The organism is Azotobacter tropicalis (assembly GCF_059739045.1).
The window spans coordinates 4,316,992-4,372,886 of record NZ_AP046059.1; the positions used below are offsets into that span (position 1 = coordinate 4,316,992).

The window sequence follows — 55,895 nt, forward strand, 5'->3', positions numbered from 1 at the left end:
GAGCTCGGCTCGGTGGACGACGACGAGGCGCCGCCACCGCACTATTGAGCGATGTGGGGGCCGCGCCGGCGGAGGCGTGGCTCCTCGCTCAGCGCCGGACGCGCGGGCGGGCGACCACGTTTTCGGCCTGCAGCCCTCGCTCGCGGCGGATTACGCTGAACTCCACCTGCTGGCCCTCGACCAGCACCCGATGTCCCTCGCCGCGAATGGCGCGAAAGTGCACGAACACATCCTCTCCCGTAGCGCGGGCGATGAAGCCGAAGCCCTTGGTGGTGTTGAACCACTTCACCGTACCGACCTCACGGTCGCTCCACTGCGGCTCGTCGAGTTCCTCGACCTCCTGGGGCTGTTCCCGCTCCGCCATGGCCCGCCGGCCCCGATTGAAGGCCAGCTGCAGGAGCACGCCGGCGGCGGCGCAGGACAGGCTGAACAGCACGGCCGGCTGTCCGCCGATGTATTCCAGCGGCATCAGCAGGATCAGCGCCTGGAGCAGCGCGCTCGCTACCAGCAGGGCCGAGACCAGCCGCTGTGCCGGGCGTGCCCCGGGCCCGACGCCGGAGGCCTGGAGCAGGTTGAGCAGGCCGAACAGGTTCAGGTAGACGGCATTGGCCTGTTGCAGGAAGGGCAGGGCGTCGCTGCCCAGGGCGGAAACGAGCGACAACGGCAGGGCCATGCTCCCTGTCGCGAGATGAAGAATTCTCAGCATGTTCGATGACTCACGCTAACGATGAAAAACCGGGACCGGTAAAGACATAGACAATCGGGCGCTGGATGTTGCCCGCTCCGGCCAAGGAGATTGCGAAAAGCGCGTGAAGCGCGGCCGCTGATTATCGGCCCGCCGGCGATGGTGTTTCATGCGCTGGGACATGGGGGGCGTGCAGTTTTCGGCAATCTTTCGGGCTGCCGCGCGCGGGGCAGTTCGCCCGGCTCTGGGTTAGAATGCAGGCAGAATCCTGCAGGAGCCGTCCATGTCGTCCTTCAAAGAAATGATCGAGAACATCACCCCGGAGATCTACCAGAGCCTCAAGCTGGCGGTGGAAATCGGCAAATGGCCGGATGGCCGCAAGCTGACCCAGGAGCAGAAGGAGCTGACTCTGCAGGCGATGATCGCCTGGGAGATCCAGAACCTGCCGGAAGAGGAGCGCACCGGCTACATGGGCGAGCAGAAGTGCAAGTCGAGCGGCGAGCCGATTCCCAATCTGCTGTTCAAGGCCTCGGACACCCTGCACTGATGGCCGAGCTCGCACGCGGTGCGCTGGACAAGATGGCGGCGCGCCTCGATGCCCCGGCGCAGTACGCCCTGCGTCTGGGCGAGGCACAGGTTCCGGTCAATCCGCTGCTCGGCAGGCCGCTGCGTCTGGAGTACCTGGGGGCCATCCATTGCAGCCATTGCGGGCGCAAGACCGCCAAGAGCTTCGGTCAGGGCTACTGCTTCCCCTGTTTCAAGAAGCTGCCGCAGTGCGACAGCTGCATCGTCAGTCCCGAGAAGTGCCACCATGCCCTCGGCACCTGCCGCGATCCGGCCTGGGGCGAGCGCTTCTGCATGACCGAGCACGTCGTCTACCTGGCCAACTCCTCGGGCGTCAAGGTGGGCATCACCCGCGCCAGCCAGGTGCCGACCCGCTGGCTCGACCAGGGGGCCAGCCAGGCGCTGCCGATCCTGCGCGTCGCCACCCGCCAGCAGTCGGGACTGGTGGAGGACCTGCTGCGCAGCCAGGTCGCCGACCGCACCAATTTGGCGCGCGCTGCTCAAGGGCGACGCCGCGCCGGTCGATCTGCCGGCCGTGCGCGAGCAACTGTTCGAGAGCTGCCGCGACGGCCTCGAAGCCCTGCAGGCGCGTTTCGGCCTGCAGGCGATCCAGCTTCTGAGCGATGCCGAGCCGGTAGAAATCCGCTATCCAGTAAAAAGCTACCCCGACAAGATCGTCAGCCTCGACCTGGACAAGACGCCGGTCGTGGAGGGAACTCTGCTGGGCATCAAGGGCCAATATCTGATCTTCGACGTCGGGGTGATCAACATCCGCAAGTACACGGCGTATCAGTTGGCGGTTTCGGCCTGAGCCGGGCCAGCTTTTTATCCCCTCACCCCATCCCGTTCCCCCGTGGGGGCGGGTATCGATGGAGCCGAACGATGCGTACCGAACAGCCGAAAACCATCTACCTCAAGGACTATCAGGCGCCCGAGTACCTGATCGACGAGACCCATCTGAACTTCGAGCTGCACGAGGATCGCACCCTGGTGCATGCACGCCTGGCGATGCGCCGCAATCCGGCCCGCGGCGCCGGCCTGCCGTCGCTGGTGCTGGACGGTCAGCAACTGGAGCTGCTCTCGGTGGTCCTCGACGACCGCGAGCTGGGCGCCCACGAGTATCAGGTGGACGACAGCCACCTGACCCTGCAGCCATCGCGCGGCGAATTCGTCGTCGAAACCCGCGTTTGCATCCATCCGGAAAGCAACACGGCGCTCGAAGGCCTCTACAAGTCCGGCAAGATGTTCTGCACCCAGTGCGAGGCCGAGGGTTTTCGCAAGATCACCTACTACCTCGACCGCCCGGACGTGATGAGCACCTTCACCACCACGCTGAGTGCCGAGCAGCAGCGCTACCCGGTGCTGCTCTCCAACGGCAATCCGGTGGCCAGCGGCAGCTCGGACAACGGCCGGCACTGGGCGACCTGGGAGGATCCGTTCCGGAAACCGGCCTACCTGTTCGCCCTGGTCGCCGGCGACCTCTGGTGCGTGGAGGACAGCTTCACCACCATGAGCGGCCGCGAAGTGACCCTGCGCATCTACGTTGAGCCGGAGAACATCGACAAGTGCCAGCACGCCATGGACAGCCTCAAGCGCTCCATGCGCTGGGACGAGGAAGCCTACGGCCGCGAGTACGACCTGGACATCTTCATGATCGTCGCGGTCAACGACTTCAACATGGGCGCCATGGAGAACAAGGGGCTCAACATCTTCAACTCCAGCGCCGTGCTGGCCAAGGCCGAGACCGCTACCGACGCCGCCCACCAGCGGGTCGAGGCGATCGTCGCCCACGAGTACTTCCACAACTGGTCGGGCAACCGGGTGACCTGCCGCGACTGGTTCCAGCTGTCGCTCAAGGAAGGCTTCACCGTGTTCCGCGACGCCGGCTTTTCCGCCGACATGAATTCCGCCACGGTCAAGCGCATCGAGGACGTCGCCTACCTGCGCACCCATCAGTTCGCCGAGGACGCCGGCCCCATGGCCCACTCGGTGCGCCCGGACTCCTACATGGAGATTTCCAACTTCTATACCCTGACCGTCTACGAGAAGGGTTCCGAAGTGGTCGGCATGCTCCGTACCCTGCTCGGTGCCGAGGGCTTCCGCAAGGGCAGCGACTTGTACTTCCAGCGTCATGACGGCCAGGCGGTGACCTGCGACGATTTCGTCAAGGCCATGGAGGACGCCAACGGCGTCGAGCTGACCCAGTTCAAGCGCTGGTACGGCCAGGCCGGTACGCCGCGCCTGGAGGTCGCCGAACGGTACGACGCCGCCGCCGGGACCTGCACCCTGACCTTCCGCCAGAGCTGCCCGCCGACCCCCGGCCAGGCGCACAAGGAGCCTTTCGTGATTCCCGTGGCGCTGGCGCTGCTCGACGGCCAGGGTCGCGAGCTGCCGCTGCGTCTGGCCGGCGAGGCCGAGGCGGCCGGCACCAGCCGGGTGCTGGCGGTGACCGCCACCGAGCAGTCGTTCACCTTCGAAGGCATTTCCGAGCAGCCGCTGCCGTCGCTGCTGCGCGGCTTCTCCGCGCCGGTCAAGCTGGTCTATCCCTACAGCCGCGATCAGCTGATGTTCCTCATGCAGCACGACTCCGACGGCTTCAACCGCTGGGAGGCCGGTCAGCAGCTCGCCGTGCAGGTGCTGCAGGAGCTGGTCGGCCAGCAGCAGCGCGGCGAGCCCATGCTGCTCGACCGGCGCCTGCTCGTGGCGCTGAAGAGCGTGCTGGAGAACGAAGCGCTGGATCCGGCGATGGTCGCCGAGATGCTCTCCCTGCCGGGCGAGGCCTATCTGATCGAGATCAGCGCGGTGGCCGACGTCGAGGCCATCCATGCGGCCCGCGAGTTCGCCCGCCGCGAGATCGCCAGCGCCCTGTACGAGCCGCTCTGGCAGCGCTACCGGAGCAATCGCGAGGTGTCGCGGCAGAGCCCCTACGTCGCCTCGGCCGAACACTTCGCCCGCCGTGCCCTGCAGAACATCGCTCTGTCCTACCTGATGCTCAGCGAGAAGGCCGAAGTGCTGGCCGCCTGCCAGGACCAGTACCAGGCGACCGACAACATGACCGAGCGTCTCGCCGCCCTGGCGGTGTTGGTCAACTCGCCGTTCGAGGCGGAGAAGGCCGAAGCGCTGGCGCTGTTCGCCGACTACTTCCAGGACGATCCGCTGGTCATGGACCAGTGGTTCGGCGTGCAGGCCGGCTGCCCGCTGCCCGGCGGCCTGGAGCGCGTGCAGGCGCTGATGGAGCACCCGGCGTTCACCCTGAAGAACCCGAACAAGGTGCGCGCGCTGATCGGCGCCTTCGCCAACCAGAACCACGTCAACTTCCACCGCGCCGACGGGCTGGGTTACCGCTTCCTCGCCGACCAGGTGATCATGCTCAACGCCCTCAACCCGCAGATCGCTGCCCGCCAGCTGGCGCCGTTGACCCGTTGGCGCAAGTACGACGAAGCACGTCAGGCGCTGATGAGGGCCGAACTGGAACGCATCCTCGCCTCCGGCGAGCTGTCCAGCGACGTCTACGAGGTGGTCAGCAAGAGCCTGGCCTGAACCACCGGGCGGGCCGTTGCAGGACGGCCCGCTTGTTGTACTAACGTCCGCCAATTCGACTTTTGTCTGGAAGCCAAATTGTCGCAAATGGATGAGACTCGGGGCCGTCGTCAACCTGACTCCGAGAAGCTCCCATGTATTCCGATCGTATTCGCCTGCCCTCCCTGCTTGAAAAAATCATGAGCGCCGACGAAGCCGCAGCGCTGATCCAGGACGGCATGACTGTCGGCATGAGCGGTTTCACCCGTGCCGGTGAAGCCAAAGCCGTGCCCCTGGCCCTGGCCAAGCTGGCCGGCAGCTCGCCGCGCAAGATCTCCCTGGTCACTGGCGCCAGCCTGGGCAACGATCTGGACAAGAAGCTGACCGAAGCCGGAGCCCTGGCTCGCCGCATGCCGTTCCAGGTGGACAACACCCTGCGCAAGGCGATCAACGAAGGCAAGGTCATGTTCGTCGACCAGCACCTGTCCGAGACCGTCGAGCAGATGCGCTCCAAGCAGATCAAGGCCCCGGACATCGCCGTGATCGAAGCCGTCGCCATCACCGAGGAAGGTCACATCGTGCCGACCACCTCCGTGGGCAACTCCGCCAGCTTCGTCGCCGAGGCCAAGCAAGTGATCGTCGAGATCAACCTGGCCCACAACCTCAACCTCGAAGGTCTGCACGACATCTATGTTCCGGTCGCCCGTCCGGGCCGTGGTCCGGTCCCGCTGGTCAACGTCGACGACCGCATCGGCACCAAGGCCATCCCGGTCGACCCGGCCAAGATTGCTGCCGTGGTGATTTGCGACACCCCGGATTCCCCGTCCACCGTCACCCCGCCGGATGACGAGACCCAAGCCATCGCCGACCACCTGATCGCCTTCCTGGAGCGCGAAGTGGCCGCCGGTCGCCTGACCAAGAGCCTGCTGCCGCTGCAGGCCGGTATCGGCTCCATCGCCAACGCCGTGATGTGCGGTCTGCTGAAGTCCGACTTCAGCGGCCTGACCATGTACTCCGAGGTGCTGCAGGACTCCACCTTCGAGCTGATCGATGCCGGCAAGATGGACTTCGCTTCGGGCTGTTCCATGACCCTCTCCGAAGAGTGGGGCAAGCGCGTGTTCGGCAACATGGAGAAGTACAAGGACAAGCTGGTGCTGCGTCCGCAGGAAATCTCCAACCTGCCGGAAATCGCCCGCCGCCTCGGCATCATCGGCGTCAACACCGCGCTGGAGTTCGACATCTACGGCAACGTCAACTCCACCCATGTTGGCGGTACCAAGATGATGAACGGCATCGGCGGTTCCGGCGACTTCGCCCGTAACGCCCATACCTCGATCTTCGTCACCAAGTCCATCGCCAAGGGCGGTGCGATTTCCAGCGTGGTGCCGATGGTCGGTCACGTCGACCATTGCGAGCACGACGTCGACGTCGTGGTGACCGAGCAGGGCCTGGCCGACCTGCGTGGCCTGGCGCCGCGCGAGCGCGCCCGTGCGATCATCGACAACTGCGTGCACCCGGATTACCGCGCCGCGCTGAACGATTACTTCGAGCGCGCCTGTGCCAAGGGCGGTCAGACCCCGCACATCCTGCGCGAAGCGCTGGAGTGGCACATCAACCTGGAAGAGCGCGGCAGCATGCTGGCCAAAGGCTGACGCCCGAGGTTCGCTCGACCCTGAAGACCGCGGCCCCTGGGCCGCGGTTTTCGTTTTGCTGGGAAAAGTACCGGGAAAGCGCCCTGGATCGCTGGTGGCCGCTCAGAGGGTGGAGCGAATCCCGGCCGGGCAAATATCCGGCTTGCGGAACTCCCACTGCAGACAGCCATCCGCTTCGAGGGCCGGCTCCGCCACATCGCCCTCCAGCGGCGAAAGCCGGACGATGAAGTCCACGTACACGTCCTCTTCGGACTCATCGGTCATCCATGCCGGCGGCGTCTCGTCCAGGCGCGTCCGCCGCCAGTATTCGAGCGGTTTCTCCGGCCGTATGCCGGGATGGGTGCCGAATAGCCGCGGGGCGGTGATCGTTCCCCAGCCGCTCGAGAGATCGCCCGGGGGATAGCCATAGACCTCGACCCGGTAAGCGCCGGACGGCACGGCGATGTAGGCGCCCAGCCAGTGCGAGCCGTTGGCTTCGGCCGCCGGCATGGCCGCGAACTCGTCCCGGAAGTCGGGCGTGAGCACGCCGGAAACCAGGACCTCGCCGCAGGGAACCTCGAGCTTCCAGACGACGCGCGAGGTCCACCCGGCGGCCTCCTGCTCGCTCAGGTCGCCGAGGATGAAGCGCACCACGTATCCATCGTCCTGATACAGGGCCATGGGCAGCATGGCACCCCGCAGGACGAGTTCACGGGTAGTGACCTCCCGGGACTCACCCATCCAGACCTGTCCCAACTCGGCTGCCGGCAGGCCGCCCAGGCTTCTGGGCGCAACCCAGAGCAGGCAGCCGGCCTCTTCAATGCAGAAATCGAGACGTTTGTGTGTCATGTCCATCTTCACCCGTTGCCACTCATCGATGTGGAGCCGGTAGCCTATCGGGCAACGACTGGTTGTCGTCGCGACCCTTGTCACGCTGCCGGCGTGTGGCCCGATCAGCGCGGATACAGCGGCGGCAGCTGGCCCGCTTCGCGGGCCGGGCCCGACGGCTGGGCCGGCGGCAGGTCGCGGATCGCCTGCCAGAGATCCTCGCCCTGCCAGTGCTGACCGCTTTCGCTGTAGAGCGCGCCGTTCAGTCCATCGAGGGCGGCGGACAGGGGCACGTAGCGTGCTGCCATCGTGGCGAGGGTTTCCGGCTGCTGGCGGGCCCAGGCGTCGAGGGCCTGGCGCGTCGCCTGGGTGTCGTTGGCCTGGCAGGCGCGGCGCAGGTCGTCGAGCAGGGTACGTGGATTCGGACCGCTGACGGCGCTGCGCAGGATCGCCGGCTGGCGGCGGGCGCGCCACCAGAGGCCGAAGCCGAGCAGGGTGGTGCACAGCAGCAGGGCGCTGGCCAGTTGCCAGGGCCAGAGCGGTTGACCCGGCAAGGCGCGAGGCGTCCCGGGGGCTGCGGCGGCTCCGCGGCCAGGGCCGGATTCGCCGCCACCAGCAGGCTGCGCGCCGGCAGACGGGTGCGCTCCAGGCGATCATGGACGGTGTTCCACCACACCACCTCCTGTGCCGGCAGCTCGATCCGTCCGTCGCGAGTCGGCACCAGCGCCTCGCGCTCCTCGCGGCTGCCGATCAGGCCACGCTCGCCGGGCTGATCGGCCAGTTGCGGCTGGTCCGGGTAGCGGCGCAGGCCATCGACCGGCGGGCCGGCCAGGGCCGGCAACTGGGTACCGCTCAGCCCGTCGACCTTGAGCGTCAACTGGCGGGTCAGCGAGTCGCCGGCCCGCGCCTGTTCCGGCGCGGGGCTCCAGTTCTCGCTCAGGATCAGGGCGCGCGCCGGCAGCCAGGGGGCGTCGGCCGGGTATTCGGCAGGCTTGGCCTTGACCTTCAGGGGAATCGTCGGCGACTCGACGCGAATCTGCCGGCCGCTGTGCGGGCCGAAGGGCAGCAGGCCGTCGCGGCCAGGCGTACGGCTGACCTCGGTGGCGGTGAAGGCCTGCGCGGGGATCTGCAGCTCGCCGCTGCGCAGGGGAAAGATGGCGTAGCGCGCCTCGATCACCCCGTGGCGCACGCCGTTGACGCTGGTCTCGTAGGTACGCGGCGCGCCGAGCGGTTCGACGCGGGCGTCGGCCATCTGCAACGGGCTCAGGCTGCTGTCGTCGTAGAGCGACACCGAGTGGTAGATGCGCAGGGTAAGGACGACCTGGGCCTGCACATAGGCGCTTTCCCGATCCAGGGTGGCATCGATGAACACCGACGCCAGCTTGGCCTGGTCGTCGTCGACCTCGCTCTTCTGCACGTGCAGGACGATCGGCTGGGTCTGCCGGTCGCCCAGACGCAGGGGCGGAATCGTCAGCTGGCCGCGGCGTCTGGGCTGCAGCGTGACGATCCACTGGGTGGTGCTGCCGGACTCGCCGGCTGCGCTGTTCGGGCGGTTGACCTGGCGGGTGCCGAGCACCTCGAAGTGCTCTTCGAGAGGCGTCAGGTCCGGCTTGCCGAGCGGCGCGGGATCGCTGCTCTCCAGGGTCAGCTCGAGGGTTTCGCCGGCGCCGAGGTGGGTGCGGTCGACCCGGGCGGTGAGCTCCTCGCCCCGGGCCGTCCAGGCCAGCAGGCAGAGCAGGAGGGTGCAGAGCAGACGAGTCATGGACGGGTTTCCCGGTGCTGTTGCTGTTCGTACCAGAATTTGCGCCGCAGCAGCTCGCCGGGATTGTCCGGGATCTGCCGCAGCCACTGTTCCAAGGCCTGACGGCGCTCGTCGCCGAGCGGTTCGGCGGGCGTTTCGGCGAGGCCGGGACTGGGCGAGGCATCGCCGGCAGCCTGTTCGGCGCTGCCGCTCTGCGGCGCTCCCGGCTGTGCCGTCGCGTTGTTGGAAGGAGCGCCTTCGGCCGTCTGGGGCTGGCTCGAGTCGGCCTGGCCGTCGTTCTGCTCGGTGCTCTGCCCGGACCGGCTGTCCTGACCGGCCTGGGCCGGCTGCTGCGCGGCCGCCTCGTTCTCGGCACCGGCCTGCTGTTGCGCCTGCTGCTGGCGCAACAGCGCCTCGACCAGGGCCTTGTTGTGCAGCGCCGGCTCCAGGCCCGGTTGCAGTTCCAGGGCGCGCTCGTAGGCATCCAGCGCGGCCTCCAGCTCGCCGGACCGCGCCAGGGCGTTGCCGCGATTGTAGTGGGCGGCGGCGCCCCGGCCCTGGGCGAAGCGCTCGGCGGCGGCAGCGTAGTCGCCGGCCTGGTAGAGGGCCAGACCCTGCCACTGGCTGTCCTCGAAGCGCCGCGCCGCTTCGCCCGGCTGCCCGGCCTGGAGCAGGATGCGGCCCTGCTGGTCGGGGCGCAGCCACAGGTCGGTAAGCTCGAAGGCCTGGCCGGGCTGGGGCACGGCGAGCAGCAGGGGCAGGGCGAGCAACCAGCCGCGCCGGCCGGCGCAGGCGGCCAGCAGAAGCAGCGGCAGCAGCAGCCAGTGGCCCTGGTCGGCCCAGGCGTCGAGGCGCGCCGCCTCATCGCTCTCGCGCAGTACGTGCGGAGTGCCCAGCAGGCCGAGTCGGCGCAGGTCGCGGTCGTCCAGGCTGGCGCTCTGGTAGCGCCCGCCGAGGCCTTCGGCGAAGCGCGCGAGTCCGCTGCTGTCCAGCCGGGCGAGGAGGATGGCGCCCTGCTCGTCCTTGAGGAAGGTGCCGTCCTCCTGGGCGATGGGCGCCCCGTCGGTACTGCCGATGCCGAGAATGTCGAGGCGTTCGCCGTCGCCGCCGAGCGCCCGGGCGATGCCCTGGCGCTCCCGCTCGTCCAGTTCGCTGCCGATCAGCAGCAGCTGGCCGCGACCCTGGGCGCCCTGTTCGAGCAGGCTCAGGCCGCGGGCCACGGCCAGGTCGGCACGACGGCCGGCGACCGGCATGATCGGCGGGGCGAGGGCATCCAGCAGGTTGCGGGTGGTTTCCAGGTCATCGGACAGCGGCACCAGCGTGTGCGCGCTGCCGGCGTAGACGACTACGGCGGTCTGTGCCTCCTGGCGCGCCGCGAGCAGATCGAGCAGCTTGCGCCGGGCCAGTGCCAGGCGGTTCGGTGCGACGTCGCCGGCGAGCATGCTCGGGGTCAGTTCGAGCAGCACCACCAGCGGATCGGCACGCCGCAGGGTGGGCTGCTCGACGCGCTGCCAGCTCGGGCCGAGCAGGGCCAGCAGGGCGAGCAGCCAGGCCAGGCCGAGGGCGATCCACGGCAGGCGGCTGCCGTGTCCGGCGCGTGCGCCGAGCAGCGCCGGGTGGAAGGCCGGCGGCAACAGCAGCTCCCAGCGGCCGGCGCGCCGCTCGCGGTGCCAGAGCCGCCAGAGCAGCCAGACCAGCAGGGGCAGCAGGAGCAGCCAGGCGGGGCGCAGCCAGTGCGGCCAGAGAGCGTTCATCGGCGTGGTCCTCCCGGGCGCGCGCGGGGTGGCCAGAGGGTGTGGACTACCGGCAGCAGGCCGAGCAGCAGCGCCGCGGCCAGCGGCCAAGGGTACAGCGGGCGGGCCGGACGTACCGGAGTCGGCGGCTGGGCGACCGGCTCCAGGCGGTCGAGGGTGTTCTCGATGGCGTGCAGCTCCTCGCTGCTGCGGGCACGGAAGTATTCCCCGCCGGTCCGTTCGGCGATGGCGCGCAGGGCCGGCTCGTCGAGGTCCAGCCCGGGATTCAGGCCGAGCCGGCCGAGCAGGCCGTCCTGCTGGGGATCGGCGCCGATGCCGATGGTATGGATGCGCACCCCTTCCTCGGCGGCCAGGCGGGCGGCGACCTGCGGGTCGAGCTCGCCGGCGGTGTTGGCGCCGTCGGTGATCAGGATCAGCACGCGGCTCTGCGCCGGGCGCAGGCGCAGGCGTTTGAGGCCCAGGCCGATGGCGTCGCCGATGGCGGTGTTCTTGCCGGCAATGCCGATCATGGCTTCCTCCAGCCAGGTGCGCACGGTCTGCCGGTCGAAGGTCAGCGGCGCCTGCAGGTAGGCCTGGCTGCCGAACAGGATCAGCCCGACCCGGTCGCCCCGGCGGTCGGCGATGAACTGGCCGAACAGGCGCTTGACCAGTTCCAGGCGGCTGATGGTCTCGTCCTGCCATTGCATGTCGGCGTATTCCATGGAACCGGAGACGTCCACCGCCAGCAGCAGGTCGCGACCGCTGGTAGGCAGCGGCTGGGGCTCGCCGACCCATTCGGGGCGGGCACCGGCGCCGAGCAGCAGCAGCCAGAGCAGGACGAACGGCGCCTGCTGCCGCCAGCCGGGCAGGCGCAGGCGGGCGCGGCGACCGCTGAGGGTCTCCAGTTCGTCGAGGAAGGTCACCTTGAGCGCCGCCTCGCCGCTGTCGGCCGGCGGCAGCAGCAGGCGCAGCAGCCAGGGCAGCGGGGCGAGCAGGAAGACCCAGGGCCAGGCGAACTCAAACATGCCGGCGGATCCAGATTTCCACGGCCTGGTAGAGCCCGTCGATGGCCTTGTCGTCGAGCCGGCACTCGGCGCGGTAGCCGCCCTCGACGAGGATCATCCAGCGGGTCAGGCCGGCGGCCGGACAGCGGCTGTCGAGATAGGCCAGCCAGGCGCGGCCGCTCAGGGTGTGGCTGCGGTTGTCCGGGTAGTGGGCGCGGCACAGGCGCTTGAGCAGCGCGTTGAGCTGCTGCAGCCAGGGGCCGGCGGGCATGTCGTAGGGTCTGCGCAGCTGTGCCAGCTCCTCGAGGGCGGCGACGCGCAGCGGGTCGAGGACCTGTTGCGGCGGCACCGGCTCGGCGCGCCGCCGCGGGCGCCGCCAGTGCAGCCAGCAGAAGGCCGCGAGGGCGGTGCTGGCGACCAGCGCCAGCAGCCACCAGCCGGGCGCCGGCGGCCACCAGGGGATGGGCGGCGGGGGAATCAGCGGGTGCAGGGCGTCGAGCGGGGTCATGACGGGCTCACCGGCCGCGGCTGCAGGCGCTCGCGCAGCTGCTCGACCAGTTCGAGCTGGGTACTGAGCGGCAGCAGCAGGCTGCCCAGGCGTTCGGCGAGGCGTTCCCAGCGTGCCTGGCGCGCCTGGCCGAGGCTGCGGTAGGCCTGGCGCAGCGCGCTGTCGTGGGTGTCCAGCTCCAGTTGCGCGCCATCCTGGGCGAAGCGCAGCAGGCCGGCGGCGGGCAGGGCATGGTCGAGGGGGTCGGAGAGCGGCATCAGCAGCAGCTCGCTGTGCCGGCCGAGCAGCAGCAGCTGGCGCTCGGCGGTGTCCGACAGGGCCCGCTCGTCGCACAGCACCACCACCAGGCTGCCCGGGCGCAGTACCTCGCGGGCGCGGCGCAGCGCCAGGCCGAAGCTTTCCGGCTCGTCCGGCAGCTCGCCGTGCAGCGCATGGTTGGCGCTCACCAGGCGGTTGAGCAGCTGCAGCAGGCTCTGCTTGCTGCGCCGCGGCTTGATCTCGTGGGGCGCGCTGCTGCCGAACACCAGGCCGCCGACCCGGTCGTTGTGCTCCAGGGCCGCCCAGCCGATCAGCGCCGCGGCCTGGGCGGCGAGCACCGCCTTGAACTGCCGCGAGGAGCCGAAGAACAGCTGGCGGCTCTGCTCGACGAGGATGAAGATCGGCCGCTCGCGCTCCTCGTGGAACAGCTTGGTGTGCGGCTCCTGGGTGCGGGCGGTGACCCGCCAGTCGATGTTGCGCACGTCGTCGCCGGCCTGGTAGACGCGCACCTGGTCGAAGTCCACGCCGCGCCCGCGCAGCCGCGAATGGTGCGCGCCGAGCAGGGCGCTGCGCCGGGCGGCGCTGGAGAACAGCTGCACCTCGCGCACCCGGTGGCGGATCTCGATCAGCTCGGCCAGGCCCACCCGGACGCCGTCCGGCGCCGGGCGCGGCACGCCTGCCTGCGGCTGCATCAGGCCACCGCCACCACGTCGAGGATGCGCTGGATGACCCGGTCCTGGTCGACCCCGGCGGCCTCGGCCTCGAAGGAGAGGATCAGGCGGTGGCGCAGCACGTCGAAGAGCACCGTCTGGATGTCTTCCGGGCTGACGAAGTCGCGTCCGGCCAGCCAGGCGTGGGCGCGCGCGCAGCGGTCGAGGGCGATGGAGCCGCGCGGGCTGGCGCCGTAGGTCAGCCATTCGCCCAGCTCGGCGTCGAAGCGCGCCGGGGTGCGCGACGCCATCACCAGCTGCACCAGGTATTCCTCCACCGCATCGGCCATGTACAGGCCGAGGATCTCCTTGCGCGCGGCGAAGATCGCCTGCTGGCTGAGCCGGTGCTCGGGCTTGGTCTCGCCGTGCAGCGCCTCGCCGCGGGCCTGCTGGAGGATCTTGCGCTCCACCGCGGCGTCCGGGAAGCCGATCTTCACGTGCATGAGGAAGCGGTCGAGCTGGGCTTCCGGCAGCGGGTAGGTGCCTTCCTGCTCGATCGGGTTCTGGGTGGCCATCACCAGAAACAGCGGCGACAGCTCGTAGGTGCGCCGGCCGATGGACACCTGGCGCTCGGCCATCGCCTCGAGCAGCGCCGACTGGACCTTGGCCGGGGCGCGGTTGATCTCGTCGGCGAGCACCAGGTTGTGGAAGATCGGCCCCTGCTGGAAGACGAAGCTCCCGGTTTCCGGGCGGTAGATCTCGGTGCCGGTGATGTCCGCCGGCAGCAGGTCGGGGGTGAACTGGATGCGATGGAATTCCGCCTCGATGCCTTCGGCCAGGTCCTTGATGGCCTTGGTCTTGGCCAGCCCGGGAGCGCCCTCGACCAAGAGATGGCCGTCGGCGAGCAGGGCGACGAGCAGACGGTCGATCAGCTTTTCCTGGCCGAGGATCTGGCTGGCCAGATATTGCCGCAGTGCCACTAGCGCTTCTCGGTGATCCATCTCTCTCCACTTCCGGAATATGACCGCGGATCTTGGCTGCCGCGGAGGCAGCGTGCCACTTTAAAGCAAAACCGGACGCCACGCTGCCGTGCCGATGGTCCGGCCGGCGCCGGGCGCCTCCTCAGCGCCCGCCCTGGCGGGCCCGGATCGCCGCGACGAGGCGCTCGCTCAGGGCCGGGTAGTCGTAGTCGTAATGGTGCCCGCCCGGCAGCTCCAGTCTTTCGCCCGGATTCTGCGGCTGGGTGCAGCCGCTCTCGCCGGCTTCCTCGCTGCCGTAGACGCACAACGTTCTGGCGGCCGGCAGGCGGGCCATTTCCGGGCCGGTGGGGGCCTCCTGGCTCACCGTGCCGAGCCAGCCCTGGACCTTGATCTCGAAGCTGCCGCTGCGCGCCACGGAGAGCAGCAGCAGGCTGTCCACGGCCTCCCGGTCGGCCGTATTGAGGCGATTGTAGATGGCCGGCAGCACGTCGGCGCCGAAGGAGTAACCGATCAGCACGAAGCGCCGGGCGCCCCAGCGCTCGCGGTAGCTGCGCATGATCCGGGCGAGGTCGGCGGCGGCCTGTTCCGGCGACTTGCGGTTCCAGAAGTAGCGCAGGCAGTCGACGCCGACCACCGGATAGCCGCGCTTGGCCAACTCGGCGGCGACGTCGCGGTCGAGGTCGCGCCAGCCGCCGTCGCCGGAGTAGAACACCGCCACGGTGTCGCCGTCGGCCGGCACCTCGACCAGCGGCAAGGCGTCGGCACGGCCCTCCAGCAGACGACCGAGGTTGTCCAGCAAGAGGCGTGCGGCCGGCGTGCCGTAGTCGGCGATCTGCGTGTCGGCATTCGCCTGGCCGCGGGCGAAGCGGGCGCTGGCGTCATCCGGGTTGTCGTTCCAGACGGCATGCCAGCGGCCGTGCGGCGCCGCCGCTGGCGGCGGCTCGGGGCAGGCCGGCTGGTCCAGACGGAAGCCGATCGACAGCGCCTGCGCCTGGTCGCGCGCCTGCCCGGCCAGCCAGCGCCAGGCCAGCTGGGCGCCGGGCCGTCGCCGGCGACCAGGTCGGCCGGGCCGCCGAGCTGCGCCAGGGCGGCGTCGAGCCGCTGCAACTGGCGGCGGCAGTCGCTCTCGTCCAGTTCCAGGACGGCCAGCCGGGCGGCATGGGCGGTGGCCATCTCGAGCAGGCGGGCCGGCTCCGGACGGGCCTCGGCGGAGAGCAGCAGGAGCACCCGCTGGCGCACCGGGCCGCCGGGTTCGACCAGTTGCAGCGGGCTGCCGTCGGCCAGGGTGCGTTGTTCCTGACCCGGTGCCGGCTGGCGCAGCAGGAGCCAGGCAAGGCCGGCGGCGAGCGGCGGGAACAGGGCGAGCAGGAGGAGGAGAGCGGAGCGTCGGCGCATCAGCGTTTCACCAGTCCGGAAAGGCCGCCGGCGATCAGCGCGGCGGTGTCGGCCAGGGCCAGCAGCGGGTCGAGCCCGGCGGGCACCGCGAGGTAGCGCGGTTCCCACTGCGGGTCGAACTTTTCCTTGAAGCGGCGCAGACCCTGGAAGTTGTAGAAATACTCGGAATTCTGGAACACCAGGGCGCCGAGGCGTTGCGGCAGCGGCGCGCCGCGGCGCGGCAGCATGCCGGAGAGCGGCACCATGCCGAGGCTGAAGAAGTGGCGGCCGCGCTCCTTGAGATGCAGCAGGATGCCGAGGATGAGGAACTCCATGGTCAGTTTCGGCGCATCCGGATGCACGCGCATCAGGTCGAGGCCGGCGCTCTCCGGGCTGTCGGTTTCCAGCAGGTTGGCGAAGGCTACCGGGCGGCCCTGGTGGTGGACCACCACGATGCGGAAGTAGCGCAGGTAGTCCGGACAGAAGCGGCCGAGGGAGAAGCCCTTCTCGCGGACCTTCTTGCCGGCCAGCCAGGCCGCGGAGATTTCCTCCAGCGCGGCCAGCGGTGCCTGGCCGCGCTCGTGGAAGGTCAGCTCCAAGCCGTCGCGCTGGCCGCGGCTCCAGGTGTAGCGCAGGTCCTTCATGTGCTTGCCCGGATTGGCGAGGTCGAACCGGCGCAGGTCGACCTTCGCCTCTTCGCCCAGCTTGAGGGCGATCAGGCCGATATCCATGTAGTGCGGCAGGTTCTCGGCACGTACCTGGTAGAACACCGGCCGCCGGTGGTGCAGGTCGCACAGGTCGCGGAACTGCCAGATCAGCTCGGCGCGCTGCTGCGGCGTGCCCACCGGATCGAACAGCGCCACCATGCTGCGTCCGCGCCGGGCATACATGAGAAAGGCGCTGCGCTCGTCGTCGAACAGCAGGGCCTTGTCGCCGGACAGCGCCAGCGCGCCTTCCGGCTGGTGCGAGGCGCGGACCGCGGCGAACGCCTGATCGAGTTCCTCGGCGGTGGGCGGGTGCAGCGGCGGCGGCGGGCTGCGCAACAGCCAGATCAGGCCGACCACCAGCAGGGTCAGGCTGCTCGCCAGCAGGGCGCGCAGGCCGCGGGGGGCGTTGCCGTCCAGCTCGAACTGCCACCACAGGGTATGGCTGTAGGGCAGGTCCTGGTAGACGAACAGCAGCAGCCAGGTGCTGGCCGCCAGCACGCCGAGGGTGGCGACGATGATCGGCGGCGAACCGGGCAGTTCGAGCAGCCGGCTGGGGCGGTAGAAAGCCTTGCGGAACAGCGCCAGGAGGGCCGCGGTGCCGATCAGCACGCTGGCCTCTTCCCAGTCGAAGCCCTTGAGCAGCGAGAGCAGGGCGGCGGCCAGCAGCAGCACCAGGGTCAGTGCCCAGGCCGCCGACAGATGCCGGCGCAGGCCCTGGGCGAGCAGCAGGCAGACCACGCCGATCAGGCTGGAGCCCAGGTGCGACAGCTCGATCAGTTGCAGGGGCACCAGGTAGTTCAGCGGCTGCAGGCGCTCGTCGAGGCTCGGCGTGGCCCCGGAAAACAGCAGCACGATGCCGGCGATGAACACCTGCAGGGCCAGCACCGGCGCGGCCAGGCCGGAGGCCAGGCGCAGGCCGGCGCGGGTCAGGCGGCGGGCCTCGTTGCCGAGCAGCAGCAGGCAGGCCAGCAGCAGCGGCAGCGCCGTGTAGATCAGCCGGTACAGCAGCAGCGCGGCGGCCAGCGGCGCCGCGCCGAGGCTCTGGCCGAAGGCGGCGAGCAGCACCGCCTCGAACACGCCGATGCCGCCCGGCACGTGGCTGAGCACCCCGGCGGCCAGGGCCAGCAGGTAGACCAGCAGGAAGCTGCCGAAGGGCGGCGCCTCCGGCAGCAGGACGTAGAGCGCGGCAGCGGCGGCCAGCATGTCGGCGAGAGAGATGACCAGTTGCAGCAGGCTCAGGCGTCCCCCGGGCAGGCCCAGGCTGTAGCTCGCGAAGCTGGCGCGGATGACCAGCGGGTTGCGGGCGTCCGGCGTGGCGCGCCGCCAGAGGAACAGCGCCAGCGCCGCATAGCCGAGCAGCACGGCTGTGGCCAGGGCGGCCAGGGGGCTGCTGGCCAGGTGCAGGGCGTTGCTCGCCCGGGGCAGGTCGAGCAGCGTGGCGCCGGCGGCCAGCAGCGGCAGCGCGCAGCCCAGCGACAGGCTGGCGAACAGGGTCATTTTCGCGATGTCCGCGCCGGCCACGCCCTGCTGGCCATACAGCCGGTAACGCACGCCGCCGCCAGTGAGCAGCGAGAGGCCGGCGGCATTGCCGATGGCGAAGGCGCAGAAGCCGCCGAGCAGCAGGCTGGGCGTCGGCAAACGCACGCCGGCATAGCGGCAGGCCGACCACTCGTAGCCGAGCAGGGCGACGAAGCCGCCCGCCGTGGCCAGCAGCGCCAGCGCCAGGTCCGAGCCGGGCACGGCGAGCAGGGCCTGGTGCAGATGCTGCGGGTCCAGGCTGTCGAGCAGGCGGCGGCAGGCGATCAGCGCCAGGGCGAAGACCAGCAGGGTGAACGCCGAGGCGAGGCCGGTGCGGTAGGCGCCGAGCGCGCGGAGCCGGCGCGCGACGGCGTGCAGCGCCTGGGTGCAGGCGGAGAGGGCCGAGCGTTTGGTGAGGGTGTCCATGGGGGCGTTTCAGGCTCCGGGGGCTGCGTTGGCGAGGCTCGACACGTCTGTCGCGAGCGCGTCGCGACAGGCAGTCCGGGCCGTGCCCAGGCGTGGGGCAGGCATGGACGGGCCGGGGGCCGCCTATGCTACATCCAGGGGCATTTTCGGAGCATAACCATGGCGTTCTTCATGGCCGACAGCAAGGCCGACTTTCTGCTGCAGTTGCAGGCGGCACTGGGCGCTCATCTGGATGAGCGCTTGCTGCCGCAGGTGATGCTGTTCGCCGAGGAGTTCTTCGCCATGGTCGGCATCGAGGAGCTGACCGAGCGGCGTCTGTCCGATCTGGCCGGTTACACCCTGTCGGCCTGGCACCTGCTCGAGCGCTTCGATCCGGCGCGACCGGAAGTCAAGGTCTTCAATCCCGACTACGAGAAGCATGGCTGGCTGTCCAGCCACAGCGTGGTCGAGGTGCTGCATCCGGACATGCCCTTCCTGGTCGATTCGCTGCGCCTGGAGCTGAGCCGCCACGGCCACGGCATCCACAGCCTGCAGGGCGGGGTGTTCTCGGTGCGTCGCAACGCCGCCGGCGAGCTGCTGGAGATCCTGCCCCGCAGCAGCCGCGGCGAGGGCCTGCAGCAGGAGGCGCTGATCTCCGCGGAGATCGACCGCTGCGCCAGCCTCGGCGAGCAGCGCGCGCTGGAGCAGGCCCTGCAGGAGGTGTTCGGCGAGGTGCGTCTGGCGGTCGCCGACTTCGAGCCGATGACCTCCTGCGTGCGGGCACTGCTCGACTGGCTGGAGCGGGCGCCCTTGCCGGTGGAGGCCGAGGAGCTGGCGGAGATCAAGGTGTTCCTGCGCTGGCTGGTGGAGGACCATTTCACCTTCCTCGGCTACGAGGAGTTCAGCGTGGCCGACAGCCCGGAGGGCGGCGGGCGCATCGTCTACGACGAGCGCTCCCTGCTCGGGCTGAGCAAGCGCCTACGCACCGGCCTGGACCCGGCCTGGCTGCACATCGAGCCGGAGGCCCTGCACTATCTGCGCGAGCCGCTGCTGCTGTCCTTCGCCAAGGCCTCGCAGCCGTCGCGGGTGCACCGCCCGGCCTATCCCAACTACGTCTCCCTGCGCGAGCTGGACGAGGCCGGCCGGGTGGTCCGCGAATACCGCTTCATGGGCCTGTACACCGCCTCGGTGTACAACGAGAGCGTCCGCCACATCCCCTACATCCGCCGCAAGGCCGCGCAGATCGAGCAGCGCGCCGGCTTCGACAGCGCCGGGCATCTGGCCCGCGAATTCAGCCAGGTGCTCGAGGTGCTGCCGCGCGACGACCTGTTCCAGACGCCGCTCGACGAGCTGCTGCACACCGCGATCAGCATCGTGCAGATCCAGGAGCGCAACCGCCTGCGCCTGTTCCTGCGCAAGGACCCCTACGGGCGCTTCGTCTACGGCCTGGCCTACGTGCCGCGCGACGTCTATTCCACGGAGATCCGCGAGAAGATGCAGCAGCTCCTGATGGAGCGCCTGAAGGCCAGCGACTGCGAGTTCTGGGTGTATTTCTCCGAGTCCATTCTGGCCCGGGTGCAGTTCATTCTGCGCGTCGACCCGAGGATGCGGGTCGATTTCGACCCCCACCGTCTGGAGCAGGAGATGATCCGTGCCTGCCGCTCCTGGCGGGACGACTATGCCAGCCTGATGGTGGAGAGCTTCGGCGAGGCCCAGGGCACCGGTCTGTTGGCCGACTTTCCGCAGGGTTTTCCGGCCGGCTACCGGGAGCGCTTCGCGCCCCACTCGGCGGTGGTCGACATGCAGCACCTGCTAACCCTGGGCGACGACCGTCCGCTGGTGATGAGCTTCTACCAGCCGCTGCGTCAGGGCGACCAGCAGCTGCACGGCAAGATCTACCATCCGGACACCCCGCTGCCGCTGTCCGACGTCCTGCCGATCCTCGAGAACCTCGGCCTGCGCGTGCTCGGCGAATTCCCCTTCCAGCTGCGCCGCCGCGACGGCCGCGAGTTCTGGATCCACGACTTCTCCTTCACCTATGCCGGCGGGGTGGAGGAAGTGGATCTGCAGCAGCTCAACGACACCCTACAGGACGCCTTCATCCACATCGTCCGCGGCGACGCCGAGAACGACGCCTTCAACCGCCTGGTGCTGAAGGCCGCCATGCCCTGGCGCGAGGTCGCCCTGCTGCGCGCCTACGCCCGCTACCTCAAGCAGATCCGCCTGGGCTTCGACCTCGGCTATGTCGCCGCCACCCTGTTCAACCACAGCGACATCGCCCGCGAGCTGGTGCGCCTGTTCCGTACCCGCTTCTATCTGGCGCGGCGCATCGCCGGCGAGGACCTGGAGGACAAGCAGCAGCGCCTGGAGCAGGCCATCCTCGGCGCCCTGGACAAGGTCGAGGTGCTCAACGAGGACCGCATCCTGCGGCGCTACCTGGAGCTGATCAAGGCCACCCTGCGCACCAATCTCTACCAGCCGGACGCCAGCGGCCGGGCCAAGGGCCACTTCAGCCTCAAGCTCGACCCGCGGGCGCTTTCCGAGCTGCCGCGGCCGGTGCCGCGCTTCGAGATCTTCGTCTACTCGCCGCGAGTCGAGGGCGTCCACCTGCGCGGCGGCAAGGTGGCGCGCGGCGGCCTGCGCTGGTCCGACCGCGAGGAGGACTACCGTACCGAGGTGCTCGGTCTGGTCAAGGCCCAGCAGGTGAAGAACGCGGTGATCGTGCCGGTCGGCGCCAAGGGCGGCTTCGTGCCGCGGCGCCTGCCGGTCGGCGGCAGCCGCGACGAGATCCAGGCCGAGGCGATCGCCTGCTACCGGATCTTCGTCTCGGCCCTGCTCGACGTCACCGACAACCTCAAGGAGGACGAGGTGGTGCCGCCGGCCAGCGTGCTGCGCTACGACGGCGACGATCCCTACCTGGTGGTGGCCGCCGACAAGGGCACGGCGAGCTTCTCCGACATCGCCAACGGCATCGCCGCCGACTACGGCTTCTGGCTGGGCGACGCCTTCGCTTCCGGCGGCTCCAGTGGCTACGACCACAAGAAGATGGGCATCACCGCCCGCGGCGGCTGGGTCGCCGTGCAGCGCCACTTCCGCGAACGCGGCATCGACGTGCAGCAGGACCCGATCAGCGTGATCGGCATCGGCGACATGTCCGGCGACGTGTTCGGCAACGGCCTGTTGCAGTCGCAGAGCGTGCGCCTGCTGGCGGCCTTCGATCACCGCCATGTGTTCGTCGATCCCGACCCGGACCCGGCGCGGAGCTTCGCCGAGCGGCGCCGGCTGTTCGAGCTGCCGCGCTCGTCTTGGGCCGACTACGATCCGGCATTGATCTCGGCCGGCGGTGGAGTGTTCCCGCGCAGCGCCAAGAGCATCCGGATCAGCCCGCAGATGCGCGAGCGCTTTGCGATCTCCGCCGAGCGGCTGACCCCCGCCGAGCTGATCAGCGCCCTGCTCAGGGCGCCGGTGGATTTGTTGTGGAACGGCGGCATCGGCACCTACGTGAAGTCCAGCCAGGAAAGCCATGCGGACATCGGCGACAAGGCCAATGACGCGGTGCGGATCAACGGCAACGAACTGCGCGCCAAGGTGGTGGGCGAGGGCGGCAACCTCGGCATGAGCCAGCTCGGCCGCGTCGAGTACTGCCTGCACGGCGGCGCCGGCAACACCGACTTCATCGACAACGCCGGCGGGGTCGACTGTTCCGACCACGAGGTGAACATCAAGATCCTGCTCGGCAAGGTGCTCGCCGCCGGCGACATGACCGGCAAGCAGCGCGACCGGCTGCTTCACGAGATGACCGATGCGGTGGCCCAGCTGGTGCTGAACAACATCTACAAGCAGACCCAGGCGCTGTCCCTGGCCGAGCGCCGCGCGCGCCTGCATCCGGGCGAGTACCGCCGGCTGATCGACGCCCTGGAGCACGCCGGGCGGCTGGATCGGGCCCTGGAGTTCCTGCCCTCCGACGAGCAGCTCGCCGAGCGCCTCGCCAGCGGCACCAGCCTGACCCGCCCGGAGCTGGCGGTGCTGATCTCCTACAGCAAGATCGATCTCAAGGAATCGCTGCTGGACTCCTCGGTGCCGGACGACGACTACCTGATCCGCGACATGGAGAGCGCCTTTCCGGCCGTGCTGGCGGAGCGTTTCGGCAGGCTGATGCGCGGCCACCGGCTGCGCCGGGAGATCGTCGCCACGCAGATCGCCAACGATCTGGTCAACCACATGGGCATCACCTTCGTGCAGCGCCTCAAGGAAGCCACCGGCATGGACGCCGCGGCGGTGGCCGAGGCCTATGTGATCGTTCGCGACATCTTCCATCTGCCGCACTGGTTCCGGCAGATCGAGACGCTCGACCATCAGGTCCCCGCCGAGCTGCAGCTGACCCTGATGGACGAGCTGACCCGCCTGGGCCGGCGCGCCACCCGCTGGTTCCTGCGCAACCGCCGTGGCGAGCTGGACGCCGCCCGCGACGTGGCGCATTTCGGCCCGCAGGTCGCCGCCCTGGGTCTCAAGCTCGACGAACTGCTCGAGGGCAGCACCCACAAGCAGTGGCAGCTGCGCTACCGCGCCTATGCCGAGGCCGGCGTGCCGGAGCTGCTGGCGCGGCTGGTTGCCGGCACCGGCTACCTTTACACCCTGTTGCCGATCCTCGAGGCGGCCGATGTCACCGGGCGCGAGCCGGCGGTGGTGGCGGTCGCGCACTTCGCCGTCGGCGGCGCCCTGGAGCTGCCCTGGTATCTGCAGCAGATCACCAACCTGCCGGTCGATAACCAGTGGCAGGCGCTGGCCCGGGAGGCTTTCCGCGACGACATGGACTGGCAGCAGCGCGCCCTCACCATCGCCCTGCTGCAGATGGTCGGCGGTCCGGAGGACGTCGCGGCGCGGGTGGCGCTCTGGCTGGAGCAGAACCAGCCGGCGGTCGAGCGCTGGCGGGCGGCCCTGGCCGAGCTGCGTGCGGCCGGCGGCACGGACTATGCGATGTTCGCGGTGGTCAATCGCGAGCTGGCGGATCTGGCGCAGAGCGGCGCGCGCGGGGCCTGAGGAATGGCCCCGCTGGCGCGGGGCCGCCAGTGGCGGCTCAGCGGGGCTGGCTGGTGGGTTCCCGGCGGGGGCGGAAGCGCTGACCGTGTTCGGGCAGCCAGCGGTAGAAGAAATAAAACTCGAAAAGCGTCGGATGCGAGCAGTGACAGAGAACGTGGGTGGAGGACTCCTGGAAGTCGTTGTCGCACTGCAGATAGCCCAGATCGATCATCGGGGACAGTGCTTCCCGCTCCTCGGCGCTCATCCAGACCCGCTTGCCGCGGATCAGGTCGACCACCAGGCCGCACAGCTTGGCGAGGGTGGCGGTTTCCCGGGGAGCTCCGTTATCTGCCGGGATGGGGGCATCCATGATACGGCTGGCCGGCTTGACTCCGAATGGCAGGCCGGTCTGACGCCATTTTCTGACCATTGCAAACTCTCCTTGTCGAGCACAGTCCGTCTCCTGACAACTGCGGACTTCGGTTGCGGCCGGACGACTCCTGTCGCGAGCGGTTCCCGCACCCCGCCACTTTAACCCCGGGCGGGCATAGTTACGACCGAGAGACTGAAAAAAGGTTTGACCAAATCGCAGGAAACTACTGTCCGCTCCGAAGCGGCGGGCGCTTCTCGCGGCAGGGCCATGCCGGGCCGCCGGAGCGGCGGCCTCTGGCGCAGTTCGTCACTCGAGCGGCTTGGCCAGTTGCTGCAGCAGGACCTCGTGGAACTGCTCGGGCGCCTGGATCTGCGGGGAGTGACCGAGGTCGGGGAAGGTCTGCAGGCTGGCACCGGGAATGCGCTTGGCCGCCTCCCAGGACAGCCGTCGGTAGTCGCCGAGCAGCGGGCGCAGCTCGGGCGCCACCGCGTCCTTGCCGATCGCGGTGTTGTCCTTCTCGCCGATCAGCAGCAGGGTCGGCACCTTCAACTGCTCGAACTCGTAGTACACCGGCTGGGTGTAGATCATGTCGTAGGTCAGCGCCGAGTTCCATGCCACGCGCTGCTTGCCCGGCCCCCGGAACAGGCCGGCCTGCATCTCCACCCAGCGGTCGAACTCGGGGCGCCACTGGCCGGCGTAGTAGGTGCTGAGCTGGTAGTTGCGGATGCCCTCGGCGTTGGTCTCGAGTTCGCGGGCGTACCACTGGTCCACCGTGCGGTAGGGCACGCCGACCGCCTTCCAGTCCTCCAGGCCGATGGGGTTGACCAGGATCAGGCGTTCCAGTTGTTTGGGATAGAGCAGGGCGAAGCGGGTGGCGAGCATGCCGCCCATGGAGTGGCCCATGACGCTGTAGCGCGTCAGGCCGAGGGATTCCAGCAGCGCCCGGGTGTTGGCCGCCAGCTGCTGGAAACTGTACTGGTAGTGTTCCGGCTTGCTGGACTTGCAAAAACCGATCTGGTCCGGCGCCACCACCCGATAACCGGCCTTGGTCAGGGCAGCGATGCTGCCTTCCCAGGTCGCCGCGCAGAAGTTCTTGCCGTGCAGCAGGACCAGGGTGTGGCCGTTGGGCTCGGCCGGCTGCACGTCCATGTAGGCCATCTTCAGCGACTGGCCCTGGGATTCGAAGGCGAAATGCTGGACCGGGTGGGGATAGTCGAACCCTTCCAGTTCGGGGCCGTAGAGCGGTGGCTCGGCTGCCATGGCGGCGGGCAGGCCCAGGGCCAGCAGGGCCGGGGATAACCGACGGGACAGGGACAGTTCCTTCATGGACATCTCCTTGGGGCGGTGGCGGCGGGCTCAGCCGGGCGCGTTGTCCGCAGCCGGCAGCAGCCCGGCGAGAAAGCCGGTCACGTCCGGTGCGCCGGCCTGGTAGAGCCCTTCGCCGAGGGCGTTGGCCGCCGGATGGCGGCGGGGTAGCAGGAGGAATTCGGGGGCGCCGCTGCGGCGCAGCAGGGCGAGCCGGGCATAGGGCATGCCCTGGTCGAGCAGCAGGCCCATGAAGGCCGGATCGCTCCAGGCCTGCGCCGGCATGGCGAGCACGTGGTAGCGGCGGCGCAGGCCGGCCAGGCCGCGTTCGCTCAGCCGGTAACGGGTCAGCTCGGCAGGCAGCACGACCTCCAGGCCACGCCGCCGGGCATAGGCCACGGCCGCGGCGAAGGCCGCCAACTGCTGCGGCTCGCCGGCCCAGAACAGCCGCTCGCCGCGCCAGGCGGCCTGGCGCAGCTGCAGGCGGCCGGCCTCGGGAAAGCCGGCCACGGCCTGAGCGAGGGTACGCACGAAATCCTTGTAGCTGATGATCCGCACGGCGCGGCATTCGGGGGTCGCGCTGTAGGGGACGAGGCTATCGTACTGCGCGGCCTGCGGGTCCTTGCCGACCAGCCCGTCGACCTGGCGCAGGTCAAGGCCGTCCAGGCTGCACTGCTCCTGTTCGACCAGCCCCATCAGCACCGTGCGGGCGGCCGCCTTGTCCTCCTGGACCGGCCCGGAAAGGGCGTCGCGCGGCAGCTCGACCAGCCGGTGCAGGGGCGGGTCGGCCTGCCACCAGATGCTTTCCTGCAGCGGCGGCAGCGGCTGGAAGGGCAAGCGCAGCGCGCGGGCCTTGCCGAGCAGCTGACGCGGCGTACGCCTGCCGAACCCCAGGCGCTGGGCGAGTGCGACGAGGTTTGGCGGCAGGAAAGACATGCTCGGGCGGTCCATTGACGGGCTGGGTCGGGCAGTGTGGCAGATGACTGGGCAGGTGCCTACCCTGAGCGTCCGAGACGGCTTCTGCAACCGCTCCGTTGCTCGAAGGAGACGGCGCCGGCGAATTTTTCCCGGATTCGCTGTCGGAAACCCATGCGATTTCCATATCGATCATTCATCCGCCGAAGGAGAATCTGCATGACCACACGACGCCAACTTCTCTCTGTCGCTGCCGCCGGCGCCGCCGTACTGGCCACCGCGCCGCTGTTCGTGCAGGCACAGGAAAGTGGCTCGCTGCTGCCGACCAGGGGCAAACCGGGCAGCGGACCGGTCCCGACCAACGCGCCGATCGCCGGCGGCAATTTCCGTCCGTTCTCGCGCATCGGCCTGGGCGGCGTGGCCATCGGCAACGGCTTCGCGCCGGCCAGCGACGAGCAGTGCCAGGCCACGCTGCAGGCCGCCTTCGCCGCCGGCGCCCGCTATTTCGACACCTCGCCCTGGTACGGACTGGGCCTCAGCGAGCGCCGCTTCGGGCATTTCCTGCACAACCTCAAGCGCGAGGAGTACGTGCTGTCGACCAAGGTGGGGCGCCTGCTGAGCGCGAGCGACAGCCTGCCGAAGACCATGTGGAAGGAGCCTTCGCCCTTCACCTACCGCTACGACTACAGCGCCGCAGGCGTGCGCCGGTCGATCGAGGACAGCCTGCAGCGGCTGGGCGTTTCGCAGATCGACATCGCCTTCATCCACGACCTGTCGCCCGACAACCGGGACATGGGCGAACGCTGGGGCGAATACTTCGAGCAGGCGGCCAAGGGCGCGATTCCCGAGCTGACCCGGATGCGCGAGGAGGGACTGATCAAGGCCTGGGGCTTCGGCGTCAACCATCCCGCGCCGGCGCTGCGGGCGCTGGAGGCCGGCGATCCGGACATCTTCCTGCTGGCCTGCCAGTACTCGCTGCTCGATCACCAGGAGGCGCTCGACAAGACCTTCCCGCAACTGGCCCGGCGCGGCGTCTCGGTGGTGGTGGGCGCGCCGCTGCTCGCCGGCTACCTGGCCGGGCGCGACCGCTACCTCTATGCCGGTAGCGTTCCGGCCTGGGCGCCGGAGAAGCGCGCGCGGATCGTGGCGATCGCCGAGCGGCACGGCATCGACCTGCGCACCGCCGCCCTGCAGTTCGCCGCCGCCCACCCGCTGGTCTCGGCCATCATTCCCGGCGCGCGCACGCCCGAGCAGGTGCAGGCCAACGTGCAGTCGATGCGGATCGCCATCCCCGAGGAGTTCTGGGAAACCCTCAAGCGCGAGAAGCTGATCGCGCCGGAGGCGCCGGTGCCCGGTCTTGCCTGAGGCCGAAAACCTCCCGGCGCGTCGATCGGACAGGCCCCGGAAGCGTGCGGCGCGGCTATAATCGCCGCCCCACGCCAATCGCCGAGTCAAGCCTGCCCATGTACAACCTGGCCCGCCAGCTGCTGTTCAAACTGTCCCCGGAGACCGCCCACGAACTGTCCATCGACCTGCTCGGGCTGGTGGCCGGCTGACTCTCAACGGTCTTTTGTGCCGCCAGCCGGCGAGCCTGCCGGTGCGGGTGATGGGCCTGGACTTCCCCAACCCGGTCGGCCTCGCCGCCGGGCTGGACAAGAATGGCGACGCCATCGACGGCCTCGCCCAGCTGGGCTTCGGCTTCATCGAGATCGGCACCGTGACGCCGCGGCCGCAGCCGGGCAATCCCAAGCCGCGGCTGTTCCGCCTGCCGGAAGCCGAGGCGATCATCAACCGCATGGGCTTCAACAACCAGGGCGTCGACCACCTGCTGGCGCAGGTCCAGGCCGCGCGTTACAGCGGCGTGCTCGGCATCAACATCGGCAAGAACTTCGACACCCCGGTGGAGCGGGCGGTGGACGACTACCTGATCTGCCTGGACAAGGTCTACCCGCATGCCAGCTATGTGACGGTCAACGTCAGCTCGCCGAACACCCCCGGCCTGCGCAGCCTGCAGTTCGGCGACTCGCTCCGCCAACTGCTCGAGGCCCTGCGCCAGCGCCAGGAGGAACTGGCCGGTCGCCACGGCCGGCGCGTGCCGCTGGCGATCAAGATCGCCCCGGACATGAGCGACGAGGAAACCCGGCAGGTCGCCCGGGCGCTGCTCGACACCGGCATGGACGCGGTGATCGCCACCAACACCACCCTCGGCCGCGAGGGCGTCGAAGGCCTGGCGCATGCCGGCGAGGCGGGCGGGCTGTCCGGTGCGCCGGTGCGCGAGAAGAGCACCCATACGGTGCGGGTGCTGGCCGGGGAGCTGGGCGGGCGACTGCCGATCATCGCGGTCGGCGGCATCACCGAGGGCCGCCATGCGGCGGAGAAGATCGCCGCCGGGGCCAGTCTGGTGCAGATCTATACTGGCTTCATCTACAAGGGGCCGGCGCTGATCCGCGAGGCGGTGGAAGCCATCGCCGCGCAACAGGGCCGTTCGGCCGGGTAGCTGAGGGCACGATGAGAAAGGGCTCCCGAAGGAGCCCTGTGGTCTTGAGGCCTGGCGCCCGCCGCGGGCGTCCAGGATGAGAATGCCGTGATCCCTCCGATCAGCTTACGGCACGCAGTTGGTTCAGGCGGTGGATGCCCGCGGTGCCGGTGAGGCCGTCCCAGTTGTCGCCGCGGCCCTCGCGCCAGCCGTTGAGCCAGGCCTGTCGGGTCGACGGGTGAGTGAAGGGACAGAGTTCGCGGGATTTGCCATGAATGCCGTTCTGATAGCCGCGCAGAAAAGCCCGTTCCAACGGATCACGCTTGAGTCTTCTCATAGGGTGTTGCCCTCACTGTTGACTGTTATGTCCCATTGGCCTCATGGCGAGACCGGGCAGCCTTGGCTGCCGACGAAACCGCTGCCGGCGTGGCGGTTCCTTCCCCCGCCGTTGCAGCGGAGGACTTGGTTGATTTCTATCCAATGAGTTCTGGCCTGTGAATGATCGTTTTGTCATAAGAGCGAAACTTATTTGCTGCTCGGGCGATAAGAATTCACGAAAGATTGCCGCCGATCCGGCACGAAACCGCTGAGCCAGAGGCCTTTCGAGCCGGACGGTGCGGATGCGCCGCCTGCGGAGGCCGTATCGCTTTCCCGAGCATGCGACGAAGGGTCACGCGATGGGTCTGTCATTATCAAAAGGCGTGCCAGTGGGCACGCGCTAACTGCCTGAGGCACTGGAAGATTCCCATGTCGGACCGTTACGAACTCGTTCTCACCTGCCCGAAGAGCCTCGAAGGCCTGCTCGCCGAGGAGGCGGCCGGCCTGGGCCTGGCCGAGGTCCGCGAGCAGGTCGCCGCGGTGCAGGGCCGGGGCGAGCTGGAAACCGCCTATCGGCTGTGCCTCTGGTCGCGCCTGGCCAACCGCGTGCTGCTGGTGCTCGGGCGCTTCCCGGTGGGCAATCCCGAGGAGCTGTACCAGGGCGTGCAGGCGGTCGACTGGCAGGATCACCTGCTGCCGACCGGCAGCCTGGCGGTGGAGTTCAGTGGCCACGGCTCGGGCATCGACAACAGCCATTTCGGCGCTCTCAAGGTCAAGGACGCCATCGTCGACCAGTTGCGCCGGCACAGCGGCCAGCGCCCCTCGGTGGACAAGCTCAACCCGGACCTGCGCGTCCACCTGCGCCTGGACAGGGGCGAGGCGGTGCTGTCCCTGGACCTCTCCGGGCACAGCCTGCACCAGCGCGGCTACCGCCTGCAGCAGGGCGCCGCGCCGCTCAAGGAAAACCTCGCTGCGGCGATCCTGATCCGCGCCGGCTGGCCGCGCATCGCCGCCGAGGGCGGGGCGCTGGCCGACCCGATGTGCGGGGTCGGCACCTTCCTGGTCGAGGCGGGGATGATGGCCGCCGATATCGCGCCCAACCTCAGGCGCGAGCGCTGGGGCTTCGGCAACTGGCTGGGGCACGTCCCGGCGCTGTGGAAGAAGCTGCATGCCGAGGCCGAGGCGCGCGCTGCCGCCGGGCTCGCCCGGCCGCCCCTGTGGATTCGCGGCTACGAGGCCGACCCGCGGCTGATCCAGCCGGCGCGCAACAACATCGAGCGCGCCGGGCTGGACGGCTGGGTGCGGGTCTACCAGGGCGAGCTGGCCACCTTCGAACCACACCCGGACCGCGGCCAGAGCGGCTTGGTGGTCTGCAACCCGCCCTATGGCGAGCGCCTCGGCGATCCGGCCAGCCTGCTCTATCTCTACCAGCATCTCGGCGAGCGCCTGCGCAGCCGCTGCGAGGGCTGGGAGGCGGCGGTGTTCACCGGCGCGCCGGAGCTGGGCAAGCGCATGGGCATCCGCAGCCACAAGCAGTACGCCCTGTGGAACGGCGCGCTGCCCTGCAAGCTGCTGCTGTTCAAGGTGCAGCCCGAGCAGTTCGTCACCGGCCGCAACGAGCCGGCGCCGAGCGAGGCGCGGATGATCGGCGGCCAGCTGGTGGAGCGCCCGCCGGCGGTGCGTGCCGCACCGGCGCGGCTGTCCGAAGGCGGGCAGATGTTCGCCAACCGCCTGCAGAAGAACCTCAAGAGCCTCGGCAAGTGGGCGCGCCGCGAGGGCATCGAGTGCTACCGGCTGTACGACGCCGACATGCCGGAATACGCCCTGGCGGTCGATCTGTACCGCGACTGGGTGCATGTGCAGGAGTACGCGCCGCCGCGCTCGATCGACCCGGACAAGGCCCAGGCGCGCCTGCTCGACGCCCTGGCGGCGATCCCCCAGGCGCTGGACATCGACCCGGCGCGGGTGGTGATCAAGCGCCGCGAGCGCCAGGCCGGCAAGAAGCAGTACGAGCGCCAGGACCAGCAGGGCCGTTTCATGGAGGTGAGCGAGGGCGGCGCGAGGCTGCTGGTCAACCTCACCGATTATCTCGACACCGGCCTGTTCCTCGATCACCGGCCGCTGCGCCTGCGCCTTCAGAAGGAGGCGGCCGGCAAGCGTTTCCTCAACCTGTTCTGCTACACCGCGACCGCCACCGTGCACGCGGCGAAAGGCGGCGCGCGCAGCACCACCAGCGTCGATCTGTCGAAGACCTACCTGGACTGGGCGCGGCGCAACCTGGCGCTGAACGGCTTTTCCGAGAGGCACCGGCTGGAGCAGGCCGACGTGATGGAGTGGCTGGAGGCCGAGCGCGGCGAGTACGAACTGATCTTCATCGACCCGCCGACCTTCTCCAACTCCAAGCGCATGGAGGGGGTGTTCGACGTGCAGCGCGATCAGGTGCGCCTGCTCGACCTGGCCATGGCACGGCTGGCGAAGGGCGGGGTGCTGTACTTCTCCAACAATTTCCGCAAGTTCCAGCTCGATCCGGGCCTGGAGCAGCGCTACGCGGTGGAGGAGATCAGCGCGCAGACCCTGGATGCGGACTTCGCCCGCAACCCGAAGATCCACCGCGCCTGGCGGCTGCAGGCGAAACAGGACTGAGGGCGACGGGCCGCTCCGCCAGGGAGCGGCCCGCCCGGAGGGTCAGCGCTGAGCGGTGCCGGACAGCTTCGGCTGGCGGTACAGGTCGACCAGCACCTGGTCGAGGATCGACGAGGCGCCCCAGGGCCGCGAGTGGTTGAGGATGGCGACCACCGCCCAGGTGTTGCCGTTCTGGTCGCGGCTGAAGCCGGCGATGGCGCGCACGGTGTTCAGGGTGCCGGTCTTGATGTGCGCCTCGCCGACCAGCGGCGTGCGGCGCAGACGCTTGCGCATGGTGCCGTCCATCGCCACCAGCGGCATCGAGGCGATGAATTCGGCGGCATAGGGGCTGTGCCAGGCGGCCCTGAGCATCTCGGCCATTTCCCGCGCGCTGATCCGCTCGGCCCGCGACAGGCCGGAGCCGTTCTCCATTACCAGATGCCGCGGGTCGATGCCCTTGCGGGCCATCCACTGGCTGACCGCCCGGTACGCCGCCTGGGCGTCGTCGGCGTCGGTACCGCTGCGGAACTGCTGGCCGATGCTGAGGAACAGCTGGCGGGCCATGGTGTTGTTGCTGAACTTGTTGATGTCGCGAATGACCTCCACCACGTCCGGCGAGAAGGCGCGGACCAGCAGGCGGGCCTGCCGGGGCACCTCGCCGAGGCGGTCCTGGCCGCGGATGCTGCCGCCCAGTTCCTGCCAGATGGCGCGCACGGCGCCGGCGGCGTAGGTCTGGTGGTCGAGCGGGGCGATGTAGCTCTGCGCGCTGCAGCCGGCCGGCAGCGCGCCGGTGACCACCATGCTGTAGCCCTTGTCCTGCGGGACCAGGTTGTAGCGCACGTCCGGCCAGTCCGGGCAGGCGCCGGCCGGCAGCGCCTTCGCCTGATTGTCGATGGCCATGCCGGCGATCGGCGGCTCGACGCTGACCTGCACCTTGCCGGGCTCGGCGCGGGCGATGAAGCGCAGCGCCTTGAGGTTGATCAGCAGGGAGTCGGGCTCGACCAGGAAGGGCTGGGTGCCGTCGCCGCCGTCGTCGTTGAACGCCGGCAACTGCGGCTTCACGAAGTGGCTGCGGTCGAGCACCAGGTCGCCGCGCACCTCGCGCACCCCGTTGGCACGCAGGTCGCGCATCAGCAGCCAGAGCTTTTCCATGTTCAGCTTGGGGTCGCCGCCGCCCTTCAGGTACAGGTTGCCGTCCAGCACGCCGTCGCGCAGCGGGCCGTCGGCGTAGAACTGGGTCTGCCACTTGTGGGTCGGGCCGAGCAGTTCGAGGGCGGCATAGGTGGTCACCAGCTTCATGGTCGACGCCGGGTTCAGCGGCACGTCGGCATTGATGTAGGTCGGGGTGCCCGGTCCGGTGAGCGGCAGCACCACCAGGGAAAGCGCGTCGCCGGGGAGCTTGTGGGCGCTCAGCGCCTGCTGGACGTTCTTCGGCAAGGTGGTGTTGATCTGGGCTGCGCTCGCCGACAGTGCGAACGGCAGCAGCAGGCTGGCGATGGCCAGCCGGCGAAAAGTTGCAATCATCAAAAATGCCCCTCCGACTCAGGGCTGAACGAAGCGAAATGGGTGGGAAGTCCGGCGGCTTCCAGGATCGGTTTCGCATTATGCCCGAAGCGGGGCGGCCGATGGCTGCCCGACACGCAACCGACCGCCGCGCGACTCAGCGCGGCAGCACGTCCGTGCCTGCGCGCGCGGCGCGCCAGGCGCGCAGCCGGCGCCCGCCGTGCAGAGCCAAGGCCACCAGCAGGGACAGGATCACGCCGATCAGCGTGCCGAGCAGGCGCTCGCGGTCCAACTGCCAGTCCTGCGCCAGGCTCTCGGCCAGGAACAGGATGCAGAAGGTCATCTGCAGCACGTAGAGGCTGTAGCGGCCGACCTGGAAGGCGCGATTGAGCAGGATCAGCGGCAGCACCAGGGCGACCATCTGCGCCGGGTTCTGCAGGGTTTCGCCGAGCAGCACCAGCAGGCCGGCGGCGAGCAGGGCGGTCAGGGCGATCTTCAGGGCGCGCGGCAAGCGGCCTCGCAGGTCGATCTGCAGGCTGGTGACCACCGCCAGGGTCAGCCAGTAGCCGCGCGGCTGTCCGGACAGGTTGACGATCAGCCCGGCGAGGCCGCAGACCAGGCTGCAGCCCAGGGCGTACAGACGCCACTGCGGGTGCGGCAGGCGCGCCGCATGCTGGCGCATCACCTTCAGCACGCTGGGCAGGCGCGGCATGTAGGGCCACATGCGCAGGCCGTGCAGGCCACGCAGGCTGAAGGCGAGCAGGGTGACCCAGAGGCCGCCGAGGATGAACAGGGTGGCCACGGAGTAGGGATTGGGCATGCTGCCCAGGCTCTGCTGGCCCTGTCCCAGGCACAGGCAGGCCAGCATGCCGAGACCCAGCTTGCCGGCCTCGCGGCCGAAACGCTGCAGCCAGGCGAGCAGCAGGCCGCCGGTAGCGAACACCAGCAGGCTCTCGAGCGGACCGGGCGCGGACCAGAAACCGAGACCGGCGCTGCAGGCGCCGAGCAGGGTCAGCAGAAGCATGCGCAGCATGCCGAAGCGGTGCAGGGGATCGGCCTGGGCGGCCAGGAAGGCGCCGATCGATGCCCAGAGAAATCCGGAGTGGCCGCTGAGCAGCCCGAGCACCAGGGGCAGGGCGCAGCCGAGGGTGGCCACGACGGCCGCTCCCCAGCTGGGGTCGGCCGTCCATCGCTGGCGAGAGGGCAAAAAGCGGAGCATCGGCTGCGTTCCTTCTGTCACTTCGATGCGGCCGGGAGCTTCGTGCCCCCGTGCCGGGCCGGCGGGACGCCGGCGCTTATGCGGGGCGGGAAAGCCCGGTCATTTCCCGGGCCATCTCGGTGGCATAGCCATCGGTCATGCCGGCGATGAAGTCGATCATGCGCAGGAAGGCATGGTACAGCGGCCAATGCGGATCCGGAGCGTTGTTGCCGAGCAGGTCGAGGATGCGCCGGTTCTTGAACGACGTCCGCCGCCCGCCGTGCTGTTCCAGCGCCGCGCCGCAGAAGGCCTCGAGGAGAATCTCCAGGGTGGTGTAGGCGCCGATTTCATGGAGGGTCTTGCGCTTGTCGTGGAAGATCTTCTCGCGGGCGATGCGCTTGGCCTGCAGCACGCAGTCCTTGGACGGCCCGTGCATGTGCTCGACCAGATCGCCGGCCAGGGTGCCGGCGAGCAGCGCCGTCTGCTGTTCGACGAAGGCCCGCGCCGCGGCGTTGGTCAGGTGCTCGATGGCCTTGCCGCGCAGGATCGCCAGCTTGCGCCGGCGCGAGTCGCGCGGGCCGAGCTGGCGGTAGGACTCCGGCAGGTCGTCGCCGACCAGGCCGAGCAGCAGGGCCTCGACTTCGGGGTAGTCGAGCAGCTCCATTTCCAGGCCGTCTTCCAGGTCGATCAGTGCGTAGCAGATGTCGTCTGCCGCCTCCATCAGGTAGACCAGCGGATGACGCGCCCAGCGCTGCTCGTCCTGCTGCGGCAGGCCAAGCTTCTCGGCGATCTGTTCGAGCAGCGGCAGTTCGCTCTGGTAGCAGCCGAACTTGTGCTTCTTGTAGCCCTGGGCCGGCGCATGGCACGAGGCCCAGGGGTATTTGAGGTAGGCGCCGAGGGTGGCGTAGGTGAGCCGGGTGCCGCCGTCGAACTGGTGGTATTCCAGCTGGGTGAGCACGCGAAAGCCCTGGGCGTTGCCCTCGAAGTGCAGGAAATCGTCGCGCTCGGCCTCGCTCATCCCGTCCAGCCAGCCGCGTCCGGCGGCCTGCTGGAACCAGTGGCGAATGGCGTCCTCGCCGGAGTGGCCGAACGGCGGATTGCCGATGTCGTGTGCCAGGCAGGCCGACTGGACGATCATGCCGAGATCGGCGGGGCCGCACCACTCCGGCAGTGCGTCGCGCAGCACCTCGCCGACCCGCATGCCCAGCGAGCGGCCGACGCAGCTGACTTCCAGGGAGTGGGTCAGGCGGGTATGGATGTGGTCGTTGCTGGACACCGGATGTACCTGGGTCTTGCGGCCCAGGCGGCGGAAGGCCCCGGAGAAGATGATGCGGTCGTGATCCTTGTGGAAGGGGCTGCGGCCCAGTTCGTCGACGCTGTGCACCGATTTGCCCAGGCGCTCGCGGGTCAGTAGGGTTTGCCAGTCCAAAGCCGTTCCTCGTTGTTCAGTGGGCAGCCGGCGCAAGGGCCGAAGGCGCACGGTGTCCCGCGCGGCTGCCGGCCATCCTTGGGCAGCGTGAAGAATCCGTCAAGCCTGCGGCTTGGGCGGCGCCTGCGGCGCCTGCGGCGGCTTGGGCGGGCGGGACTGGCGATACTGGCGCAGACCGGCGCTGACCAGGGGATAGACCTCCAGGGCGAACAGTGCCAGCTTGCCGAAGCGGCCCAGGCGCTTGCCGAACAGGGTCAGCAGCAGCGCCCCGCCGACCGCCAGCGGCGTGCCCCGACCCGGCCTGGCGCGGCTGGGGGCGAACAGCTGGCCGAACTGGCGCAGCGGGTGGCGCAGCGGCTCGGCGTGATAGTCGATCTGCTGGCGCTGCATCTCCATGCGCAGGCGCACCAGCTCCTTGCGCATCTGCAGGGCGGTACGGCGAGGCGAACTCATGGCAGCAGCTCCCGGTTGCGCGCCAGTTCCTCGAGGGTCGCCTGGAACGGATGCTCGCTGCGCCGCGCCAGCTTCAGGGTGCGGGCAATGCAGAACAGCAGGGCCAGGCCGTAGGCGAGGCACAGGCCGAAGATGGCGGCCAGCCGGTGGCTGTCCCAGAAGGCGACGACCACGGCCGCCGACAGGCCGATCAGCAGCAGCAGGCCGAACAGCAGGCACAGGCTGGCGAAGAGGAACAGCCGGAAGGCATAGCTCTTTTCCTCCTGGAGCTCGATGCCGAGCAGCTCCAGGTGGTTCTGCAGCAGGCCGAGCAGGGCGCCGCCGAACCGTTTCAGGGACGGCGTGCGGTCTTCGCCGAACGACGGCGGTGGCGAGACATCCATGGGCGACGACTCCCTAGCGCTCAGCGGCGAGCCAGCAGGCCGAACAGCAGGCCGACCCCGGCGGCGATGCCGAGCGCCTTCCAGGGATGGCTGTGGACATACGCCTCGGTGGCCTGGATGGCCGCCTGTCCCTGGCCGCGCAGCCGCTCCTCGCTGTCCTTGAGGGTCTCGCGGGCGCGGTCGAGGTTGCTCTCGATCTTCGCCCGCAGGGCGTTCGCCTCGTCGCCGCTCACCTCGGCGCCGTGGCGCAGCAGGCGTTCGGTGTCGTCGAGCAGGGCGTGGAACTCGTCGATCACCGCCTGCTGGGCGCGCTGCAGGTTGCGCCGGTGCACCGAGGCCGACGCGCACGGCTCCCAGCCGTAGGCATGGGGCTCGGAGGAGGGCGAATGGGTTTGGCTGCTGTCCGTAGTCATGCTGGATGGTCCTCATCACGTGGTGGGAAATGGCTGCCGATGCCGGCGGCGGCCAGGCAAGCTGCGCCTCCGACCGCCTGTGCTTCCGCCATAGGGTGTCTTGGTTGCATGGTAGACTTCAAGTTTCTTGTCGTTAGGAGGCGCCCATGCTTCCCGAGTGCCAGCTGTTCGGAACCCTTGGTTGCCATCTCTGCGAGCAGGCCGAGAGCCTCTTGATGCCCTTCGTCGAGAACGGCCTGCTGGTCGAGCTGGTCGACATCGCCGAAGACGAGCGTCAGGCCGAACGCTACGGCCTGCGCATCCCCGTGCTGCGGCGGCTGGACAGCGGCGCCGAACTGGACTGGCCCTTCGAGGCGGAACAGGTCGCCGCCTTCCTGCGCCGGCCGGGGGTCAGCGGCTGCTGACCCGGCTGCCGTGATCGCTGCGCCATTGCCAGGGCGCGACGATCTCCGCCTGCGGCAAGCCCCAGAGGCCGCGCTGCAGGGTGCGTGCCTCGGCCTCCAGCGCGGGCAGGCGAGAATCGCCTTCGCCCTCGGCGTAGGCCCAGGCCGAGCCCTGCCGGACCATGTCGCCATTGACGTAGAGGTCGCCGAGGTAGACGCGGGCGACCTTGAGTCCGTAACGCGTCTGCTTGACGACCTCCAGGCGGATCTCCTTGTTGTAGACCAGCCGGAACAGCTGCAACTGGGCCAGCTGCCCGTACGGCTGGGCGCTTTCCGGAGCATCGAGATCGGCCAGGCGGACCTCGATCCGCTGCTTGCTCGGGCTCAGGCAGGTCAGGCTGTCGCCGTCCTGCACGCGGATGACGCGGCAGGTCGGTTCGGCAGCGGGGAGGGAGGTCGTGAACAGCAACGCAATGACGCCGCCTGCGCCAACTGCACTGATAATGTTCATCCTTGCTTCGCGAGAAATCCCTGCCTCGCCGGACAGGGGGGATAGCCTGTCACGCACAGCGTGATCCGTCTTCTCGCATTCTCCGGGTCGGGGCTATCGAACGGGCTGACTGGAAGCCGCGGCTTTCCGCCTACGGCCGTTCCTGGCACCAAGCGGTTACTGCTCTCGTTGATTGCCTGTCCGGGGCTGGACTGCTCGTCCCGGGGTGCCCTGCCGCATGGGCGGGGCTAAGTAGGATGATAGTGGGCCGAGGGGGCAAGGCAAGGGCCGTTCGGCTTGGCCGGAAGAAAGCCGACGTTCGGCGCGTTCAGGCGTCCGGCTGCCGTTCCTGGCGCCGGTGCCAGTGCCAGCCGGCGGCGACCAGACTGCCCAGGGCGATGCCCAGCAGGTCGGCGAGCAGGTCGCGATAGTCGGCGACCCGGTAGTCGGTCAGTCCCTGCAGGACCTCGATGAGGATGCCGTAGAGGAACAGGCCGAACGGCACCCGCACGTGCCGGCCGGGAAAGCCCAGGTGGCCGAGCAAGGCCAGCACGCCGAAGGCCAGCAAATGGTTGCTTTTGTCCCAGCCGGTATCCAGCGGCGGGCTGACGTCCTTCAGCAGCGCCAGCGCCAGCACCACAGCCAGACAGGCGAAGAAGGCCAGGCGCCAGAGCAGCAGGGGATGGGCGAGGCGGCGGGTGACAGGCATCGGCTGGCTCTCCTCAGGCGCCCAGTTCGGCGCGCAGCGCCTCGTAGGCCGGCGCCGCATGGATGCCGGCTGCGGCCGCCAGCGCCAGGGTTTCCTCCAGATCGCAGCGGTACACCAGCACCGCCTGCAGCTCGTCGTCCAGCGGCTCGCTGAAATCCATCAGCACGTAGCCGCCCTTCTCCGGATAGAGGCTGCCCAGTTGCACCTGGATGCGGTTGAGCGCCTTCAGCGGTTCCGCCTTGTGCAACTGCTTGGGCTTGAGCACGAAGGACACCGCAGGGCCGAACGAGGCGACGATCTGCCCGAACAGCTCTTCGTAGCTGTCCGCCTGGAACAGCACCGTCTCCGGCAGGCTGCCGACCACCACCCATTCGCCCAGCGGGATGGGAAAGCTGTCGTCGTAGTTGATGTCCGGGTTGGCGGCGAGGAAGGCCTGCGGATCGGCATAGGCCTGCGCCGCCTCGTCGGCGATCCGTGCGATCTCTTCTTCGGCGAGGCAGCCCGAGCTGATGTGGCGGATGAGTTGCTGCAGCTGGTCTTTCATGAGCGGCCTCGGTGGCTGGAGAAGAAGACGGGAAATCGGCGTGCGCCGAGGGAAACGCGAATTCTATAGCCTATTCGCCCGTCATGGCCGGCCGACGTCTTTACTGTGATGGAGACATGCCCCTCGGTGTGCAAAGCGGAGCGATGGTTCGGCAGTCCTTCTTCAAGTAAGGCAATAGTGGCATTGTGCCTTTATCTCTTGTCGGGGTAGTTTCCAGTGCGGGAGGCCGGGACTGGCTTCCAGTGCTGCGACAGGAGGTGGGGCATGACCGACCGATTTTCCCAGCTCGCCCCGGCGGCCCGCCGGCTCTGGGCCAAGAGCGGCGAGCCGCCGGGCCATGGCCTGCTCGCCCACCTGCTGGACGTGGCGGCGGTGGCCGAGGTGCTGCTGGAGCACGAGCCGTCCGCGACGCTCGAACACTTCGCCCGCCAGTTCGGCCTGCCCGTGCCGGCCTTCGCGCGGCATGCCGCCGCGCTGGCCGGCCTGCACGACTTCGGCAAGGCGATTCCCGGGTTTCAGGACAAATGGCCCGAGGGCCGGCAGGCCGACGAGGCCCTGGGGCTGCCGTTCCCGGCGCGTTCGCTGAGCGTGACCGAGCATGCCAGCACCAGTGCGGCCCTGCTCTGGGAGCACTTGGCGGGCCTGGGTATCCCGCACCTGCTGTGGATCCGCCATGTGCTGCAGGCGATCAGCGCCCACCACGGCTACCACTTCAACCAGCCGGAATTCAACCGCGCCAGGCCCGCCTTCGAGCCGGCAGCCTGGGGCGAGACGCGCCGGGAAATCTTCGCGGCGTACTGGGCCGTGCTGGCGCCGCAGGGGATTCCGCAGGTCGAGGCCCTGAGCCTGCCGGCCGTGCAGTGGCTGGCCGGTCTCACCAGCGTGGCCGACTGGATCGGCTCCAATCCCGAGTGGTTTCCGCCGGGCGAGCGCGAGGATTCATTGGCCGACTACCATGCCGATGCCCGCCGGCGCGCCGAGCAGGCCCTGGCGGCCATCGGCTGGTCGCGCAGCGCCGTCCTGCTGCGCGAGGCGGCAACTGTGGATCAGCTGATCGGGCGTATCGTCCAGCGCCCGGCGTCGCGCGCGCGTCCCCTGCAGCGCGAGGCCGACCGGCTGCTCGACGGCGTGCGCGGGCCGGCCCTGCTGCTGGTCGAGGCGCCGATGGGCGAGGGCAAGACCGAGCTGGCTTTTCTCGCCCACCTGCGTCTGCAGGCGGCCAACCGGCACCGCGGCCTGTATGTCGCGCTGCCGACCCAGGCCACCGGCAATGCCCTGTTCCGCCGTGCGCTGACCTTTCTTCGCGCGTTCGCCGGCGATGCCGCGCTGGACATGCAGCTGGTGCATGGCGGGGCGGCGCTGAGCGACGACGTCCGGCAGCTGCAGAGCATTTACGGTGCGCCTGGCGAAAGCGTGACCGCGTCCGCCTGGTTCTCCCAGCGCCGCCGGCCGCTGCTGTCGCCCTACGGCGTCGGCACCGTCGACCAGGCGCTGTTCGCCGCGCTGAACGTCAAGCACCACTTCGTCCGCCTCTGGGGCCTGGCCAACCGGGTGGTGGTGCTCGACGAGGTGCATGCCTACGACACCTACACCGGCGGGCTGATCGAGGCCCTGCTGCGCTGGCTCAAGGCACTCGGCAGCTCGGTGGTGCTGATGAGCGCGACCTTGCCGGCGCAGCGGCGCGCTGCCTTGCTGCGGGCCTGGGGCGTGGCGGACGAGGCCATCCCCGCGCCGGCCTATCCACGCCTGCTGCTGGCCGACGAACGCGGCCTGCAAGGCGCCACCTGCGAATCGCGGCCGCTGCCGTCGATCCGCCTGCAGGCGGTCGGCGCGGAGCTCGACAGCCTGGCCGATTGCGCCCTGAAGTGCCTGCGGAGCGGCGGTTGTGGCGCGCTGATCGTCAATACCGTGGACCGCGCCCAGACTCTTTACCTCAGGATGAAAGAGCGCCTGGGAGCGGATACGCGCCTGCTGCTGTTCCATGCGCGCTTTCCCGCCGACCAGCGTGGCGAGCGGGAGCGCGAGGTGCTGGCCGCTTTCGGCGCGGGCGGCGAGCGACCGGGCAGGGCGCTGCTGATCGCCACGCAGGTGGCCGAGCAATCCCTGGATATCGACTTCGATTTCATGCTCACCGACCTGGCCCCGGTCGACCTGATCCTGCAGCGTGCCGGCCGCCTGCATCGTCACCAGCGTCCGCGCCCGGCGGCTCATGCGCAGGCGCGCCTGTTCGTCGCCGGCCTCGTCCCCGAGCGGCTGCCCGACCTGAAAACCACCGGATGGGAATACATCTACGACCCCTACCTCCTCGGCCGCACCTGGGCGTTGCTGTCGCGTGAGACGGAGCTGCAGCTGCCGCAGGACATCGACCGCCTGGTGCAGGCGGTGTATGGCGAGGACGGGCTGCCGGCCGATCTTGCCGGGGACGATCTCGCCTTCATCGAGGATGAGGCCTACGGCAGCCATCTCGGCAAGCGCCAGACCGAGCAGATGATGGCGCTCCATGTGGCGATCGATCCGGAGGCCGAGCCGCAGGAGGCCTACGTGCAGCAGTGCCGCGGCTACGAGGCGGGCGAGGAGGGCCTCGGGTTGCCCAACTACACCCGCCTGGGCGAGGACTCGGTCACCCTGGTGCCGCTGCATGTGGTGCCCGGCGGCTGGAGCCTGACGCCGGATGGCGCGGCCTTCGATCCCGGCCAGACGCTGCCCGATAGCCTGGCCAGAGCGCTCTATGCCCGCCAGCTCAAGACCTCGCGCAAGGCGCTGGTCAAGCATTTCCAGGCCGCGGAAGCCCCCGGGCGTTTGCCGAGCATCCGTTGCTGCGCCATCTCAAACCCTTGCCGCTGGAGCAGGGCTGCCTGCCGCTCGGCCGGCTGACGGTGCGCCTGGATGAGCAGTTGGGGCTGGTTTACCAGAGCCCTCTTTCTTTAACCGAGGACAAGGCATGAACAGGCGTTTCAACCTGCTCGACCAGCCCTGGTTGCCGGTGCGCCTGCAGGACGGGCGGGTCTGCGACCTGGGGCTGCTGGAGGTGTTCGAGCGTGCCGGCGAAATCGGCGCCCTGGCGGAAACCGCGCCGCCCAGCATGATCGCCCAGTACCGCCTGCTGCTGGCCATCGTCCATCGCGCGCTGAGCCGCGCCCAGGGACGCTGGACGGATGCCGACCGGGCGCGCTGGTATCGGCAGGGCCTGCCGGCCGGGGCCGTGCGCGACTATCTGGAGCACTGGCGCGAGCGCTTCTGGCTGTTCCATCCCGCGCAGCCCTTCATGCAGGTGGCGGCGCTGGCCGAGGCCGAGGAAACCCGCGACAAGCAAAAGCCCTGGGCGCAGATCTCCCTGGCCAGTGCCAACGGCAACACGCCGGTGGTGTTCGACCACTCCTGCGATCTGGCGCCGCGGCCGATTGCGGCGGCAGATGCGCTGCGCATCCTGCTGGGTTTCCTGCAGTTCACCCCCGGCGGCCTGGTCAAGACCATTCGCGATGCCGACAAGGCCGGTGCCCTGGCCAATACCGCTGCGGTCATGCCCCTTGGTGCATCGCTGGCGCAAAGCCTCTGCCTGGCGCTGCACTCGCCCACCCCAACTGGCCACGAGGATGTGCCCGGTTGGGAGCTGGCTCCGCCCGGCATCGCGCAACTGCGTGGCGAGCCGCAGTTGGCGACCGGCCCCAATGATCGCTATAGCCGCCAGACCCGCGCGGTGCTGTTGCTGCCCGACGAGCAGGGCCGGGTGCAGTGGATACGCTTCGCCGCCGGCATCGCCCTGGCCGAGGATGCGCAAGCGCCCGATCCCATGGCCAGCTACCGTGCCGGCAGCCATGGCCTGGTGCGGCTGAGCTTCGCCGAGGGCCGCGCCTTCTGGCGCGATCTGCCGGCGCTGTTACCCGATGCCGAGGGCCTGGCGTCCCAGCCGGCGGCCGTGCTGGGCTGGGCGGCCAACCTGCAGTTGCTGCTGGGTGACAGCGAGCAGCCTTTGCTGGTGGCCGGGTTGGCCAGCGACCAGGCCAAGTTGCTGCGCTGGCGCTCCGAGCGCATCGCCTTGCCGGCGGCACTGCTGGCCTCGCCGGACTGCGCGAACGAACTGCGCCGGCAGGTGCGCGAGGCCGAAGAGCTGTTCTCCGATATCCGCAAGCTCGCCGCCGGCATGCTGGCCGACACCCTGCCCGATTCCGCCAGCAAGGACACCTGGGCCAGGGCGCGCAGCCTGTTCGATGCGGGGCCGGCGCCGGCGCTGTATTTCGCCTCGGCCGAGCGCGCCCTGGGCCAGGTGATGGCCTTGCTCGGCAGCGGCGACCCGGATGATCTGGACATGGCCGATGCCCTCTGGCGGCGCACCCTGCTGACAGCAGCCCTGTCTGCCTGGCAGGTCGTCCGCGACGGTTCGGGCCGCTCGCCCAGGGCGCTGCGTGCCGACGCCCGCTTTTATCCACGTCTGCTGGCACGCCTGCGCCCGCTGCGTCCCACCCCCGCCGTCGCCGACAAGGAGGCCCGAGCATGAGCGACTACGCGCAGAGCTTTATCAAGTACCTGGGAACTCTGCCTGAGCGCGACCGGGTGCCCTGGCGGTGCTGCGCCGCAGCCTGGGCTTCACCCCCGGCGCCTATCCGCCGGCCTATCCCTACGTGGAGCGTTTCGTCGCCGCCGAGCGGCATGCTCAGGACGCCTCGCGCCTGGCGCTCTATGTGGTGGCCGGCCTTTACGCCACGCACCCCAGGCAGGGCGGGAAAAGCCTGGCCACCAGCCTGGGCGAACTGATGCGCCAACGCGACAGCGCCAGCATCGAGCAGCGCTTCGTCGCCCTGCTGGGCGCCGACGCCGAGAACCTGGCGGTCTACCTGCGCCAGATCGTCAGCCTGTTGGCGGCCGGCGATCTGCCGCTGGACTACGGCGCCTTGCTCAAGGATCTGAGCCTCTGGCTCAACCCGCGGATCGACCCCGAGCGGCGCGACGTCGTGCGCCAGCGCTGGGCGCGGGATTTCTACCGGGCGCTGGTGCCTGCCAGCAGCGAAAAAATGCCGACACCTGCCAATGCTTGAGAAGGACACCATGAGCCTGTTCATCGAATTCCATCTGATCCAGAACTTCGCGCCGTCCAACCTCAACCGCGACGACACCGGCGCGCCCAAGGACGCGTTGTTCGGCGGCCATCGCCGCGCGCGGGTGAGCAGCCAGTGCTTCAAGCGCGCCATCCGCCTAACCGCCCAGGAGCACGAGCTGGTCGCGCCGGAGTTCCGCGGAGTACGTACCAAGAAGCTCAAGGCCCTGTTGCTGGAGCGGCTGGCCAGCCGCGACCCGGTCGAAGCGGCAGGCAAGGTCGAGACGGCCCTGGCCGCTGCCGGCCTCAAGCTCAAGGACGACGGCAAGACCGAATACCTGCTGTTCCTCGGCGAGGCGGAAATCGCCGGCTTCGCCGCGCTGATCGAGCAGCACTGGGACGAACTGGCCGGTGCGCCTGCCGGCAGTGAGAAGAAGGGCAAGAAAGAGGCCAGGGCCAGTGCTCCGGCCGAGGTGGTGAAGAAGGCCAGGGCCCTGCTCGATGGCGGCAAGGCCGTGGATGTGGCGCTGTTCGGCCGCATGCTGGCCGACCTGCCGGAGGTCAACCAGGATGCGGCCTGCCAGGTGGCGCATGCCATCAGCACCCATCGCGTCGAACGCGAGTTCGACTACTTCACCGCCGTCGACGACCGGGGTGGCCCCGGCGAAACCGGCGCCGGCATGATCGGCCAGGTGGAATTCAACTCCGCGACCCTCTACCGCTATGCGGTGGTCGATGCGCGCAAGCTGCTGGGCAACCTGCAGGGCGACCGCGAGCTGACTCTGTCGGCGCTGGAGGCCTTCACCCAGGCCATGGTGCGCGCCATTCCCAGCGGCAAGCAGAACAGCTTCGCCGCGCACAACCTGCCCGGCTTCGTCGGCGTCTGCCTGCGCCATGCTGGCCCGCTGAACCTGGCCAACGCCTTCGAGAAGCCAGTGAGTCCGCGGGCCGACAAATCGCTGAGCAGCCAGTCGGTCGAGCTGCTCGCCAGCCATGAAGACAGGCTGGCGGCCGTCTATGCCGACAGCCGCGACCAGTGGGCCTACCTCGACCTGAGCGAAGCCTGGCCGCCGCAGAAGGGCCAGCGGGCCGCGAACCTGAACGAGCTGGCGGCCTGGGTACGCGAGCAGGCTGCGTCCCGGCTGGAGGTTTGAGCATGGCCACCCTGCTGATGCGCCTGCAAGGGCCGCTGCAGTCCTGGGGGACCACCAGCCGTTTCGACGAACGGGATACGCAACTGGAGCCGTCCAAGTCCGGCGTGCTGGGACTGGTCTGCGCGGCTCTGGGGCGTGATCGCAGCGAGCCGGTGGTCGATCTGGCGGCCTTGCGCATGGGCGTGCGCGTCGACCGCGAAGGCGTGCCGATGCGCGATTACCAGACCGCCACGGGCGTGTTGATCGCCAGCGGCAAGGCCGATCTGCGCCGTACCGTGGTCAGCCCGCGCTTCTACCTGGCGGATGCGGCTTTTCTGGTCGGGCTGGAGGGCGAAGACGAAAGTCTGCTGGCGCGTATCCATGATGCTCTGCGCACGCCGGTCTGGCCGCTGGCCCTGGGGCGCAAGAGCTTTGTTCCGGGCTTGCCGGTCTGGCTGGCGGACGGCCTCTCGCCCTTGCCTCTGGAGCAGGCCCTGGCCGGTTACCCGCGGCTGGCGCCGGCCCAGTGGGCCGACCGGGAGCAACCGCTGCGCTGCCTGCTGGAGGACGATCAGGAGGGCGCCATTCGCCTGGATCAACCGGTGGCACCTTTCGCCGAGCGGCGCTTCGGCCCACGTTTCGTGAAATCGGGAGTGCTGCATGCACCTGACCAGACTGACGCTTGATCCGCGTAGCGCTCAGGCCCGTCGCGACCTGAGCGATGCCTATGAAATGCACCGCACCCTGGCGCGTGCCTTTGTTGCGGATGCGCAGAGCCAGCCCGCACGCTTCCTCTGGCGACTGGAGGCAGGCAACAACGCCTGGGCCACGCCGGTGGTACTGGTACAGGCGGCTGCCGAGGCCGACTGGTCGGCATTGCAGGCACTGCCCAACTACCTGCAGCGGCCCGTCGAGAACAAGCGGCTGGCGCTCGAGGAGTGGATCGAGGGCGATAGCCGTTACCGCTTCCGCCTGCAGGCCAATCCCACCGTTACCCGCAACGGTAAGCGCTACGGGCTGGCGGGGAGGCCGAGCAGTTGGCCTGGCTCGGCCGACAGGGCGAGCGCCATGGCTTCAGTGTCGAGGCGGCTTTGGTGACGGCCAGCGACCTGCTGACCGGTCGCAAGGGCGAAGGGCTCATCAGTGTGCAACGGGCCTGTTTCGAGGGCGTGCTCAAGGTGCAGTGCCTGGAGTCCTTCAGCCGTGCGCTGACAACGGGCATCGGCCCGGCCAAGGCCTTCGGCTGCGGTCTGCTCAGCGTGGCGCGCAATTGATGCTGCCGCCCCTCAAGCCCCTGCCGATGAAGGATCGGGTATCGATGGTGTTCGTCCAGTACGGGCAGATCGACGTGCAGGACGGTGCCTTCGTGGTGATCGACCAGAATGGCGTGCGCATGCACATTCCGGTCGGCTCGGTGGCCTGCATCATGCTCGAACCGGGCACCCGGGTGTCGCATGCCGCGGTGCATCTGGCCTCGACCGTCGGCACCCTGCTGGTCTGGATCGGCGAGGCCGGCGTGCGCCTGTACGCCAGCGGCCAGCCCGGTGGCGCCCGCGCGGACCGCCTGCTCTACCAGGCGAAACTGGCGCTGGACGACGACCTGCGCCTGAAGGTGGTGCGCAAGATGTACGAGCTGCGCTTCCAGGAGAAGGCCCCGGAGCGGCGCAGCGTCGAACAGTTGCGCGGCATCGAGGGCGCCCGGGTGCGCGAAACCTACAAGCTGCTGGCCAGGCAATACGGCGTGGATTGGCGCTCGCGCAACTACGACCGCCAGCAGTGGGACGCCGCGGACGTGCCCAACCGCTGCCTGTCGGCGGCGACCAGCTGCCTGTACGGCATCACCGAAGCCGCGGTGCTGGCTGCCGGCTACGCCCCGGCGGTGGGCTTCATCCACACCGGCAAGCCGCTGTCGTTCGTCTACGATGTGGCCGACCTGTTCAAGTTCGAAACCGTGGTGCCGGTCGCCTTCCGCATCGCTGCCCGCTCGCCGGCGCAGCCCGAGCGGGAAGTGCGCCTGGCCTGCCGGGACATCTTCCGCTCCAGCAAGCTGCTGGCCAGGATCATCCCGACCATCGAGGAGGTGCTGGCCGCCGGCGGCATCGTCCCGCCCGAAGCGCCGCCGGAGTCCGTTCCGCCGGCCATTCCCAACCCGGAAGGCATCGGCGACGCCGGGCACAGGACGCAGTGATGGCCTTCGTCGTCGTGGTCACCGAAAACGTCCCGCCGCGCCTGCGCGGGCGCATGGCCATCTGGCTGCTGGAGGTACGCGCCGGCGTCTATATCGGCGACGTATCCCGGCGCACCCGGGAAATGATCTGGCAGCATCTGGCCGAGGGGCATGAGGACGGCAACGTGGTCATGGCCTGGGCCAGCAACCATGAGTCCGGTTACGAGTTCCAGACCCTGGGGCCGAACCGCCGTATTCCGGTCGAGTTCGACGGCCTGCGTCTGGTCGCCTTCCAGCCCCAGGAAAAGTCCGATCTTTAACAAGAAAATTCGGTAGATTTTTGGCGGTCGATTTTTTCCTTTGAAGACAATCGGTTACGCTAAGTGTGTTCCCCGCGCCTGCGGGGATGAACCGTTTGTGCGCGTAGCCATCCCTATGCGCCCCTGGTGTTCCCCGCGCCTGCGGGGATGAACCGGACTCCCGGGCGATCTGGGCGCGGGTCGTGTTGTGTTCCCCGCGCCTGCGGGGATGAACCGTCCTCATGCACCACACCGCCGAATGGTTCCAGGTGTTCCCGCGCCTGCGGGGATGAACCGGCACCAGCCTCTATCGCTGGCAGAACATGCCCGTGTTCCCCGCGCCTGCGGGGATGAACCTCAGAGGCGTGCCGATCTGCCCGCCGTTGTCGAGTGTTCCCCGCGCCTGCGGGGATGAACCGCTGGCCCCGAACATCGTCGCCGTGGCCATCAAGTGTTCCCCGCGCCTGCGGGGATGAACCGATGAAGCGCGCACGCTGGCCGGAATCGAATATGTGTTCCCCGCGCCTGCGGGGATGAACCGGGCCGCCGCAACGAGGCCCTCGACTGCTTCGTGTGTTCCCCGCGCCTGCGGGGATGAACCACGGTTGGGCAGGATTGCTTCGCTCTTGATCCGGTATTCCCCGTCCCTGCGGGGATCAACCGCTTTATTTCCCTGGCTCACGCCGCCCCGCAGGGCGTTTCCCCGCATCTGCGGGAACGCTGCACGGATGGCTGTGCGGACTTCCCGACGAAAGTCGCCCTCATACCTTTCTCCATCAATATGGCGGTAACGCCGGCGGTATATTCTTCAAGCATCCCTGCTCTGCAGGGATGAACCGGGACACCCTGCAACCGTGCGCGTAGTCAACGAGCATTCCCCGCTTCCGCGGGGCCGATCCGCAGGGCCGGTGCGATCGGGCAGGCCGCGCGGGCGGTCTGTCCGATCGCCTTTCCCTCCCTTGCCGTTTTCCCGAAGGCCCGTTCAGCGCGGACCGATTTCCCGGCGCAGGGCGGCGATGCTGCGCTGGTGGGCGAGTTCGGCGGCGCTCCGGTCGTAGTGCGGGCTGCCTGTGCGGGCGAAGGCGTGTTCGCAGCCGGGGTAGCCGTACAGCTCGATGTTCGGTCGGCCGTCCAGACCGGCGAGGATCGCGGCGCGGGTCTCGGCCGGGCAGAAGGCGTCCGCCTCGGCGATGTGCAGCAGCAGCCGGCCGCGGATGTTGGCGGCCTCGTCCAGCAGATGTTCGATGCCGACCCCGTAGTAGCCGACGGAGCAGGCGACATCGCTGCGGGCGGCCGTCAGGTAGGCGAGCTTGCCGCCCAGGCAGAAGCCGACGAAGCCGGCGCCGGCGGTGGCGTCTACGGCGGGCAGCCGGCGCGCGGTGTCGAGCGTGGTGACGATGTCCTCGACGCCCTTGTCGATATCGAACCGGCCGAGGAGGGCGAAGGCCTTCTGTCGGTCGTCCCCTCGTAACCCAGTTCGACGCCGGCTTCGAGGCGCCAGAACAGGTCGGGGGCGATGGCGACGTAGCCTTCTTCGGCGTAGCGGTCGGCCACGCCGCGGATGTTGGCGTTGACGCCGAAGATTTCCTGTCCGACGACCACGGCCGGGCCGCGGCCGCCCGGCGGCAGGGCGACGTAGGCATGGAAGCGGCCGGTGCCGTCGGCGGCCTCGATTTGCAGGGTGGAACCCATCTCTTCTCCTTCTGTTTCCGTTTCCGGTTATGTGCTGCGGCGGCACCCGTTCGCTTCGGGGCGGGCTGCCGGCGCGGTGGTTTCCGTACGCTCTCGCGGGGCATCGGCGCCTGTTGCGGAGCTGGAAAGTGTCAATCCAGCAAGGTGTTATGCAAGAAAGTTCCCAAGCCATCGAATATTTTTTTCGATGCCATCTATTTGCAACAAAGCATTGCCAAGATTCCGCCCCATTCAACCGATACGCCAGACACTCGTGTGTTTTTCAAAGTTCGAGAAAAGGGGAAATCCTTGATGATCCGCAAGCACTTCGCCGGTGTTGTCGCCAGCGCCCAGGCGCTCGGCGTCCCGGCCCAGGCTTTTGCCGGTACCGTCGTATTCACCTATACCGTCAAGACCATTACCGGAGAGGTCGCCTGATGAGCCGGCAGGAGAAGCGCGCAATGTTGAACAGGAAGTCCGGGCTGACCCTGGCCGTGGTGGCCGGCACCCTGGGGCTGCCGATGACGGTGCAGGAAGCGGCAGCCGCGTTCGTCGAGGACAGCAAGGCCAACCTGACCTTCAAGAACTTCTACATCAATACGGACGATCGCGAGCGGAGCAACTCCGGCAGGAACACTCCCCGTCAGGAGGAGTGGGGTCAGGGCTTCCTCTTCGAGTTCAAGTCCGGTTTCACCGAGGGTCCCGTCGGCTTCGGTCTGGACTTGATCGCCCAGCACGCTTTCCGCCTGGACGGCGGCGGTCGCCAGGGCAAGAACGTCGAGGACCTCGACCGTACGCCGGGCACCATCTTCCCGCTGGAAAGCAACGGCAAGGCGAAGACCGACTTCGGCCGGGTCAACGCCACCGGCAAGATGCGCATCTCCAAGACCGTGGCCGAGCTGGGCGTTCTGCGTCCCAGGCTGCCGGTGGTGGTCAGCAACGACGGCCGTCTGTTGCCGCAGATGTTCCACGGCGCACAGATCACCTCCAACGAGATCAAGGACCTGACCCTGATCGCCGGTAAGCTCGAGCACTCCACCGAGCGTAACTCGGGCGACAGCCAGGGCCTGTCCATCGTCGGCGCCAACAACATCGCGACCGGCAAGTTCAGCAACAAGTTCTACTATGGCGGCGCCGACTACAAGGTCACCAAGGACCTGATGCTGCAGTACTACTTCGGCACCCTGGAAGACTTCTACGAGCAGCATTTCGTCGGCCTGGTGCACAACTGGGGCCTGCCGGTCGGCGCCCTGAAGACCGACCTGCGCTACTGGAACAGCGATTCCGCCGGCGCGAACTCGCGCGCCTCCGGGCGTGCCGAGGGCTACCGGAGCAGCGGCTACTGGAGTTCCGGCGACGCCGACCGGGGCGAGGTCGACAACGACGTGTGGAGCGCCCTGTTCACCTATACCCTGGGCGGCCACGCGCTGACCGCCGGCTTCCAGAAGATCACCGGCGACAGCGACTTCCCCTACCTCAACCAGGGCAGCCCGTCCGTTCCGCTGATCACCGACGCCACGGTGGAGAAGTTCTCCCGGGCCGGCGAGCAGACCTGGGTGGCCGGTTATTCCTACGACTTCGCCAAGGTCGGCATTCCGGGGCTGAAGACCAGCCTGACGTACTTCAGCGGCGACGACGTCGACGACGAAACCAACGGCGACGAAGAGTGGGAGCGCGACTTCCGCGTGGACTACGTGCTGCAGGAAGGCACCTTCAAGGGGCTCGGCTTCACCTATCGCAACGCGGCGGTGCGCGGCATCCGCGAGCGCGACGACAACCGCATGACCATCAGCTACACCTTGCCCCTGCTGTAAGCCAGGGGCCGTCCCACGGACGGTTCATTTCATCCGGTGTAATGTTTTTCGCCCCGCCTGTGCGGGGCTTTTTTTCGCCCGCCCGACGGGGCAGACTGCGGGCATGCCGATCATCATGCTCCCTCGACTGTCCGACCTTCCCGCTGCCGAGTGGGATGCCCTGTTGCCGACGCCGCAGCCCTTCCTGCGACATGCCTTCCTGTCGGCCCTGGAGGACAGCGGCAGCGTCGGCGGGCGCAGTGGCTGGCAGCCGGCGCACCGCCTGTTCCGCGACGGGACGGGCCGGCTCTTGGCCGCGCTGCCGGCCTATGTGAAAACGCATTCCTATGGCGAATACGTGTTCGACTGGGCCTGGGCCGACGCCTGCCGGCGGGCCGGCATCCGCTACTACCCCAAGTTGCTCTGCGCGGTGCCCTTCACCCCGGTCGGCGGCGCGCGCCTGCTGGGCGATGCCGAGGCGGCCGGCAGGCTGCTCGATGCGCTGACCGGCGAGCTGGGCGAACAGAGGCTGTCCGGCCTGCACGTGAACTTCACCGATCCGTCGGCCGATGCGCTGCTGGCCGGGCGGGAGGGCTGGCTGCCGCGGCTGGGCTGCCAGTTCCACTGGTTCAACCGCGACTACCGGGACTTCCAGGACTTCCTCGATGCACTGGCCTCGCGCAAGCGCAAGCAGCTGCGCAAGGAGCGCGAGCAGGTGGCGGGACAGGGCATCGCCTTCGACTGGCGCGAGGGACACCAGCTCGACGAGGCCGAATGGGACTTCGTGCATGCCTGCTATGCCAACACCTACCGGGTGCGCGGCCAGGCGCCCTATCTGACGCGCCGCTTCTTCAGCCTGCTGGCCGAGCGCATGCCCGAGGCGATCCGCGTGGTGCTGGCCCGCCGGGGTGATCGCCCGGTGGCGATGGCCTTCAGCCTGGTCGGCGGCGACAGCCTGTACGGCCGCTACTGGGGCTGCCTCGCCGAGTTCGACCGGCTGCACTTCGAGACCTGCTTCTACCAGAGCATCGACTATGCCCTGGCCCACGGGCTCCGGCGCTTCGACGCCGGCGCCCAGGGCGAGCACAAGCTGATCCGCGGCTTCGAGCCGGTGATCACCCGTTCCTGGCATTACCTGCTGCATCCGGGGCTGCGCCAGGCGGTGGCGGATTTCCTGCGGCAGGAGGAGGGCGGGGTGCTGGCCTATGCGGACGAGGCGCGCGGGCAGTTGCCCTACCGGCAGGGATAGGGCGGGAGTACCGCCCCGTCCGGTTCAGCCGGTGGCGATCAGAGCTTCTTCGCCGACTTGATCAGCACCGGTTCGCGCGGCACGTTCTGCATCATGCCCCGCGAGCCGGTCGGCACCTGGGCGATCTGGTCGACCACCTCCATGCCGCGCACCACCTTGCCGAACACCGCATAGCCGAAGTCGCGCGCGCCGTGGTCGAGGAAGGCGTTGTCCTTGTGGTTGATGAAGAACTGACTGTTCGCCGAGTTCACCGCCTGGGTGCGCGCCATGGCCAGGGTGCCGCGCACGTTGTGCAGGCCGTTGTCGGCCTCGTTCTTGATCGGCGGCTGGGTGGGCTTCTGCTTCATGTCGGCGTCGAAGCCGCCGCCCTGGACCATGAAACCGGGGATGACCCGGTGGAAAATGGTGCCGTTGTAGAACCCCGAATCCACATAGGCGAGGAAGTTCTTCACGCTGATCGGCGCCTTCTCGGCCTCCAGTTCGATCTCGATTTCGCCGAGGCTGGTGTCCAGCAGGACGTGGGGCTTGTCCGCGGCCAGCAGGTTGGTGGCGAGCAGCAGGGTACCGGCGGCAAGGGCGAGTTTCTTCAGCATGTGGAGCTTTCCTCGTGGTTCTGCAGGGGGTGGCTTGCTAGACCGGTGCGCCGACGGAGCGTTCCCGGCTCCTGGGATGATAGCTTCAGGCGCCGGGCAGGGGCGCGGCGAAGGGCGCATCCAGCGGGGCGCTGTCGAAAGTCTTGATCAGCTCCACAAGAATCTGCGTGGCCGGGCCGAGGGGCTTGTGCTTGTCGGCGTAGAGCAGAAAGCGTGGCCGGTGGGTGGCGCCTTCCGCCAGCGGCAGGGGTTTGAGCCGGCCTTCGACGAGTTCGCGGCCGATCAGGTGGCAGGGCAGCCAGGCGAAGCCGAGGCCGCTGCCGACGAAGGTCGCCGCAGTGGCCAGGCTGCCCACCGTCCAGCGCTGTTCGGCGCCGAGCCAGCCGATATCGCGCGGCTGCTGGCGACCGGTGTCGCGGATCACCACCTGCATGTGGCTTTCCAGGTCGGTCGCGCTCAGGGTGCGCTGCAGGCGATGCAGCGGGTGGTCGGGATGGGCGACGGCGACGAATTCCACCTCGCTCAGCGCGCTGCCCAGGTAACCGGGAATGCTCAGGCTGGAGATCGCCAGGTCGGCGCCGCCCTCCAGCAGCACCTCCTCGACCCCGGAGAGCACTTCCTCGCGCAGGCGCACGCGGCAGCCGCGGCTCTGCGGCATGAAGGCGGTCAGCGCGCGGACCAGGCGCAGGGTCGGGTAGGCGGCATCCACCACCAGGCGCACCTCGGCCTCCCAGCCCTGTTCCATGTGGTGGGCGAGGTCTTCCAACTGGCTGGCCTGCTTGAGCAGCTGCCGCGAGCGGCGCAACAGCACGGTGCCGGCGTCGGTCAGCACCGCCTTGCGCCCCTCGATGCGCAGCAGCGGCACGCCGAGCTGTTCCTGCATGCGCGCGACCGTGTAGCTGACCGAGGACTGCGAGCGGTGCAGCACCTCGGCGGCCTGGGCGAAGCCGCCGTGGTCGACCACCGCCTGCAGGGTGCGCCATTGGTCCAGGGTGACGCGGGGAGCTTTCATGGGGATGTCCTCTGCCTGGTCGTCCCGCAGGTCGGTTCCTGCAGGGGGCTTTGGCGGTCAGATTATCGATCGGGTTTATCGATGGTTTCGGGCAGGTTTTTGCGCTTTTTTATCGGCCTGCTTCTTTCTAACCTGTCCCCATCGAGTCGCACAACCGAAGGAGAAGCCCATGTCCCGTGTTCTGGTCATCGAAAGCAGCGCCCGCAAGGAAGGTTCCGTTTCCCGTCAGCTCACCGCCGAGTTCCTCGCCAACTGGAAGGCGGCGCACCCGGACGACGAGATCGTCGTGCGCGATCTGGCGAACGAGCCGGTGCCGCATCTGGATATCGACCTCCTGGGCGGCTGGACCAAGCCCGCCGGACAGCAGAGCGAGGCGGAGCAGGCGGCGCTGGCGCGCTCCGAACGGCTGACCGCGGAGCTGCTCGGCGCCGATGTGCTGGTGCTGGCCGCGCCCATGTACAACTTCGCCATTCCCAGCACCCTGAAGGCCTGGCTCGACCATGTGCTGCGTGCCGGGGTGACCTTCAAGTACACGGAAAACGGCCCGCAGGGTCTGCTGACCGGCAAGCGCGCCTTCGTGCTGACCGCCCGCGGCGGCATCTACTCCGGCAGCCCCCTGGATCACCAGGAGCCCTACCTGCGCCAGGCGCTGGGCTTCATCGGCATCCACGACGTCAGCTTCATCCACGCCGAGGGCCTGAACATGGGCGGCGACTTTCAGCAGAAGGGCCTGGCCAGGGCCAAGGAGAAGCTGGCCCAGGTGGCTTGAGCCTTCCCGGGCCGGCAAGCCGGCGGCTCAGTGCAGCACGTCGTGGAGGACCTCGTAGATCAGTCCGGTGGCGAGAGTCACCAGCACCACGTCGGTGCCCGCCTGGCGCCACTCGTAGCCGTCGTAATGCGGCAGCTGGCTGGTCAGGCGGCCGTCGAAGTTCTTGGCGATGCCGGGCGGCAGCGGCTTGCCGCGGGCCATCTGCTTGCGGATGCCGGGCGGCAGCGGCTGGGCGTCGCCGATCAGGCGGCGGTTCTCGCCGAGCACGATGCGCACCCGGCCGATGTCGATGCTGGGCGCCTGCACCCTGACCGACAGGTCGTCGCCGCTGTGATGGCTGCCTTCGTGATGGTTGCCCTGGTGATGTCCTTTCTCCGAAGGGGGCGCGCTGTGGGCGGCGGCGGCGAAGGTCAGGCTGGTGGCGGCCGCCAGCAGGCGGAAAGTCTTGCTCATATCGTGTTGCTCTCCTGGGCGCCGAGGGGCGCGTCGCAGGTCATTGCAGCCAGGCTGCCGCTGCGCCGTCAAGCTGCCCATCCGAAGCTGCGCAACATTTCGCATTCCGCACGGGAGTTCCGCCTCGACTCACGTTAGGCTATGCAGCCGTTTCATCCGTCCCGATCGAGGTAGCCCCGTGTTTTCCCAATTCGCCCTGCACGAACGTCTGCTCAAGGCGCTGGCCGAACTGAATTTCGTCGAGCCCACCCCGGTGCAGGCGGCGGCGATTCCGCCGGCCCTGGAGGGGCGCGACCTGCGGGTGATCGCCCAGACCGGCAGCGGCAAGACCGCGGCCTTCGTGCTGCCCCTGCTCAACGACCTGATCGGCGATGCCCGGCCGCGGGTGAGCATCCGCGCGCTGATCCTGCTGCCGACCCGCGAGCTGGCGCAGCAGACGCTCAAGGAGGTCGAGCGTTTCTCGCAGTTCACCTTCATCAAGTCGGGGCTGGTCACCGGCGGCGAGGACTTCAAGGTGCAGGCGGCGCTGCTGCGCAAGGTGCCGGATATCCTGATCGCCACGCCGGGACGCCTGATCGAGCATCTGAACGCCGGCCATCTCGATCTCAAGGAGGTGGAAGTGCTGGTGCTCGACGAGGCCGACCGCATGCTCGACATGGGCTTCGCCGAGGACGTGCAGCGTCTGGTCGAGGAGTGCGCCAACCGCCGGCAGACCCTGCTGTTCTCCGCCACCACCGGCGGTTCCGGTCTGCGCGAGATGGTCGCCAAGGTGCTGCGCGAGCCGCAGCACCTGATGCTCAACGCGGTCAGCGAACTCTCCGAGACCATCCGCCAGCAGATCGTCACGGCGGACGATCCGGCCCACAAGGAGCGCCTGGTGCACTGGCTGCTGGAGCACGAGAGCTACCGCAAGGCGATCGTCTTCACCAACACCCGTGCCCAGGCCGACCGGCTCTACGGGCATCTGGTCGCCGCCGGCGAGAAGGCGTTCGTCCTGCACGGCGAGAAGGACCAGAAGGACCGCAAGCTGGCCATCGAGCGGCTCAAGCAGGGCGGTGCCCGGGTGCTGGTGGCCACCGACGTGGC

Annotated in this window: 47 protein-coding genes and 5 pseudogenes (2 of these 52 only partly in view); 24 read left to right on the forward strand and 28 right to left on the reverse strand. The window is 69.0% G+C overall.

From position 1 onward, the window contains the following. Positions 1-48, forward strand: the final stretch of a protein-coding gene (locus tag Atro_RS20470; RefSeq protein WP_497925328.1) for a SlyX family protein. It extends 168 nt beyond the left edge of the window; only the last 48 of its 216 coding nucleotides appear in the window; its start codon lies beyond the left edge, outside the window; the stop codon is at positions 46-48. A 40-nt stretch (positions 49-88) separates the two neighbouring features. On the opposite strand, the gene Atro_RS20475 is transcribed toward Atro_RS20470, so the two are convergent. Beyond that, positions 89-706, reverse strand: coding sequence for a cold-shock protein (locus Atro_RS20475; RefSeq protein WP_497925330.1), 618 nt, complete (start codon positions 704-706; stop codon positions 89-91). A gap of 262 nt (positions 707-968) precedes the next feature. Between Atro_RS20475 and Atro_RS20480 the strand changes: the two genes are divergently transcribed. From Atro_RS20480 to scpC, 4 genes and pseudogenes are all read left to right on the forward strand, one after another. Further along, on the forward strand, positions 969-1,232 hold the full coding sequence (locus Atro_RS20480; RefSeq protein ID WP_497925333.1) for a YeaC family protein: 264 nt from the start codon (positions 969-971) through the stop codon (positions 1,230-1,232). Beyond that, positions 1,232-2,060, forward strand: a pseudogene (locus tag Atro_RS20485) (DUF2797 domain-containing protein). Before Atro_RS20480 ends, Atro_RS20485 begins: the two are co-directional and overlap by 1 nt. A gap of 71 nt (positions 2,061-2,131) precedes the next feature. After that, the gene (gene pepN / locus Atro_RS20490) at positions 2,132-4,789 is read left to right on the forward strand and encodes an aminopeptidase N (RefSeq protein WP_497925334.1); all 2,658 of its coding nucleotides are present in this window, start codon (positions 2,132-2,134) and stop codon (positions 4,787-4,789) included. Positions 4,790-4,923: 134 nt separating this feature from the next. Then, complete coding sequence (scpC, locus tag Atro_RS20495) at positions 4,924-6,420, forward strand: succinyl-CoA:acetate CoA-transferase ScpC (protein WP_497925335.1); 1,497 nt, start codon at positions 4,924-4,926, stop codon at positions 6,418-6,420. A 102-nt stretch (positions 6,421-6,522) separates the two neighbouring features. Here scpC and Atro_RS20500 read toward each other — a convergent pair whose 3' ends face one another. From Atro_RS20500 to mprF, 9 genes and pseudogenes are all read right to left on the reverse strand, one after another. Continuing rightward, positions 6,523-7,248, reverse strand: coding sequence for a hypothetical protein (locus Atro_RS20500; RefSeq protein WP_497925337.1), 726 nt, complete (start codon positions 7,246-7,248; stop codon positions 6,523-6,525). 104 nt (positions 7,249-7,352) lie between these two features. Further along, positions 7,353-8,989, reverse strand: a pseudogene (locus Atro_RS20505) (BatD family protein). Further along, on the reverse strand, positions 8,986-10,722 hold the full coding sequence (locus Atro_RS20510) for a tetratricopeptide repeat protein (RefSeq protein ID WP_497925342.1): 1,737 nt from the start codon (positions 10,720-10,722) through the stop codon (positions 8,986-8,988). The pseudogene Atro_RS20505 and the gene Atro_RS20510 overlap by 4 nt, the downstream one beginning before the upstream one ends. Next, positions 10,719-11,726 (reverse strand): vWA domain-containing protein, encoded by a 1,008-nt coding sequence (locus Atro_RS20515; RefSeq protein ID WP_497925346.1) that lies wholly within the window; start codon positions 11,724-11,726, stop codon positions 10,719-10,721. Before Atro_RS20515 ends, Atro_RS20510 begins: the two co-directional genes overlap by 4 nt. Next, the gene (locus tag Atro_RS20520; protein ID WP_497925348.1) at positions 11,719-12,213 is read right to left on the reverse strand and encodes a DUF4381 domain-containing protein; all 495 of its coding nucleotides are present in this window, start codon (positions 12,211-12,213) and stop codon (positions 11,719-11,721) included. Before Atro_RS20520 ends, Atro_RS20515 begins: the two co-directional genes overlap by 8 nt. Further along, entirely contained in the window at positions 12,210-13,163 is a 954-nt protein-coding gene (locus Atro_RS20525) for a DUF58 domain-containing protein (RefSeq protein WP_497925350.1), read from the reverse strand. The genes Atro_RS20520 and Atro_RS20525 overlap by 4 nt, the downstream gene beginning before the upstream one ends. Beyond that, positions 13,163-14,122 (reverse strand): AAA family ATPase, encoded by a 960-nt coding sequence (locus Atro_RS20530; RefSeq protein ID WP_497925354.1) that lies wholly within the window; start codon positions 14,120-14,122, stop codon positions 13,163-13,165. The genes Atro_RS20525 and Atro_RS20530 overlap by 1 nt, the downstream gene beginning before the upstream one ends. Before the next feature lie 121 nt (positions 14,123-14,243). After that, positions 14,244-15,496, reverse strand: a pseudogene (locus Atro_RS20535) (virulence factor family protein). Further along, positions 15,496-18,126: a bifunctional lysylphosphatidylglycerol flippase/synthetase MprF gene (gene mprF, locus Atro_RS20540; protein ID WP_497925357.1), complete on the reverse strand. Its 2,631-nt coding sequence runs from the start codon at positions 18,124-18,126 to the stop codon at positions 15,496-15,498. The pseudogene Atro_RS20535 and the gene mprF overlap by 1 nt, the downstream one beginning before the upstream one ends. Positions 18,127-18,285: 159 nt before the next feature. On the opposite strand from mprF, the gene Atro_RS20545 reads away from it, so the two are divergent. Then, positions 18,286-23,145, forward strand: coding sequence for an NAD-glutamate dehydrogenase (locus Atro_RS20545; protein WP_497925359.1), 4,860 nt, complete (start codon positions 18,286-18,288; stop codon positions 23,143-23,145). A 37-nt stretch (positions 23,146-23,182) separates the two neighbouring features. Here the strand turns inward: Atro_RS20545 and Atro_RS20550 are convergent, their stop codons facing one another. The 3 genes from Atro_RS20550 to Atro_RS20560 all read right to left on the reverse strand — a co-directional run bounded on the left by Atro_RS20550 (position 23,183) and on the right by Atro_RS20560 (position 25,738). Continuing rightward, complete coding sequence (locus Atro_RS20550) at positions 23,183-23,554, reverse strand: hypothetical protein (RefSeq protein ID WP_497925362.1); 372 nt, start codon at positions 23,552-23,554, stop codon at positions 23,183-23,185. 249 nt (positions 23,555-23,803) lie between these two features. Continuing rightward, positions 23,804-24,829 (reverse strand): alpha/beta fold hydrolase, encoded by a 1,026-nt coding sequence (locus Atro_RS20555; protein WP_497925367.1) that lies wholly within the window; start codon positions 24,827-24,829, stop codon positions 23,804-23,806. 24 nt (positions 24,830-24,853) lie between these two features. Beyond that, complete coding sequence (locus tag Atro_RS20560; protein ID WP_497925369.1) at positions 24,854-25,738, reverse strand: DUF6685 family protein; 885 nt, start codon at positions 25,736-25,738, stop codon at positions 24,854-24,856. A gap of 198 nt (positions 25,739-25,936) precedes the next feature. On the opposite strand from Atro_RS20560, the gene Atro_RS20565 reads away from it, so the two are divergent. Both Atro_RS20565 and Atro_RS20570 read left to right on the forward strand, forming a co-directional pair. Next, entirely contained in the window at positions 25,937-27,082 is a 1,146-nt protein-coding gene (locus Atro_RS20565) for an aldo/keto reductase (RefSeq protein ID WP_497925372.1), read from the forward strand. 98 nt (positions 27,083-27,180) lie between these two features. Continuing rightward, positions 27,181-28,214, forward strand: a pseudogene (locus Atro_RS20570) (quinone-dependent dihydroorotate dehydrogenase). A gap of 100 nt (positions 28,215-28,314) precedes the next feature. Here Atro_RS20570 and rmf read toward each other — a convergent pair. After that, the gene (gene rmf, locus Atro_RS20575; RefSeq protein ID WP_089168634.1) at positions 28,315-28,530 is read right to left on the reverse strand and encodes a ribosome modulation factor; all 216 of its coding nucleotides are present in this window, start codon (positions 28,528-28,530) and stop codon (positions 28,315-28,317) included. A gap of 410 nt (positions 28,531-28,940) precedes the next feature. Here rmf and rlmKL point away from each other — a divergent pair, with 410 nt between their 5' ends. Continuing rightward, positions 28,941-31,154, forward strand: a complete 2,214-nt coding sequence (rlmKL, locus tag Atro_RS20580; protein WP_497925377.1) for a bifunctional 23S rRNA (guanine(2069)-N(7))-methyltransferase RlmK/23S rRNA (guanine(2445)-N(2))-methyltransferase RlmL — start codon at positions 28,941-28,943, stop codon at positions 31,152-31,154. Between the two features lie 42 nt (positions 31,155-31,196). On the opposite strand, the gene dacB is transcribed toward rlmKL, so the two are convergent. From dacB to Atro_RS20610, 6 genes are all read right to left on the reverse strand, one after another. After that, complete coding sequence (dacB, locus tag Atro_RS20585; RefSeq protein WP_497925379.1) at positions 31,197-32,657, reverse strand: D-alanyl-D-alanine carboxypeptidase/D-alanyl-D-alanine endopeptidase; 1,461 nt, start codon at positions 32,655-32,657, stop codon at positions 31,197-31,199. A 136-nt stretch (positions 32,658-32,793) separates the two neighbouring features. Further along, positions 32,794-33,855 (reverse strand): FUSC family protein, encoded by a 1,062-nt coding sequence (locus Atro_RS20590; RefSeq protein ID WP_497925384.1) that lies wholly within the window; start codon positions 33,853-33,855, stop codon positions 32,794-32,796. A 76-nt stretch (positions 33,856-33,931) separates the two neighbouring features. Further along, positions 33,932-35,263 carry a deoxyguanosinetriphosphate triphosphohydrolase gene (locus tag Atro_RS20595; protein ID WP_497925386.1) on the reverse strand — a complete coding sequence of 444 codons (1,332 nt, stop codon included), beginning with the start codon at positions 35,261-35,263 and terminating at the stop codon, positions 33,932-33,934. A gap of 99 nt (positions 35,264-35,362) precedes the next feature. After that, entirely contained in the window at positions 35,363-35,716 is a 354-nt protein-coding gene (locus Atro_RS20600) for a hypothetical protein (protein ID WP_497925389.1), read from the reverse strand. Then, positions 35,713-36,099, reverse strand: a complete 387-nt coding sequence (locus tag Atro_RS20605; RefSeq protein WP_497925393.1) for a phage holin family protein — start codon at positions 36,097-36,099, stop codon at positions 35,713-35,715. Before Atro_RS20605 ends, Atro_RS20600 begins: the two co-directional genes overlap by 4 nt. A 20-nt stretch (positions 36,100-36,119) precedes the next feature. Next, the gene (locus tag Atro_RS20610; RefSeq protein WP_497925395.1) at positions 36,120-36,512 is read right to left on the reverse strand and encodes an ElaB/YgaM/YqjD family protein; all 393 of its coding nucleotides are present in this window, start codon (positions 36,510-36,512) and stop codon (positions 36,120-36,122) included. Positions 36,513-36,658: 146 nt separating this feature from the next. Here Atro_RS20610 and Atro_RS20615 point away from each other — a divergent pair, with 146 nt between their 5' ends. After that, entirely contained in the window at positions 36,659-36,916 is a 258-nt protein-coding gene (locus Atro_RS20615; protein WP_497925397.1) for a glutaredoxin family protein, read from the forward strand. On the opposite strand, the gene Atro_RS20620 is transcribed toward Atro_RS20615, so the two are convergent. From Atro_RS20620 to Atro_RS20630, 3 genes are all read right to left on the reverse strand, one after another. After that, positions 36,903-37,364 carry a thermonuclease family protein gene (locus Atro_RS20620; RefSeq protein ID WP_497925399.1) on the reverse strand — a complete coding sequence of 154 codons (462 nt, stop codon included), beginning with the start codon at positions 37,362-37,364 and terminating at the stop codon, positions 36,903-36,905. The genes Atro_RS20615 and Atro_RS20620 overlap by 14 nt on opposite strands. A 349-nt stretch (positions 37,365-37,713) precedes the next feature. Next, positions 37,714-38,094: a VanZ family protein gene (locus tag Atro_RS20625; RefSeq protein WP_497925401.1), complete on the reverse strand. Its 381-nt coding sequence runs from the start codon at positions 38,092-38,094 to the stop codon at positions 37,714-37,716. Between the two features lie 13 nt (positions 38,095-38,107). After that, on the reverse strand, positions 38,108-38,638 hold the full coding sequence (locus tag Atro_RS20630) for a hypothetical protein (RefSeq protein WP_497925403.1): 531 nt from the start codon (positions 38,636-38,638) through the stop codon (positions 38,108-38,110). A gap of 264 nt (positions 38,639-38,902) precedes the next feature. On the opposite strand from Atro_RS20630, the gene cas3 reads away from it, so the two are divergent. The 9 genes and pseudogenes from cas3 (at position 38,903) to cas2e (ending at position 47,290) form a co-directional block, all read left to right on the forward strand. Further along, the gene (gene cas3, locus Atro_RS20635) at positions 38,903-41,512 is read left to right on the forward strand and encodes a CRISPR-associated helicase Cas3' (protein WP_497925405.1); all 2,610 of its coding nucleotides are present in this window, start codon (positions 38,903-38,905) and stop codon (positions 41,510-41,512) included. 67 nt (positions 41,513-41,579) lie between these two features. Next, a complete protein-coding gene (gene casA, locus Atro_RS20640; protein WP_497925409.1) occupies positions 41,580-43,133 on the forward strand; it encodes a type I-E CRISPR-associated protein Cse1/CasA in 1,554 nt (517 codons plus the stop codon). Then, positions 43,130-43,671: pseudogene (gene casB / locus Atro_RS20645) on the forward strand (type I-E CRISPR-associated protein Cse2/CasB). The gene casA and the pseudogene casB overlap by 4 nt, the downstream one beginning before the upstream one ends. A gap of 10 nt (positions 43,672-43,681) precedes the next feature. Further along, positions 43,682-44,824 (forward strand): type I-E CRISPR-associated protein Cas7/Cse4/CasC, encoded by a 1,143-nt coding sequence (gene cas7e, locus Atro_RS20650; protein WP_497925411.1) that lies wholly within the window; start codon positions 43,682-43,684, stop codon positions 44,822-44,824. Positions 44,825-44,826: 2 nt separating this feature from the next. Next, positions 44,827-45,489 carry a type I-E CRISPR-associated protein Cas5/CasD gene (gene cas5e, locus Atro_RS20655; protein ID WP_497925413.1) on the forward strand — a complete coding sequence of 221 codons (663 nt, stop codon included), beginning with the start codon at positions 44,827-44,829 and terminating at the stop codon, positions 45,487-45,489. Beyond that, a complete protein-coding gene (locus Atro_RS20660; RefSeq protein ID WP_497925415.1) occupies positions 45,464-45,901 on the forward strand; it encodes a type I-E CRISPR-associated protein Cas6/Cse3/CasE in 438 nt (145 codons plus the stop codon). Before cas5e ends, Atro_RS20660 begins: the two co-directional genes overlap by 26 nt. Continuing rightward, a complete protein-coding gene (gene cas6e / locus Atro_RS20665; protein ID WP_497925417.1) occupies positions 45,841-46,077 on the forward strand; it encodes a type I-E CRISPR-associated protein Cas6/Cse3/CasE in 237 nt (78 codons plus the stop codon). The genes Atro_RS20660 and cas6e overlap by 61 nt, the downstream gene beginning before the upstream one ends. Continuing rightward, positions 46,077-46,991, forward strand: coding sequence for a type I-E CRISPR-associated endonuclease Cas1e (gene cas1e, locus Atro_RS20670; RefSeq protein ID WP_497925422.1), 915 nt, complete (start codon positions 46,077-46,079; stop codon positions 46,989-46,991). The genes cas6e and cas1e overlap by 1 nt, the downstream gene beginning before the upstream one ends. Beyond that, positions 46,991-47,290: a type I-E CRISPR-associated endoribonuclease Cas2e gene (gene cas2e / locus Atro_RS20675; RefSeq protein ID WP_497925425.1), complete on the forward strand. Its 300-nt coding sequence runs from the start codon at positions 46,991-46,993 to the stop codon at positions 47,288-47,290. The genes cas1e and cas2e overlap by 1 nt, the downstream gene beginning before the upstream one ends. A 961-nt stretch (positions 47,291-48,251) precedes the next feature. On the opposite strand, the gene Atro_RS20680 is transcribed toward cas2e, so the two are convergent. Then, on the reverse strand, positions 48,252-48,689 hold the full coding sequence (locus Atro_RS20680; protein ID WP_497927722.1) for a dienelactone hydrolase family protein: 438 nt from the start codon (positions 48,687-48,689) through the stop codon (positions 48,252-48,254). Next, on the reverse strand, positions 48,626-48,961 hold the full coding sequence (locus tag Atro_RS20685) for a dienelactone hydrolase family protein (RefSeq protein WP_497925428.1): 336 nt from the start codon (positions 48,959-48,961) through the stop codon (positions 48,626-48,628). The genes Atro_RS20680 and Atro_RS20685 overlap by 64 nt, the downstream gene beginning before the upstream one ends. On the opposite strand from Atro_RS20685, the gene Atro_RS20690 reads away from it, so the two are divergent. From Atro_RS20690 to Atro_RS20700, 3 genes are all read left to right on the forward strand, one after another. Next, complete coding sequence (locus Atro_RS20690; protein WP_497927744.1) at positions 48,911-49,378, forward strand: hypothetical protein; 468 nt, start codon at positions 48,911-48,913, stop codon at positions 49,376-49,378. The two genes, Atro_RS20685 and Atro_RS20690, sit on opposite strands and share 51 nt — an antisense overlap. 23 nt (positions 49,379-49,401) lie before the next feature. Next, positions 49,402-50,754, forward strand: a complete 1,353-nt coding sequence (locus tag Atro_RS20695) for an OprD family outer membrane porin (RefSeq protein WP_497925430.1) — start codon at positions 49,402-49,404, stop codon at positions 50,752-50,754. Positions 50,755-50,857: 103 nt separating this feature from the next. Next, on the forward strand, positions 50,858-51,982 hold the full coding sequence (locus Atro_RS20700; protein ID WP_497925434.1) for a GNAT family N-acetyltransferase: 1,125 nt from the start codon (positions 50,858-50,860) through the stop codon (positions 51,980-51,982). A 38-nt stretch (positions 51,983-52,020) separates the two neighbouring features. Here the strand turns inward: Atro_RS20700 and Atro_RS20705 are convergent, their stop codons facing one another. Beyond that, on the reverse strand, positions 52,021-52,575 hold the full coding sequence (locus Atro_RS20705; protein WP_497925436.1) for a peptidylprolyl isomerase: 555 nt from the start codon (positions 52,573-52,575) through the stop codon (positions 52,021-52,023). 85 nt (positions 52,576-52,660) lie between these two features. Continuing rightward, a complete protein-coding gene (locus Atro_RS20710) occupies positions 52,661-53,587 on the reverse strand; it encodes a LysR family transcriptional regulator (RefSeq protein ID WP_497925437.1) in 927 nt (308 codons plus the stop codon). Between the two features lie 169 nt (positions 53,588-53,756). On the opposite strand from Atro_RS20710, the gene Atro_RS20715 reads away from it, so the two are divergent. Next, positions 53,757-54,356: an FMN-dependent NADH-azoreductase gene (locus tag Atro_RS20715; RefSeq protein WP_497925439.1), complete on the forward strand. Its 600-nt coding sequence runs from the start codon at positions 53,757-53,759 to the stop codon at positions 54,354-54,356. 27 nt (positions 54,357-54,383) lie between these two features. On the opposite strand, the gene Atro_RS20720 is transcribed toward Atro_RS20715, so the two are convergent. Continuing rightward, positions 54,384-54,809 (reverse strand): anti-virulence regulator CigR family protein, encoded by a 426-nt coding sequence (locus tag Atro_RS20720; protein WP_497925441.1) that lies wholly within the window; start codon positions 54,807-54,809, stop codon positions 54,384-54,386. 178 nt (positions 54,810-54,987) lie between these two features. On the opposite strand from Atro_RS20720, the gene Atro_RS20725 reads away from it, so the two are divergent. Then, positions 54,988-55,895 carry the 5' portion of a DEAD/DEAH box helicase gene (locus Atro_RS20725; protein WP_497925443.1) on the forward strand. Its footprint extends 412 nt past the window's final position, so 908 of the gene's 1,320 nt are visible here — the first part of the coding sequence; it begins with the start codon at positions 54,988-54,990; its stop codon lies beyond the right edge, outside the window.

Bases quoted from the DNA above. Each gene is read 5' to 3' on its own strand.
- Atro_RS20475 (WP_497925330.1), bottom strand. From the start codon at position 706: ATGCTGAGAATTCTTCATCTCGCGACAGGGAGCATGGCCCTGCCGTTG.
- Atro_RS20480 (WP_497925333.1), top strand. From the start codon at position 969: ATGTCGTCCTTCAAAGAAATGATCGAGAACATCACCCCGGAGATCTAC.
- pepN (WP_497925334.1), top strand. From the start codon at position 2,132: ATGCGTACCGAACAGCCGAAAACCATCTACCTCAAGGACTATCAGGCG.
- scpC (WP_497925335.1), top strand. From the start codon at position 4,924: ATGTATTCCGATCGTATTCGCCTGCCCTCCCTGCTTGAAAAAATCATG.
- Atro_RS20500 (WP_497925337.1), bottom strand. From the start codon at position 7,248: ATGACACACAAACGTCTCGATTTCTGCATTGAAGAGGCCGGCTGCCTG.
- Atro_RS20510 (WP_497925342.1), bottom strand. From the start codon at position 10,722: ATGAACGCTCTCTGGCCGCACTGGCTGCGCCCCGCCTGGCTGCTCCTG.
- Atro_RS20515 (WP_497925346.1), bottom strand. From the start codon at position 11,726: ATGTTTGAGTTCGCCTGGCCCTGGGTCTTCCTGCTCGCCCCGCTGCCC.
- Atro_RS20520 (WP_497925348.1), bottom strand. From the start codon at position 12,213: ATGACCCCGCTCGACGCCCTGCACCCGCTGATTCCCCCGCCGCCCATC.
- Atro_RS20525 (WP_497925350.1), bottom strand. From the start codon at position 13,163: ATGCAGCCGCAGGCAGGCGTGCCGCGCCCGGCGCCGGACGGCGTCCGG.
- Atro_RS20530 (WP_497925354.1), bottom strand. From the start codon at position 14,122: ATGGATCACCGAGAAGCGCTAGTGGCACTGCGGCAATATCTGGCCAGC.
- mprF (WP_497925357.1), bottom strand. From the start codon at position 18,126: ATGGACACCCTCACCAAACGCTCGGCCCTCTCCGCCTGCACCCAGGCG.
- Atro_RS20545 (WP_497925359.1), top strand. From the start codon at position 18,286: ATGGCGTTCTTCATGGCCGACAGCAAGGCCGACTTTCTGCTGCAGTTG.
- Atro_RS20550 (WP_497925362.1), bottom strand. From the start codon at position 23,554: ATGGTCAGAAAATGGCGTCAGACCGGCCTGCCATTCGGAGTCAAGCCG.
- Atro_RS20555 (WP_497925367.1), bottom strand. From the start codon at position 24,829: ATGTCCATGAAGGAACTGTCCCTGTCCCGTCGGTTATCCCCGGCCCTG.
- Atro_RS20560 (WP_497925369.1), bottom strand. From the start codon at position 25,738: ATGTCTTTCCTGCCGCCAAACCTCGTCGCACTCGCCCAGCGCCTGGGG.
- Atro_RS20565 (WP_497925372.1), top strand. From the start codon at position 25,937: ATGACCACACGACGCCAACTTCTCTCTGTCGCTGCCGCCGGCGCCGCC.
- rmf (WP_089168634.1), bottom strand. From the start codon at position 28,530: ATGAGAAGACTCAAGCGTGATCCGTTGGAACGGGCTTTTCTGCGCGGC.
- rlmKL (WP_497925377.1), top strand. From the start codon at position 28,941: ATGTCGGACCGTTACGAACTCGTTCTCACCTGCCCGAAGAGCCTCGAA.
- dacB (WP_497925379.1), bottom strand. From the start codon at position 32,657: ATGATTGCAACTTTTCGCCGGCTGGCCATCGCCAGCCTGCTGCTGCCG.
- Atro_RS20590 (WP_497925384.1), bottom strand. From the start codon at position 33,855: ATGCTCCGCTTTTTGCCCTCTCGCCAGCGATGGACGGCCGACCCCAGC.
- Atro_RS20600 (WP_497925389.1), bottom strand. From the start codon at position 35,716: ATGAGTTCGCCTCGCCGTACCGCCCTGCAGATGCGCAAGGAGCTGGTG.
- Atro_RS20605 (WP_497925393.1), bottom strand. From the start codon at position 36,099: ATGGATGTCTCGCCACCGCCGTCGTTCGGCGAAGACCGCACGCCGTCC.
- Atro_RS20610 (WP_497925395.1), bottom strand. From the start codon at position 36,512: ATGACTACGGACAGCAGCCAAACCCATTCGCCCTCCTCCGAGCCCCAT.
- Atro_RS20615 (WP_497925397.1), top strand. From the start codon at position 36,659: ATGCTTCCCGAGTGCCAGCTGTTCGGAACCCTTGGTTGCCATCTCTGC.
- Atro_RS20625 (WP_497925401.1), bottom strand. From the start codon at position 38,094: ATGCCTGTCACCCGCCGCCTCGCCCATCCCCTGCTGCTCTGGCGCCTG.
- Atro_RS20630 (WP_497925403.1), bottom strand. From the start codon at position 38,638: ATGAAAGACCAGCTGCAGCAACTCATCCGCCACATCAGCTCGGGCTGC.
- cas3 (WP_497925405.1), top strand. From the start codon at position 38,903: ATGACCGACCGATTTTCCCAGCTCGCCCCGGCGGCCCGCCGGCTCTGG.
- casA (WP_497925409.1), top strand. From the start codon at position 41,580: ATGAACAGGCGTTTCAACCTGCTCGACCAGCCCTGGTTGCCGGTGCGC.
- cas7e (WP_497925411.1), top strand. From the start codon at position 43,682: ATGAGCCTGTTCATCGAATTCCATCTGATCCAGAACTTCGCGCCGTCC.
- cas5e (WP_497925413.1), top strand. From the start codon at position 44,827: ATGGCCACCCTGCTGATGCGCCTGCAAGGGCCGCTGCAGTCCTGGGGG.
- Atro_RS20660 (WP_497925415.1), top strand. From the start codon at position 45,464: ATGCACCTGACCAGACTGACGCTTGATCCGCGTAGCGCTCAGGCCCGT.
- cas1e (WP_497925422.1), top strand. From the start codon at position 46,077: ATGCTGCCGCCCCTCAAGCCCCTGCCGATGAAGGATCGGGTATCGATG.
- cas2e (WP_497925425.1), top strand. From the start codon at position 46,991: ATGGCCTTCGTCGTCGTGGTCACCGAAAACGTCCCGCCGCGCCTGCGC.
- Atro_RS20690 (WP_497927744.1), top strand. From the start codon at position 48,911: ATGGAAGCGGCCGGTGCCGTCGGCGGCCTCGATTTGCAGGGTGGAACC.
- Atro_RS20685 (WP_497925428.1), bottom strand. From the start codon at position 48,961: ATGGGTTCCACCCTGCAAATCGAGGCCGCCGACGGCACCGGCCGCTTC.
- Atro_RS20695 (WP_497925430.1), top strand. From the start codon at position 49,402: ATGTTGAACAGGAAGTCCGGGCTGACCCTGGCCGTGGTGGCCGGCACC.
- Atro_RS20700 (WP_497925434.1), top strand. From the start codon at position 50,858: ATGCCGATCATCATGCTCCCTCGACTGTCCGACCTTCCCGCTGCCGAG.
- Atro_RS20705 (WP_497925436.1), bottom strand. From the start codon at position 52,575: ATGCTGAAGAAACTCGCCCTTGCCGCCGGTACCCTGCTGCTCGCCACC.
- Atro_RS20710 (WP_497925437.1), bottom strand. From the start codon at position 53,587: ATGAAAGCTCCCCGCGTCACCCTGGACCAATGGCGCACCCTGCAGGCG.
- Atro_RS20715 (WP_497925439.1), top strand. From the start codon at position 53,757: ATGTCCCGTGTTCTGGTCATCGAAAGCAGCGCCCGCAAGGAAGGTTCC.
- Atro_RS20720 (WP_497925441.1), bottom strand. From the start codon at position 54,809: ATGAGCAAGACTTTCCGCCTGCTGGCGGCCGCCACCAGCCTGACCTTC.